The organism is Rossellomorea sp. SC111 (assembly GCF_024733565.1).
Taxonomy (GTDB): domain Bacteria; phylum Bacillota; class Bacilli; order Bacillales; family Bacillaceae_B; genus Rossellomorea.
The window spans coordinates 1-57,671 of sequence record NZ_JANIOC010000017.1; the positions used below are offsets into that span (position 1 = coordinate 1).

Annotated in this window: 52 protein-coding genes (1 of these 52 running past the window's edge); 17 read left to right on the top strand and 35 right to left on the bottom strand. The window is 44.2% G+C overall.

Annotated features, from left to right (window positions below; translation table 11 throughout):
• Positions 1–101 precede the first annotated feature (101 nt).
• The 3 genes from NQ095_RS18795 to NQ095_RS18805 all read right to left on the bottom strand — a co-directional run bounded on the left by NQ095_RS18795 (position 102) and on the right by NQ095_RS18805 (position 1,392).
• Positions 102–773 (bottom strand): RHS repeat-associated core domain-containing protein, encoded by a 672-nt coding sequence (locus NQ095_RS18795; RefSeq protein ID WP_258264970.1) that lies wholly within the window; start codon positions 771–773, stop codon positions 102–104.
• Positions 748–1,107 (bottom strand): hypothetical protein, encoded by a 360-nt coding sequence (locus NQ095_RS18800; RefSeq protein WP_258264971.1) that lies wholly within the window; start codon positions 1,105–1,107, stop codon positions 748–750. The genes NQ095_RS18795 and NQ095_RS18800 overlap by 26 nt, the downstream gene beginning before the upstream one ends.
• A gap of 141 nt (positions 1,108–1,248) precedes the next feature.
• A complete protein-coding gene (locus NQ095_RS18805) occupies positions 1,249–1,392 on the bottom strand; it encodes a hypothetical protein (RefSeq protein WP_258264972.1) in 144 nt (47 codons plus the stop codon).
• A 184-nt stretch (positions 1,393–1,576) separates the two neighbouring features.
• On the opposite strand from NQ095_RS18805, the gene NQ095_RS18810 reads away from it, so the two are divergent.
• The gene (locus tag NQ095_RS18810) at positions 1,577–2,503 is read left to right on the top strand and encodes a helix-turn-helix domain-containing protein (protein ID WP_258264973.1); all 927 of its coding nucleotides are present in this window, start codon (positions 1,577–1,579) and stop codon (positions 2,501–2,503) included.
• A gap of 55 nt (positions 2,504–2,558) precedes the next feature.
• On the opposite strand, the gene NQ095_RS22530 is transcribed toward NQ095_RS18810, so the two are convergent.
• The 5 genes from NQ095_RS22530 to NQ095_RS18835 form a co-directional block, all read right to left on the bottom strand.
• Positions 2,559–2,933: a hypothetical protein gene (locus tag NQ095_RS22530; protein WP_309137672.1), complete on the bottom strand. Its 375-nt coding sequence runs from the start codon at positions 2,931–2,933 to the stop codon at positions 2,559–2,561.
• Between the two features lie 73 nt (positions 2,934–3,006).
• Positions 3,007–3,786, bottom strand: coding sequence for a hypothetical protein (locus tag NQ095_RS18820; protein ID WP_258264974.1), 780 nt, complete (start codon positions 3,784–3,786; stop codon positions 3,007–3,009).
• Positions 3,787–3,829: 43 nt separating this feature from the next.
• Entirely contained in the window at positions 3,830–5,098 is a 1,269-nt protein-coding gene (locus NQ095_RS18825; protein WP_258264975.1) for an HlyD family secretion protein, read from the bottom strand.
• Positions 5,085–5,561, bottom strand: a complete 477-nt coding sequence (locus NQ095_RS18830; protein WP_258264976.1) for an AraC family transcriptional regulator — start codon at positions 5,559–5,561, stop codon at positions 5,085–5,087. Before NQ095_RS18830 ends, NQ095_RS18825 begins: the two co-directional genes overlap by 14 nt.
• A complete protein-coding gene (locus tag NQ095_RS18835; protein WP_375162864.1) occupies positions 5,554–7,770 on the bottom strand; it encodes a peptidase domain-containing ABC transporter in 2,217 nt (738 codons plus the stop codon). Before NQ095_RS18835 ends, NQ095_RS18830 begins: the two co-directional genes overlap by 8 nt.
• Positions 7,771–8,254: 484 nt before the next feature.
• Between NQ095_RS18835 and NQ095_RS18840 the strand changes: the two genes are divergently transcribed.
• From NQ095_RS18840 to NQ095_RS18850, 3 genes are all read left to right on the top strand, one after another.
• Positions 8,255–8,911 carry a DUF4396 domain-containing protein gene (locus NQ095_RS18840; RefSeq protein ID WP_258264978.1) on the top strand — a complete coding sequence of 219 codons (657 nt, stop codon included), beginning with the start codon at positions 8,255–8,257 and terminating at the stop codon, positions 8,909–8,911.
• Between the two features lie 189 nt (positions 8,912–9,100).
• Entirely contained in the window at positions 9,101–10,267 is a 1,167-nt protein-coding gene (locus NQ095_RS18845) for a 3-phenylpropionate MFS transporter (RefSeq protein WP_258264979.1), read from the top strand.
• A gap of 323 nt (positions 10,268–10,590) precedes the next feature.
• A complete protein-coding gene (locus tag NQ095_RS18850) occupies positions 10,591–11,106 on the top strand; it encodes a YcxB family protein (RefSeq protein WP_258264980.1) in 516 nt (171 codons plus the stop codon).
• 76 nt (positions 11,107–11,182) lie between these two features.
• Here the strand turns inward: NQ095_RS18850 and NQ095_RS18855 are convergent, their stop codons facing one another.
• The 5 genes from NQ095_RS18855 to NQ095_RS18875 form a co-directional block, all read right to left on the bottom strand.
• Complete coding sequence (locus tag NQ095_RS18855; RefSeq protein WP_258264981.1) at positions 11,183–11,956, bottom strand: transposase; 774 nt, start codon at positions 11,954–11,956, stop codon at positions 11,183–11,185.
• A gap of 217 nt (positions 11,957–12,173) precedes the next feature.
• Positions 12,174–13,685 (bottom strand): tripartite tricarboxylate transporter permease, encoded by a 1,512-nt coding sequence (locus NQ095_RS18860; protein ID WP_258264982.1) that lies wholly within the window; start codon positions 13,683–13,685, stop codon positions 12,174–12,176.
• A gap of 12 nt (positions 13,686–13,697) precedes the next feature.
• Positions 13,698–14,165: a tripartite tricarboxylate transporter TctB family protein gene (locus NQ095_RS18865; protein ID WP_258264983.1), complete on the bottom strand. Its 468-nt coding sequence runs from the start codon at positions 14,163–14,165 to the stop codon at positions 13,698–13,700.
• Between the two features lie 43 nt (positions 14,166–14,208).
• A complete protein-coding gene (locus NQ095_RS18870; protein ID WP_258264984.1) occupies positions 14,209–15,195 on the bottom strand; it encodes a Bug family tripartite tricarboxylate transporter substrate binding protein in 987 nt (328 codons plus the stop codon).
• Positions 15,196–15,240: 45 nt separating this feature from the next.
• Positions 15,241–16,395, bottom strand: a complete 1,155-nt coding sequence (locus tag NQ095_RS18875; protein ID WP_258264985.1) for a 2-methylaconitate cis-trans isomerase PrpF family protein — start codon at positions 16,393–16,395, stop codon at positions 15,241–15,243.
• A gap of 161 nt (positions 16,396–16,556) precedes the next feature.
• Between NQ095_RS18875 and NQ095_RS18880 the strand changes: the two genes are divergently transcribed.
• Positions 16,557–17,456 (top strand): LysR family transcriptional regulator, encoded by a 900-nt coding sequence (locus NQ095_RS18880; RefSeq protein ID WP_258264986.1) that lies wholly within the window; start codon positions 16,557–16,559, stop codon positions 17,454–17,456.
• Between the two features lie 93 nt (positions 17,457–17,549).
• Here the strand turns inward: NQ095_RS18880 and NQ095_RS18885 are convergent, their stop codons facing one another.
• On the bottom strand, positions 17,550–17,678 hold the full coding sequence (locus NQ095_RS18885; RefSeq protein WP_258264987.1) for a hypothetical protein: 129 nt from the start codon (positions 17,676–17,678) through the stop codon (positions 17,550–17,552).
• A 15-nt stretch (positions 17,679–17,693) separates the two neighbouring features.
• The gene (locus NQ095_RS18890; RefSeq protein WP_258264988.1) at positions 17,694–18,587 is read right to left on the bottom strand and encodes a LysR family transcriptional regulator; all 894 of its coding nucleotides are present in this window, start codon (positions 18,585–18,587) and stop codon (positions 17,694–17,696) included.
• A gap of 111 nt (positions 18,588–18,698) precedes the next feature.
• On the opposite strand from NQ095_RS18890, the gene NQ095_RS18895 reads away from it, so the two are divergent.
• Positions 18,699–19,445 carry an SDR family NAD(P)-dependent oxidoreductase gene (locus NQ095_RS18895; RefSeq protein WP_258264989.1) on the top strand — a complete coding sequence of 249 codons (747 nt, stop codon included), beginning with the start codon at positions 18,699–18,701 and terminating at the stop codon, positions 19,443–19,445.
• Positions 19,446–19,526: 81 nt separating this feature from the next.
• On the opposite strand, the gene NQ095_RS18900 is transcribed toward NQ095_RS18895, so the two are convergent.
• Positions 19,527–20,261 (bottom strand): plasmid pRiA4b ORF-3 family protein, encoded by a 735-nt coding sequence (locus NQ095_RS18900; RefSeq protein ID WP_258264990.1) that lies wholly within the window; start codon positions 20,259–20,261, stop codon positions 19,527–19,529.
• A 190-nt stretch (positions 20,262–20,451) separates the two neighbouring features.
• On the opposite strand from NQ095_RS18900, the gene NQ095_RS18905 reads away from it, so the two are divergent.
• The 7 genes from NQ095_RS18905 to NQ095_RS18935 all read left to right on the top strand — a co-directional run bounded on the left by NQ095_RS18905 (position 20,452) and on the right by NQ095_RS18935 (position 28,016).
• Positions 20,452–21,417, top strand: a complete 966-nt coding sequence (locus tag NQ095_RS18905; RefSeq protein WP_258264991.1) for a glycosyltransferase family 4 protein — start codon at positions 20,452–20,454, stop codon at positions 21,415–21,417.
• Positions 21,418–21,549: 132 nt separating this feature from the next.
• Positions 21,550–22,095 carry a sigma-70 family RNA polymerase sigma factor gene (locus NQ095_RS18910; protein ID WP_258264992.1) on the top strand — a complete coding sequence of 182 codons (546 nt, stop codon included), beginning with the start codon at positions 21,550–21,552 and terminating at the stop codon, positions 22,093–22,095.
• Positions 22,064–23,422, top strand: a complete 1,359-nt coding sequence (locus NQ095_RS18915) for a DUF4179 domain-containing protein (protein ID WP_258264993.1) — start codon at positions 22,064–22,066, stop codon at positions 23,420–23,422. Before NQ095_RS18910 ends, NQ095_RS18915 begins: the two co-directional genes overlap by 32 nt.
• Positions 23,423–23,630: 208 nt before the next feature.
• On the top strand, positions 23,631–23,954 hold the full coding sequence (locus NQ095_RS18920; protein WP_201714342.1) for a DUF2628 domain-containing protein: 324 nt from the start codon (positions 23,631–23,633) through the stop codon (positions 23,952–23,954).
• A 125-nt stretch (positions 23,955–24,079) separates the two neighbouring features.
• A complete protein-coding gene (locus NQ095_RS18925; protein ID WP_258264994.1) occupies positions 24,080–24,580 on the top strand; it encodes a zinc ribbon domain-containing protein in 501 nt (166 codons plus the stop codon).
• A 20-nt stretch (positions 24,581–24,600) separates the two neighbouring features.
• Positions 24,601–26,085: a hypothetical protein gene (locus tag NQ095_RS18930; RefSeq protein WP_258264995.1), complete on the top strand. Its 1,485-nt coding sequence runs from the start codon at positions 24,601–24,603 to the stop codon at positions 26,083–26,085.
• 80 nt (positions 26,086–26,165) lie between these two features.
• On the top strand, positions 26,166–28,016 hold the full coding sequence (locus tag NQ095_RS18935) for a zinc ribbon domain-containing protein (protein ID WP_258264996.1): 1,851 nt from the start codon (positions 26,166–26,168) through the stop codon (positions 28,014–28,016).
• Positions 28,017–28,236: 220 nt separating this feature from the next.
• Here NQ095_RS18935 and sipW read toward each other — a convergent pair whose 3' ends face one another.
• From sipW to NQ095_RS18950, 3 genes are all read right to left on the bottom strand, one after another.
• A complete protein-coding gene (gene sipW / locus NQ095_RS18940) occupies positions 28,237–28,815 on the bottom strand; it encodes a signal peptidase I SipW (RefSeq protein WP_258264997.1) in 579 nt (192 codons plus the stop codon).
• A 24-nt stretch (positions 28,816–28,839) separates the two neighbouring features.
• Positions 28,840–29,706, bottom strand: a complete 867-nt coding sequence (gene tapA, locus NQ095_RS18945; RefSeq protein ID WP_258264998.1) for an amyloid fiber anchoring/assembly protein TapA — start codon at positions 29,704–29,706, stop codon at positions 28,840–28,842.
• A gap of 130 nt (positions 29,707–29,836) precedes the next feature.
• On the bottom strand, positions 29,837–30,427 hold the full coding sequence (locus tag NQ095_RS18950) for a CalY family protein (RefSeq protein WP_258264999.1): 591 nt from the start codon (positions 30,425–30,427) through the stop codon (positions 29,837–29,839).
• Positions 30,428–30,761: 334 nt separating this feature from the next.
• Here NQ095_RS18950 and NQ095_RS18955 point away from each other — a divergent pair, with 334 nt between their 5' ends.
• Complete coding sequence (locus tag NQ095_RS18955) at positions 30,762–31,646, top strand: helix-turn-helix domain-containing protein (protein WP_258265000.1); 885 nt, start codon at positions 30,762–30,764, stop codon at positions 31,644–31,646.
• 721 nt (positions 31,647–32,367) lie between these two features.
• Here NQ095_RS18955 and NQ095_RS22600 read toward each other — a convergent pair.
• From NQ095_RS22600 to NQ095_RS19015, 13 genes are all read right to left on the bottom strand, one after another.
• A complete protein-coding gene (locus tag NQ095_RS22600; RefSeq protein ID WP_375162865.1) occupies positions 32,368–32,505 on the bottom strand; it encodes a VanZ family protein in 138 nt (45 codons plus the stop codon).
• A gap of 490 nt (positions 32,506–32,995) precedes the next feature.
• Complete coding sequence (locus NQ095_RS18960) at positions 32,996–35,356, bottom strand: glycoside hydrolase family 10-like protein (RefSeq protein ID WP_258265001.1); 2,361 nt, start codon at positions 35,354–35,356, stop codon at positions 32,996–32,998.
• A gap of 210 nt (positions 35,357–35,566) precedes the next feature.
• Positions 35,567–37,126, bottom strand: a complete 1,560-nt coding sequence (locus NQ095_RS18965; protein WP_258265002.1) for an FAD-dependent oxidoreductase — start codon at positions 37,124–37,126, stop codon at positions 35,567–35,569.
• A 29-nt stretch (positions 37,127–37,155) separates the two neighbouring features.
• Positions 37,156–37,380 (bottom strand): ROK family protein, encoded by a 225-nt coding sequence (locus tag NQ095_RS18970; protein ID WP_258265003.1) that lies wholly within the window; start codon positions 37,378–37,380, stop codon positions 37,156–37,158.
• 54 nt (positions 37,381–37,434) lie between these two features.
• Positions 37,435–38,955, bottom strand: coding sequence for a DUF4127 family protein (locus tag NQ095_RS18975; protein ID WP_258265004.1), 1,521 nt, complete (start codon positions 38,953–38,955; stop codon positions 37,435–37,437).
• Positions 38,948–41,497, bottom strand: coding sequence for an alpha-mannosidase (locus NQ095_RS18980; protein WP_258265005.1), 2,550 nt, complete (start codon positions 41,495–41,497; stop codon positions 38,948–38,950). The genes NQ095_RS18975 and NQ095_RS18980 overlap by 8 nt, the downstream gene beginning before the upstream one ends.
• Positions 41,497–42,390 (bottom strand): carbohydrate ABC transporter permease, encoded by an 894-nt coding sequence (locus NQ095_RS18985; RefSeq protein ID WP_258265006.1) that lies wholly within the window; start codon positions 42,388–42,390, stop codon positions 41,497–41,499. The genes NQ095_RS18980 and NQ095_RS18985 overlap by 1 nt, the downstream gene beginning before the upstream one ends.
• A gap of 6 nt (positions 42,391–42,396) precedes the next feature.
• On the bottom strand, positions 42,397–43,272 hold the full coding sequence (locus tag NQ095_RS18990) for a carbohydrate ABC transporter permease (protein WP_258265007.1): 876 nt from the start codon (positions 43,270–43,272) through the stop codon (positions 42,397–42,399).
• On the bottom strand, positions 43,269–44,177 hold the full coding sequence (locus NQ095_RS18995) for an ROK family protein (RefSeq protein WP_258265008.1): 909 nt from the start codon (positions 44,175–44,177) through the stop codon (positions 43,269–43,271). Before NQ095_RS18995 ends, NQ095_RS18990 begins: the two co-directional genes overlap by 4 nt.
• Positions 44,178–44,197: 20 nt before the next feature.
• Positions 44,198–45,052, bottom strand: a complete 855-nt coding sequence (locus NQ095_RS19000; RefSeq protein WP_258265009.1) for a MurR/RpiR family transcriptional regulator — start codon at positions 45,050–45,052, stop codon at positions 44,198–44,200.
• Entirely contained in the window at positions 45,006–45,752 is a 747-nt protein-coding gene (locus tag NQ095_RS19005; protein WP_258265010.1) for an N-acetylmannosamine-6-phosphate 2-epimerase, read from the bottom strand. The genes NQ095_RS19000 and NQ095_RS19005 overlap by 47 nt, the downstream gene beginning before the upstream one ends.
• 64 nt (positions 45,753–45,816) lie before the next feature.
• A complete protein-coding gene (locus NQ095_RS19010) occupies positions 45,817–47,133 on the bottom strand; it encodes an ABC transporter substrate-binding protein (RefSeq protein ID WP_258265011.1) in 1,317 nt (438 codons plus the stop codon).
• Positions 47,126–47,869, bottom strand: a complete 744-nt coding sequence (locus NQ095_RS19015; protein ID WP_258265012.1) for an alpha/beta hydrolase — start codon at positions 47,867–47,869, stop codon at positions 47,126–47,128. Before NQ095_RS19015 ends, NQ095_RS19010 begins: the two co-directional genes overlap by 8 nt.
• A gap of 383 nt (positions 47,870–48,252) precedes the next feature.
• On the opposite strand from NQ095_RS19015, the gene NQ095_RS19020 reads away from it, so the two are divergent.
• The 3 genes from NQ095_RS19020 to NQ095_RS19030 all read left to right on the top strand — a co-directional run bounded on the left by NQ095_RS19020 (position 48,253) and on the right by NQ095_RS19030 (position 52,363).
• On the top strand, positions 48,253–49,242 hold the full coding sequence (locus NQ095_RS19020; RefSeq protein WP_258265013.1) for a LacI family DNA-binding transcriptional regulator: 990 nt from the start codon (positions 48,253–48,255) through the stop codon (positions 49,240–49,242).
• Between the two features lie 154 nt (positions 49,243–49,396).
• The gene (locus NQ095_RS19025) at positions 49,397–50,800 is read left to right on the top strand and encodes a sucrose-specific PTS transporter subunit IIBC (protein ID WP_258265014.1); all 1,404 of its coding nucleotides are present in this window, start codon (positions 49,397–49,399) and stop codon (positions 50,798–50,800) included.
• A 72-nt stretch (positions 50,801–50,872) separates the two neighbouring features.
• Complete coding sequence (locus tag NQ095_RS19030) at positions 50,873–52,363, top strand: glycoside hydrolase family 32 protein (RefSeq protein ID WP_258265015.1); 1,491 nt, start codon at positions 50,873–50,875, stop codon at positions 52,361–52,363.
• 130 nt (positions 52,364–52,493) lie between these two features.
• Here the strand turns inward: NQ095_RS19030 and NQ095_RS19035 are convergent, their stop codons facing one another.
• The 3 genes from NQ095_RS19035 to NQ095_RS19045 form a co-directional block, all read right to left on the bottom strand.
• Positions 52,494–53,621, bottom strand: coding sequence for a glycerate kinase family protein (locus NQ095_RS19035; RefSeq protein ID WP_258265016.1), 1,128 nt, complete (start codon positions 53,619–53,621; stop codon positions 52,494–52,496).
• A gap of 64 nt (positions 53,622–53,685) precedes the next feature.
• The gene (locus NQ095_RS19040; RefSeq protein ID WP_258265017.1) at positions 53,686–55,377 is read right to left on the bottom strand and encodes a sugar phosphorylase; all 1,692 of its coding nucleotides are present in this window, start codon (positions 55,375–55,377) and stop codon (positions 53,686–53,688) included.
• A 12-nt stretch (positions 55,378–55,389) separates the two neighbouring features.
• A protein-coding gene (locus tag NQ095_RS19045) for a glycoside hydrolase family 38 N-terminal domain-containing protein (protein WP_258265018.1) crosses the window boundary here: on the bottom strand, positions 55,390–57,671 show its 3' portion. The gene runs 358 nt beyond the window's last position; the window shows 2,282 of its 2,640 coding nt (coding positions 359–2,640); the start codon falls outside the window, past its right edge — the gene reads right to left on this strand; the stop codon is at positions 55,390–55,392.

A 57,671-nucleotide genomic window follows, 5' to 3' on the forward strand; every position in this document is an offset into this window, starting at 1 on the left:
GCTTTATCTTTACCCTTAGAAAAAAACTGCAAGTCTAACTTTAATAATTTTTCCTGGGTACTCTTCAGAGTATTATTCACTGTACTAGCTACTCTGCTACTCTAAATGATCGAAATTCCTGAACCCACGCCTTTGATTATTGTACCTGGTCCAAATAGCAACTCATCTCTTGCAATTGGTACGTTTGAATAGTCGGTCTTCTTAATTGTCGCGTAGGAACGGCTTTTTCCAGTAGATGGTTTATTTCTATTATTGTTACTCGGAGTACTTCTATGCCCGGTACTTGGCTGACTCGGAGCCGCAATGTATTTCCCAATAGGCAATATTTTATTCCCATCCGGATCTACATCATAATGCCCCGTCGGATCAACATAATTAATCGGGTTATTGCTCGTATACGTATACAGATGCTGTGTCCACGGGTCAAATGCGTTCCCGGAATACGTATCTTGAGAAATGAACCGCCCTGTGTCAGAACTGTAGTATCGGGCGTTCATATAATGAAGGCCGGTGGAGCTATCCTGGATGGCACCGGTAAATTTCACTTCATTATGGAATGTCTTGTCGCCGACTTCCTTGATGTTTCCGAAGTCATCATAGTCGTATCCTTTGACCCGATTGGCGTCGGAGTCGACGACGTTGGTGACGCTACCCCTCATGTCGTAGTGATAGAAGAAGTATTGATTTTCATAGTTTCCGTCAAATCGCTTGGACGCTACGATTTCACCATCCGGGTTCAGCACATTTTTATGTGATCTTTCGATTGTTTTCATCGGCAGTGTACAGAAGGGCGTGTTCAACGTACACATAATTGGTGATGGTCCCGTCTGTGTCCCGGCGGATCCGCTGTCCGTGCCCATTATACCAGTTCTTCACTCTGGAAGTGTCTTTCCCGGGGGTCAGTGTTTCCACTTGAGCTAATTGGTTGGCATCATCGTACGTATAGTTCGTCGTCACATCTTTCAAGACGCCGTCTATTTGCTTTTTCATGACTTCTTTTTGTTGATTTATACGCTGGTCGTATACGTACGAGGCGTGAGGTAAACCGTTCTTCGTCGTGTTTTCCAGCTGATTGAACTGATTGTAGGAATAGAAATAACTCCCCATATTATTCAGGGGCTGTACAATTTAAATAATACGATGAATATTGAACTCAACCCAGCATTCGATTATCTGACCCCCTGGTTATGGGTTAAAATAGAAAAAGTCTTGAGGTATTTACACCACTCAAGACTTCCCCTTCGTTATTTAATGCATAGGACCTATATCGCGTTCATCCGAAAGTGAAACAATATCCGGCAGATGGGAAACACCTTTTTTAAACGGGATATGATGTAGACCTCCAATGCTGATTGTAAGCAATAATAAGCATTTAATCATTTTAGTCTTCATGTTTTGTTCCTCCTAAATATTTCAAATCTACATTACTATAGCAGAGTGTCTAAATTCCTGTTTTTCTCATAATATATGGTTTTAACACTTTATCTAGTCATATAGTCTTTTATTATCAAGGATTTTATAATAGTATAAAAATAATTATATTAATTGGAATTTTAAGGAATGGTGTTGATCATGAATGGAAGAGTTTAGAAAGAATTTAGGGGATAAGATTCAGATGCTGCGCAAAAACTCTTTTCTATCCCAAAAGAAGCTTGGGGAAGGCATTTGTACACAGGCCTTTATCAGTCAGATTGAACAAGGAAAGATTGCCGTTTCAGCTGAAGTGCTTTATCAGTTATCCATCAAGCTTGGCGTAGACACGAATTACTTCTTTGAACAAACAGATTCTCAAAGAAATGACTATATTGAGGAAGTCATCACTCTTTCCAGGAGATACATACATCGTCGTGAATATAATAAATTGGCTGAGCTAATTAAAACAGAAGAGAACAGCCCATTATTAAAACAACAGAAATACCGTCAGTTTATTTGTTGGAACAAATCCATCATCTACCTTCATGTAGAAAAAGACCCACATGCGGCACTAAGTTTAATAGACGAAGCATTAGAGATGAAAGAAACATCCTCCAACACATACTCCTTAAGGGAAATCGAAATATTAATTACAAAGGGGAATATTCTAATCGAGCTTAACGAAATCAAACAAGCCATCACGATATTCGAGACAGCAAAGATGTATATCCATTCATCTATTCCGCTTTCCTCACCAAGCGTTTACATTCGCTTGTTCTTTAACTTATCAAGAGCCTATTATTCAGATGAACAATATGAGGAATCATTGCAAACCTCCTCACAAGGTGTTTCCTATTGCAAACAGCAAAAGTCGACTTATGGGCTTGGGGAATTATTTTATCAACAAGCCATGTGCCTTGAAAAACTGAATGAATTTTCACAGGCTGCAGAAAAATACCTGATGTCAAAGTTGATTTTTAAATTAAATGGGGACAATCATTTATCGGTTACTGCGGAACAATCCTATAACGATCTGCTCCTTAATAATGAGGAGTTGGATGAAGAACATGATATTTTCCGTTTATTATAGACTCATACATAGAAAAGGGAGAACCTCCATTTGAAGGTTCTCCCTTTTCACTAGATTAAGCCCAAGAGGCTTTACCGATATATGTTCTCGTTCCGAAATTGAATGGGTCCCATGACCACGCAATGGAAAGCCCTCTACCAGAAAGTGCTCCCTTCCCGATACCATAAGCAACCTTAGAAACAAATCCAGTTCCATATCCAGCTGCAGTTCCGATGATCCATCCCATCGGTCCTCCGACACCCTTTGCATAGCGGATTACTTTAGAAATGACCGCAGCCCCAGTCGCTCCGGCAATAAGGGCACCTGGAGAGAGGGCGATACTGGCAGCGATACCTCTACATTGGCTGGCGGATAAATACGCACCTCCGTCCAGGTATTGCATTTCCTCTTGCTCTAACTCTACATACTTTTGTGGTAATACTAATTCCACGATAATTCCTCCTCATTCTTTTCATTTATTTATATAAAGTACCGAAGTACAGTATACCGTCTGTATATCAATCCTAAGCGGAGTGATGGTAGTTCTCCTTGGCCACACGATGAATATAATTTTTTATCGTTAATAGACTGACGCTTCCAATCAGAAGAGCAGAAAGGTTAGGGAAAAACCAAAACCAAATAATAGAAATGGCATAGCAGCCATAATAAGCTGAAACCGCAAATACCGTTTCCTTTTTTGAGATTAAATCGCTTTTTGAAAATTCGTTTGTCAGTTCTTTTAACGGCTTAACGGAAAGTAGTAATATAATCATGACAACTGCCGTAAACAGAAATAAATCCTCTGCAATAAAGACTGCAATACAATAGGCATAAAAGAAATAATCAAGGCGATTCACTACTTTCATCAATGGCGTACCCTTCAATGAATCTCCCATTCTCAGAAATTGTCTTAGTTCTCCTGAGTAATCAAAATCTTTCTTTAGAAGGGAATCTTTCATTTTATACATGAGTATGTTGGTGATAATAAAAAAGGCAACCATCATACTAATCAGTAAAACAAGGCTGTCGGTTTTTTCATATAATGAATGCCCAAGCGGCAGATACAGGACGACATTTAATAGAAGAAGGAATACAATGGCATAGGCGTATTTCTTCTCTGTAGAAAAGGCTTTATTGAATGTTACCACTGAGAGGACAGCCGTTATTCCAATAAATAACCCGAGAGAGGTTAACGTGAATAGTACTTTCACCAAATTAGAATCAGTAGAGTGGTTGGGTATCAAACAGATGTAAACAAGTAAACTAATATAAAAGACGATGTGCAGTTTTGACAGGATTTTCATAAGATCCTTCCTTTCTGAGTAGTATGGATATTGACCGACTCGTTTACAGCCTTTTAAAATTCAACATCTTGAAGATCCAATCAGAATAAGTCTCTTTTTTATAAATAACCTTGGCTTCCACAGGCATGGAGTGAATGATCTTCACTTCATTGCCGTCACGTGCTTCAAGCTCTGTTTTCTTAAGCGAAATGACACATTTATAGAACACCAGATTTCCTTCACTCGTCTCCTGCGTCAATGTACCGGTATCTATGGAAGATATTTCACCTTCAACCGTTCCATATTTCTGTATGTTGACACCCTGTATCGAAAGCTTTACTGTATCCCCGACATTAATCATGGAAATATCACGGGAGTCAATAAACGCTTCAACCTGAAGTTCATCGGTTCCGTCGGATACTTGGGCGATGACCTGGTTTGCCTGAATGGTCATTCCAAGTTTCATTGGAACTAAGTAATGTACCACCCCATTCTTGTTAGACGTGATGGTTAATGCAGATTCCTGACCCGAATAAAGTGCTATCTGCGCTTTTAATTCAACGAGCTTTGATTGAATGGATGCTCGTGCAGAACCGAGTTCACTCTTTAACTGGGACAAAACCTGCTTAGACTGCGAAGCTGGATTCTTTTTTTGCTGCTCAAACTGATTAATTTCTTCCGTGATCCCCTCTATTTCGCTTTCCTTCGCCTCAATTTTCCCTTTCAGTTCATCAGCGGTAAAGACATCACTTTCTGGATCCGTTTTTCTCAGATCTTGCTTTAAAAGGTCGAGCTCACCAAGAAGTTCATCTTTCTTTTGGTTCTTTTTCTCTATTTGACTGTTTAAACTGGATTTTTCAAATTGGTCTGTACGGATTTGAAGCAAGAAATATTCAATCTTACCATAATATTCTTGTTCTACTCCTGAATCCTTCATGAGATTCTTCTCTTCATCCAAAGATTGTTCAAATCGGTCGAGAACCTTCTTTTTGTCATTTAATTCATCCAGTTGGGATTGAAGTGCCTTCTGTTGCAACCCTTCCTGGCCGCTTGATATCGTAAAGAGAACTTCCCCTTTAGAAACGGCCTCCCCTTCCTCTTTATTGATGTTTACGATCTGCCCATTTAATTGAGTCGAAATGAACTGATCATCTTTGGATATCACTGTGCCTTCTGCCTTTACAAAGTAAGGTTTAACCAGCACCGTTGAGATATAGGTGGTGAAGACAAGTACTCCCAGCGTAAAGAGAATAAAAATCTTTAAGAAATTAGGAGGAGTCTTATCAAAAAAAATTCTGGAATCCTTCAAATCGCTTTTACTATAAAGTTGCATGCTGGAGCACCGGCCTGAATATGTCCACAATAATTTCTTCCTGAGAATTTGAGACAAACACATTATAAATCTCGCCATTTGAATCCAGATCATTTTCGAATAAGAATAGTTCCATTTTCGAATGGGCGAAAGGCAGATGTTCAGGTTTTCCTGCATACCGAACATATAGACAATGGTCACAATGGTATTCACTCTTCACCTTGAACTTATCTTTATACTGTAAATAGTCATGAGCCTGAATCATGACATCATAGTCATACTTGACAGTTCCATCCTGCTGTATATTCGATCCCACCATTCTGGTAATCAGGGGACCGAACATCTGGACATTTAATACTTGGGTATAGTTAACGAATTTCTGAACATGCCCTTCCAATTGATCCAACTCAATATTTCGAATTTCAAATATGATGACATTTTTCAATCGTAATCTTTTGTTTTCCTTCACTTCTAATTTAGACATACTCCATTTCCTCCTGATTTAGAATGTTTACAGTGGGAGTTGCGTTCCGGCCATGCTGTAATCGGAATAGTTCAGCATACCTGCCATTCAGAGCCATTAACTCTTCGTGTGTCCCTTTCTCGAGAATCTCACCCTTTTCAATGAAACAAATGACATCACACTCAACAATGGTCGACAAACGGTGGGCAATGATCATGACCGTTTTATCCCGGGTTTCTCCGAAAAGTAATTCTTGTATTTTCTGTTCACTAAACGAATCCAAATTTGATGTTGCCTCATCAAAGATATAGAGGTCGGGATTAGAGAGCAGGGCTCTGGCAATGGCCAGCCTTTGCCTCTCTCCCCCGGAGAAATTGCTGCCTGACTCCTCAACGAATGTCCCATATCTATTTTGAAGTTTTTCAATAAATGGATGAGCACCGGACTTTTTACAGGCTGATACCATTTCCTCGTAGGTTGCATGTGTATTACCAACCTTGAGATTATCCAGTATGGTACCTGTGAAAAGCTCAATATTTTGCGGAATATAGGCTATTTTCCTTCGTAGATAATGTTGATCAATATCCTCGATATCATAATGATTGATAGAAATTTTTCCTTCATTGGCACTCATGAACTTTAACAATAAGCGGGTGATTGTACTTTTCCCTGCACCGCTCTCACCAACAAACGCAACTCGGGAGCCTGCCGGAATATTCAGGGTGAAGTTATTTATGACAGGAGCCCTCGACCCGTAAGCAAAGGTGATGTCCCGAAAGGCAATCTCCCCTTTGAGATCAATATCTTTAATGGAATCTTTCTTATGATCTTCACGATCCAGGGTCATAAGCTCACTTAGCCTTTTCATGGCAATTTGAGCTTCCTGGAAAGTCAATTGAAGAGATACCAGGTTTTGAACCGGTTCAGTGAAATATGAACTGAGTGTTTGAAAGACCAATAAATCCCCAATCGTCATATTCCCGTCCATGATACTGACGGCACCGATGGCCATAAACACTAAATTTCCCAATGAGCCGATAAAGTTTGAAACCGATCCCTGAACGTTACTGATCACACCTTCCCGGTAATCGATCTTCAATGAATGGACAAATTTCTCTTCAAGTTTATGTATTTTTGCTTTCTCATCATTTTGTGATTTGACCGTTTCGATATTTTTTATGGATTCTATAAGATGGGAGTTGAGGACTGCACCTGCTTCCATTTGTTCATAGTTTAATTTTTTGTAGGGCCTTTTAAAAAAGTAAATTAAGAGAATATTAATGACGACCATAATCACCAAGATGCCGAATAATGTGGGATTGATTTTCCATAAGACAAACCCTGTTATAGAAGCTAACATGACGTCCATCACTAAAGATATGGACACAGTAGTGAAAATATCCTTAATGGTCATGGCATCCTGAAAACGGGTGATGATGTCCCCTACCTTACGGTTAACAAAGAACTGGTAAGGGAGGTGTATAATATGATTGTAGTAACCCAGCAGAAGCGGGATATCCACCTTACGCGATAAATACAATAAAATATGCTGTCGAAAAGCCGTCAACACATTTTGGAATAACGTGACTAAACCAAATACCAGTAAAAAAATATAAAGGCTGTTCTTTAATTGATAAGGAATAATCTCATCCATCAGGACTTTCGGAAACAGACTTAATAGAATTCCTATTGCACTCAACATGAATGAGGCAAGGATGATTAACCCCAATAATTTTCTTTGAGAAAGAATAAGAACTTTAAATAAATCAAACATCCCTGTATTTTTGTAAGAGATCTTCTCAAAGTCACTATTAGGAACCATTAAGATAAGGACCCCTGTGAATAACTTTTCAAAGTCCTCAAACCCAAGTTTCTTTAATCCCCTGTCAGGATCCGCAACCAAGAAAATATCATTTCTGGTTAGTTTATGTATCACCACAAAGTGGTTAAGCCCTTCTTCCGTCTTGATCTGCGCGATTGCAGGAAACGTCATATCTCTCGTGATTTCAAAAGCGGTCGTTCGGATTGCTTTCACATTGAAGTGAAGTCTCTCCAATCCATCCACTATTCCTTTCACACTGGTTCCATAGGCATCAGTCCCAATGATTTCCCTGATTTTCATGATGGAATATTCACTTTTATATGATTGCAAAACGGTCGAAATGGCGGCGGCCGCACAATCCGATGCATCATGCTGCATGGTACAGGGATAGGATTTAAATAAACTCAACACTCTCCACCTCAGTCAAACGGCAGCTTTTCATATACCAGCCACCTTGATAAGAACTCATGAGGATACTAAAGCACTTGCATTATTCTAAGGATGGCTCTCGTTCTAATAAGAACGCTTCCACCATTACAAGATCCTGTAATCACCTCTCTGTAACACTATAACAACATGACAAATTCCCTGTAATTTCGATGAGAAGGAACTGGTAGCATTGTCACAGGGGAACATTTCTGGATACTGGATATTAAAGAAATAGTATAAAAATAATTATATTTAATGTAAAAATATGTATTTTTTACATGACTGGCGTCTCTATTCCGGGGGATGGTTCTTCTGCTTTAAATATTCACCTTTTCAGAGAGTAGACTAAATTAAAATGAAAGAAGAGAATCGCCCCTAAAATTCAAAAATCACTTGAAGATTACATAAATCCTTCAACGGGTATATTGTCTTGTAGACCATATAACTAAGAAAGGATGATTCTGTGCTAACAACGATTTCGTGGATTTTTCTTGGGATTGGACTGCTGTCTTCCCTCATCATATTAGTGGATGTGGTGAAACATCCCCAGAAGATGAAAATCATGAATATAGTGTGGCCGATCAACGGGTGGTTCTTCGGACCGATTGCTCTGTGGACGTACTTTAAGTGGGGTCGGGTGAAAGCGAAGAATCTAGAGAAGGAAGACAACCGCGGTCATGGTGCCAAAGTGTTCGTCTCCACCAGTCACTGCTCGGCAGGCTGCTCCTTCGGTGATGCGGTCGGTGTTCCGATCGTCGCCGTGACAGGTCTCACCATTGCCGGTTCTACGTTATTTGCTCATTATACTGTGGAATTTATACTCGCTTATTTATTCGGCGTCATCTTTCAATTCTACTCCATTTATCCGATGAACAAGGAAGATGGGAAACTCAACGCCTTCAAACAGGCAATCAAAGCCGATTCCCTTTCCCTGATCGCCTTTGAAGTGGGAATGTTCGGATGGATGGCTATTGTCCATTATCTGCTCTTCACTGAGCCGCCGAAGCCGACAGAACCCTCGTATTGGTTCATGATGCAGATTGCCATGATATTAGGATTTCTGACCAGTTATCCTGCGAATAAGTGGTTGATTAAGAAAGGATTGAAGGAAGCGATGTAGGAGCATGGGGACGGTTCTTCTGCTTCCGTCCCCATCTTTAGAATACCCTCAAAAAGAAGCAAGAGAACCGTCCCCTTGCTTCGGAAAAGATAGTCGCTAAGTTGGTTGTCATTCCGGACTGACTTCCGTATAATGTTTTGTTGTTTGTTAAACTATTTCCAACTCTACCTAAAGGGAGATCTGATAGATTTGAAGAATCAGACGTGGTTATCACTTCAGTTCTTTGCGATATTTTTTACATGGGGGATTTTCATTCCTTACTGGACAGCGTGGTTAGTGGAAAGTAAGGATTTCTCGATTTCTGCTGCAAGTACTGTCATTGCCGTCGGAATGATAGCCCGTTCGTTTTCGAGCTTTTTCGTATTTCCTAAGTTGAGCCAGACGGTTTCATTGGGACGGTTATCAAGATGGATTGTATTGATCTCAGGGGTCGCGTTGCTGATGTTTCTGCCTAGGGATTCGTTCGGGATGGTGATCGGGTGTATGGTGTTATTCAGCCTTGTGTATCCGATGCTGCTTCCGATGGTAGAAAGCATGGCGGCTGTGATGATGAAGGAAGATGGGATTGATTATGGCCGGAGCCGTTCCTGGGGATCAATCGGGTATACTACCGCACTGCTTGCGGTAGGATTTCTGACGTCGATTTTTACAGAGGGGGCCGTGATTTATCTTCTATTTGGCGGGATTGTCGTGATCTTGCTCTCTTCCCTTGCGAAGCTGCCACAGTCCATGAGCGGGACGCGTGGTCAGGAGAAGCTTTCTTACAGGAGCCTTCTGAAATCCCGTAAGTTTGTCTGGGCGATGGTGGTCGTCGTCTTGATTCAGGGAGCACATGCTTCTTATTATAATTATGGTGTTCTTTATTTGAAGGAATTAGATGTGAGTGCCGTTTATATCGGTGTCATTTTAAATGTTGCTGTTTTGTCTGAAATACTGTTCTTTGCTTTTTCCGATCGTTTGTTAAAAGGGAAGAGCATCTCTGTCATGTTCATTATAGCAGCAGGGGCTGCTGTGACGCGTTGGACTTTGTTGTTCCTATTCCCCAGCACCCCTGTCTTCATCTTTACCCAACTTTTCCACTCTCTAACCTTCGGATTGACGCATTATGCATTTATGCGGTTGATTTATGAAGAATTGGAGAGCAAGGACATTCCTGCTGCTCAGGGTGTGTACACCTCCCTAGGTATGGGATTGAGTACGGCGGTACTGACGTTTATCGGTGGCTTCCTGTATGATATCTCACCTGGCATGGCGTTTATGGGAATGGCCGTTGTTGTGGCGCCTTGCGTGGTGCTTGGTGGATGGATGTATTGGAAGTATGATCGTGGGGTTGAAGGTGTGTTTAGTTATAAATAGAGAGTTGGGGAGCAGAGGGACGGTTCTTCTGCTTCCTTTAATTATTTGAAGAAGCAAGAGAACCGTTCCCGTGCTCTTCATTCACTGAGGTTTCTCACCATACCCTCCATAGGTAAACCAAGCACTCCTCAAGCATAAAAAACTTAGGTACAAATTCTTATTTTACTTTCCCACCCATAAAATGAAGCAGGGGGACGGTTCTTCCGCTTCCAATAAGCCCTAAAAAAGAAGCAAGAGAACCGTCCCCCTGCTCCCCCTTTGCTCCCCTATAGGCTAAAAGTATGTTAATCTTTTATAAATAATATTTCCTAAGGAGGGATTTGATGATTGAAGAGGAAAAACCACAAGTCACGTTTGGTGGAGTCCTCAGTGATGAGCACTTTTTACGATATGCTAAGTATCATTACAGAAACAAGATGCCATTCATCTTCCTGGCCATCGTATTATTATATGTAGCGCTGTATCTGTTTTCAGGAGATGAAATCAATGCTTGGTTTATGATCCCTATCTTCTTTTCTTTCTTATTAACGCTCTTTGTGAGAAAAGTCATTTTAAAGAGGGTCTTGAAAGAATTTAAGAAAGAGCCTCATTATTCCAAACATTTGACTTATCATCTGATGCCGGATGGAATCACCGCCTCTTACGGAAGGTCGACTACTTATTATGAATGGACGGATATTCGAAAGGTCTACGAAAAAAAGGAGTTATTCCTGATTTATGTCACGTCATATAAAGCCATGGTGATACCAAGGGAATACTTCCACAATGACGAGGATATTGCTTTATTTAAAGAAACGGTAAGAAATTATATACCCCAAGCCGATTTGAAGAACATATAACGTGAAGCCCTCCTGTTGGAAGGCTTTTTTCTCTCTTTTCACTCTAAGAAGCAAGAGAACCGTCCCCATGCTCCCCCTAAACCTTAAAAATCAAACTCGGAGAAACCCCAAGAATTCTCGCAGCCTGTCTTTGTGACAGCCCCTGTATTCCTTTTACGTTTCGCAATATGGTATTTCTCTCTTCTCTGGACAAGCTTTTTACTTGTGGTATTTCATACGAACCGAGACACTTCATAATTTCCACTCTTGCTTCATCGTCGGTTAATCTTCTGACTGAGCTCGCGTCCAGGCATTGATCATCGTTATTTCTCTCGTTAAATTCTTTAAATTCATTTTGGGCAATGGATAGATGGGGAGAAAACATACTGAATAAATAGTGGGGGTCAAGGAGGTTTGGTGGATAGACCGTCTTCCCGTAGTACGCCAGGCAGCTGCTCCACTTCCATTCATGAGGGTGCGAAACCATTCCTGCCTTTATTGGATTCTGGTGAATATATCTGGCGACAGTCAAAAAATACATGCGGTTTTCTACATTTTCACTTTTAAACCGATCCTGAAAGAGGTGACCGGTCGTATTGTACTTGGAATTGTAATAAAAGGCGTAACTCACACCAACCCGTTTCATCACAAGGGAGATATCTTCACTTCCCTCTTTCATCAACAAGTGAACGTGATTTCCCATCAGGCACCATGCGTACATCCTAAAGCCTGATTCACTTTTATATTTCTGCAGGAGATCCAGGTATTTTATGCGATCATGATCATCGTGAAAAATTTCCTGTTTATTCGCTCCCCTCACAATGACATGATATACTCCCGTTTCGCTTTTCCTTCTTGCATGCCGGGGCATTCATTTCACCTCCTTCTATTTCAAGAATGAGCTGCTAATCAATAGTTGAATCCGAAATCAAATGGAGAGTGTTAAAGATAAGTAGATTACGCCTGTAGCGTTACATAGAGTGCATTACGAAGAATAAATCTGGGGTTAAATCTAATTTACCATAATATACTAAATACTTTCAATGGGGAAAATGGAAGCAAGAGAACCGTCCCCTTGCTCCCCCTTCCTACAACCCACCACCTGACCCTCCCATGCTTTTTTTATTTTTTAAGGTTTTTGCAATGATTGGGTAAAGCATGGCGAGTACGGCAATCAATAGAATGATTCCGGAGATCGGTTTAGTGATAAAGGAAAGATAATCCCCTTCTGTGACCAACAGGTTCCTTCTGAAGTTTTCTTCCATCATCGGTCCGAGGACCAGTCCCAGGACAAGGGATGCAGGGGAGAAATGATACTTTTTCATGAAGTAACCCAATATACCGAATACCAGCATGACCCAAACGTTGAACATCGAATTCCCGACGGCATAGGAGCCGACCATTGATAGTAAAACAATGAGGGTGCCAAGCATCGAATAAGGAAATTTCAGAATTGCAGCAAAGGCTTTGACACCCAATCGCCCTCCAATAAATACAGTGACACTTGCGATTAACATGGAGAAGAAAATGCAATAGAGCATCAGCGGTTGCTCTGTCATTAACTGAGGACCTGGCTGTAATCCTTGAAGGGCAAGAGCTGCCAGGATAATCGCCGTGGTGGGACTACCTGGGATTCCCAGTACCAGGGTCGGGATCATGGCCCCGCCGGCTGCTGCATTGTTGGCGGCTTCCGGCGCCACGACTCCTTCTTCTTCCCCTTGACCAAAGTTTTCTTTGTGTTTACTCGTGCGCATGGCTTCACCATAACTCACAATCGAGGCAATGGACCCGCCTGTTCCCGGCAAAATACCGATTACCGTGCCGATTACGGCCGATTTCAGTAATACCCACTTATGTCTTATTAACTCTACAATTTTGATCGTTTCCAATGAAACCTTGTTACTCATATTCAAATCTTTATGTTTATCGGTTACTTGATTCAATACTTCTGCAAGGGCGAACGCACCAATCATGATGGGAATCATTTCAAGCCCGTTCATCAGTTCGATATTACCGAATGTAAAGCGATTGGCCCCTACAATCGGATCCATCCCGATCATCGCAATCAGTATGCCTATCAACCCCGAGGTGATGGCTTTGATCGGTGACTTCGTTCCAATCGAAGAGATGACCGTCAGTCCAAGTACCGTTAAAGCGAAATACTCTGCACTTTGAATATTCAAGGCAACAGTAGATAACGGAGGCGCTAAAAAGAGCATAATCAGAACAGAGAAAATCCCGCCAAATGCCGATGCGCTGATCGCCAGACTAAGTGCTCTTCCTGCCTTGCCATTCTTAGTCATCGGGTAACCATCAAAGGTTGTGGCGACCGATTCAGGCGTTCCAGGTGTATTAAATAAAATAGCCGTGATGGAACCCCCGTAGGAGGAGCCCGCATAGAGCGCAACCAGTAACATAATCGAAGGAAGGATCCCCATATAATATGTAAACGGCAGCATCAGAACAATTCCCATTGAAGAACTAATGCCGGGTAGCGATCCAAAAAACACCCCGACCAGCATCCCGACAAAGACCAGAAGTAAATTCATCGGTGTCAAGGTCGTGAGCAGCCCATCCACTAATAGTTGTATATCCATCATTCTCCCCCCTCATCAATATAAGAAATAACTTAATTCTTTTATCAAACCTATTCCTCTCGGCAGAGGTACGGTCAATAGGTTTCCGAATACCAGCGTGAATGTTATCGCTACCACAATGGACGTGATGGCCATTTTCACATAATTTTTTTGACCCAGTAAGAAGAATAAAAAGAAGCAAAAAAGAATGGTAGCAAGCGTGAAGCTGATGAAATCGTTCAATACAATAAACACGATGACTCCTACTAACAGTCCGGCATATGCTAGATTAATATTTAAAGGTTCAGCCTTCTCTTTACTGGATTTCTTAATGGCTTTGAATAATGATACGATCAATAATAATAGAATGATCACAATAATGACCTGCGGAAACCCGGCCGGCCCTATTGGATCAGCCGATCGTCCTGTTGAAATGGCGAACGATTCTTTAAAAAAAAGCCCCATCACCAGTATGAGCACAACATGAAATAATACTTCTCCCATATACTCCCCTCCAAAACGGGCGGCATCTGACGCCGCCGCACGATTATTTAAGTCCCGTTTGTTTCGCTACCTTATCAAATTTCTCGTAGTCTTCTTTCATGGCCGCTTTAAATTCTTCAGGGCCCAGGAATCCTTCCCGAATATCTGTTAGCGATTCAGCATTGAACTCTTTGTATTCTTCCGTTTCATATGCTTTTTTCATTTGATCCAAGAGAACGTCTTTCACCTCTTGGGGAGTCCCCTTCTTGACCACAAATCCCCTCCAGGATCCGATTGTGACATCATAGCCTTTCTCCACAGTTGTAGGCGTGTCTTTTAACTCGTCAATCTTGGTTATACGTTCGTCATTCAATACAACCAGCGGCTTGACCTTTCCATCTTTGATGTATCCTATCGTATTGATCAGCTTGTCTAAATACACATCCACTTCGCCGCCCAGTACCGCAGCCTTTACTTCAGATCCTGAACCGTAAGGAATGAACTTCACTTTAACACCAGTGGCGTCTGCCAATGCATTCAGTGTCAAATCATCCAAACCACCGGGACTGACTCCTGCGAAGGTAACTTCTTTGTCCTTTCCTATTTTCACGAGTTCATCAAAGCTTTTAATATCACTATTCGCCGGTACTGACAGGACGTATATATCGGATTGGATCCGCGCAAGTGGCTCAAAATCATCCAGGAACTTCACACTTTCCCCCTTACCGAGTACATCTGCAATCACATGGGAAGGAGTAACCTCCAGCACCGTATATCCATCATTCGACTGCCCATGTGCATACACCATTCCCACTAAACCGCCGCTGCCATCTTTATTGACAGGCTGTAGAGGTTTTTTCATATCTTTAGACATGATTTCCGCAAATTTTCTCGCAAACGTATCACTGGCACTCCCTTCACCAAATGGAACAACTAACTCGACCGGTCTTTTGGGGTAATCCTGACTTCCTGCAGCAGATTTATTTGAGCTACAACCTGCTATGATGAGGCCTGCGAGTAAAATGACAATCAGTACAAGTTTTCTTTTCAATGTGATTCTCCCCTTTGTAAACGCTTTAATTTTTTTCGATACTTATCAACCCATCAATTCAATGGGTATCAAAGTATGTCCTTCCATGATCCTTCTTGCCGTTCTGCCGATTCCGCCTCTTACAAGCTTATAAGTAGCATTCTCTTTCCTGACGCTGACATGAACCAGGATTGTTCCGGTCGGATGGCCGATGTTGATTTCATCCTTGCCTTCTGAAACGAGTGAATGAGGAAGGGATCCGGGTATTTTGCAAGCAGTGCCGAGTCCAATGGCACCACTGACTGCAAATGCACGATGCAGGGTTCCCATTGCGATATAGCGGGCCACGATGTCTATGTTGTCACTCTTGACCACTTCCCCGTTTTCATCCGTATACTCGGTTGCTGGAGAAATAATGGCTACCTTTGGGAGAGCATGAGTTTCAGGTGTGACAACCTCCCCTTCCTGAAATAATCCAATAAGTCTGCCACATTTCACTCTGATTTCTTCTATTCTGGTTTGCACAGATGGTTTATTGATTTCTTCTGATAGCTCAATTCCTTTTAAACCAATATCAGAAGCGTGGAAGAAGACCAGAATATTTCCTACATCAATAATCGTCACATCCACCATACTCCGATCCTCAAGTTGGATGATATCCACTACATTCCCTGTCGGAAGCAAATCGCCCGTGTAGGATCCCCCGAAATCCAGGAAGTTGACCATAATGCATGATCCCGTGCCCGAAACACCGGCGATAGCGAAATCCCCCTCATAGATGACATGTCCATCCTTGACGGGTACTTCCACTTCCATCACCCGCCTGGTATTCGTATTATAAATCCGTACCCTCGTCATGCCTTCATGGATCTTTACCAGGCCCTCTTCAACAGCAAATAATCCGACAGCCGAAGCCATATTCCCACAAGTTACATTATAATCAATATTCTGACTATTTGTGCTAACCTGACCGAATGTATAATAAATATCACATCCCGCTTTCTCCGTTACCCCCACTATCGCAACCTTACTTGTAAGTGGCGTTCCCCCTCCAATGCCGTCAATCTGTCCATTTTTAGAACTTCCATAAATTTTGGTTATGACATAATCCCTGTCTTTTGGATCCTTTGGCAGATCCATATCTTTGAATATTAACCCTTTACTCGTCCCACCCCTCATTAAAACGCTTGGCAGTTTATATAATTGACCATGAAAATTCACTCTGTCATGCACCTTCTTAAAAAATTAATTGATACCATGGTATAAGAAGAGTATATTCAAGCTAGAGAAATAAATAAAATATTTATTTTTTATAATATACGATAAAAATTTTTTATATCATCTCTTAAAACCACTACTATCAACAACTCCAGGAGGCTGTCATGGATCAATTCGACTGGGATTTATTGACTTTGTTATTCGAACACAAGAATATTACCAAAGCCGCTGAAGCCTTAAGAAGCTCACAACCTGCGGTAACCTATAGACTAAAAAAGCTGGAAGAGGAATACGGCGTGAAAATTGTCTCCCGGGGCCATAGGGGCGTCGCTTTCACCCCGCAAGGTGAATACCTGGTCCAATATGCCTTGAACATGCAGAAAGAGTTCCAAAAAGTAAAAGAGCATGTCCTAAACTTTGAAAACAAGATTCAAGGAACATTAAGAATCAGTGCTTCCAGCATTTTTTCCCGGTACAAACTCCCTCCTATTCTGGGTGAATTCACGAAACAGTTTCCCTTGGTGGAATTCCATGTCAAAACCGGGTGGAGTGAAGAAGTCATCAATTCCATCTTCAAGGAACAAACACAGTTAGGAATCCTAAGGGGCAACTATAAGCTTTCTCAAGAAAAGCAATTACTCATGGAAGAAAACCTGCTCATTGTATCCAAAAAGCCGATTGATCTGAGTAATTTAGCGAACCTCCCGAGGATTTACTACAACACGGACACTTCATTAAAAACATTGATCGATAACTGGTGGACAGAAAATTATGTATCTCCCCCATCCATCACGATGAGAGTAGACAATATGGAAACGTGTAAAGAAATGGTATTAAATGGTTTGGGCTATGCTATTCTCCCGAACATATTATTGGAAGAGGATGAAGAACTTTTCAAAACCCCATGCCTAACAAAAGAAGGGGAGCACGTTAAACGGCAAACATGGTTAATTTACAAGAAAGAATACTCCAATAACGTGCTGATTAAAGCTTTTTGCGACTTCTTAAATAATTGGGATTTTAGAAAAAGCAGGTTAAAAGAAATCTCTGAAGAAAACAAATAATAGACTGATAGTTCTCTAAATTAAGTATATTAAAATAATGAAGATCAATAAATGTTATATGGCTATTTCCAACTGACATGTTGTTGATAAAATTTAAAAATCGGGGGAAACCTGGTTCCATAAAAATGGCACCAAGTATCCTCCGATTTTCATGTCGGCTACCTCTCTTAACAGGAGAAGACAGAGAAGGACGCTCCGTTTGATGATTTTTGCATCAAACATTTGTTTACCTTCCCCCTACAACTCCCTCCTCACCCTCTTCACAAACTCCTTCACCCTCCGCGAAGGAACCTTATCCTTCCTCCTGATCAACGCAAGGTGAAGCGGTTCACTCCCCGCCCCTTCAATCTCCACCGGAATAATCGGTTGATTCGAATAGGGCACACGGGTCCGGAACGAGTAATCCATCCCAAGGGTCACCGCCACCCCGCTTTGAACCGCCCTCTTAATCGCCTCGGTGTTATTCGTGGTAAAAAGAATATCGATTGGTCCAAATGGCGATAAGGTATCGTGGGCAAATTGTTTAATATAGTCGTCGTTATACAGAACGAAAGTCTCCCCAATAAGCTGCTGTGGCGTGAGTTGGTCGAATGCGGCCAACGGGGAATGTTCGTGAACACCCGCCACCATTTTTCCCTCCAGGAGCTCTTCTGCCATCAGTTCATGATGTTGAACAGCGAACGTTTCAGCGGTTAAAATCAGTCCGATATCCAGTTCGTTATTCTCCACACCTTCAACAATTTTCACCGGCCCCATTTCGTGGATCTCCACCTTCACGTTCGGATAATCGGTTTTATATGCCGATACCATATCAATCAGAAGGTTGATGGGACCTGGGATCATGCCGATTTTTAGTTCACCCGTCAGCGTGTCCGAGCACCGGTTCGCTTCTTCCTTCAGTTCGCCAATCGCCGCCAGTACTTTTTCCGCTTTCTCGATGATATTCTTACCCTCTGCTGTCAACGCAGTACCTTGTCGATTACGGATGAAAATCTGTACTCCCAGTTCCTGTTCCAGCTTGCTGATGGACTGACTCACTGCTGACACGCTCACATGCAAATGATCCGCCGCCTTCGTAAGCACCCCTGCCCTTGCCACCTCTGCTAGATGCTCCAATTGTTCAATATTCAAGGTCCGTCCCTCCTTAAGTTTTGCTTAACTAAATGTTAGTTTTATTAAATTATAATAAATTTATGTGAGTGTTAAAATTAATTTAGATGTAAAAATAAGGAGGAAATAAACATGACGAAAAGAGTAGCGGTCATTACAGGCGGGGCAAGCGGAATCGGAAGAGAAACGTGTTTGAAGTTTGCCCGTAAAGGAGACCGGGTTGTCGTTGCGGACTTCAATGAGGAATTGGGAAATGAGACGGTTGAGATGATCCGCTCCAACGGCGGTGAAGCCATCTTCATCAAAACGGACGTGTCCAACCACGAAGACGTAACCAGCTTAGTCGAGAAAACCGTCGAAGAATACGGAAGAATCGATATCATGTTTAACAATGCGGGAATCGGGTCACCCACACCAGTACTCGACATGAACATGGACGCTTATCATAAAATTATCGATATCAACCAGCATGGTGTCGCATACGGCATCATCGCAGCGGCTAAAAAGATGAAAGAACTGAACATCAAAGGTGTGATCATCAACACAACTTCCGTCTTCGGAGTTCTAGCATCACCGAACACCTTCGCTTACCACGCCACAAAAGGAGCCGTCAACATGATGACCAAATCAGCGGCACTGGAGCTGGCTCCATACGGAATCCGGGTAGTCGGCATCGCTCCGGGAGTCGTGGACACCCCGATCATCCAAGGCTATAAAGACCACGGCATCATTGACTCCATGAAAGCAAAAGTCATGGGGAACAAACTAACCCAGCCAAAGCAGTTGGCCAATGCCGTATATCTACTCTCATTGGAAGAAGCAGATGCCATCAACGGCAGCGTTGTAATGGCGGATGAGGGGTATGCGTCGTTTAAATAAGAAGCAGGGGGACGGTTCTTCTGCTTCCCCCTTTACATACGATAAGAGGAAGCAAGAGAACCGTCCCCTTGCTTCCTTCCCCTAACTCTTCCGATACTTATCCTCAATAATCATATAATTTTCATGATTAATCTTATCCCACTCCGTCTTCTTATAGTTAAGTCCTTTGAGTATCTGATTAATCCAATCGGGATCGTATTCCCTGAAATATACTGATTTGCCCCACACCTTCATTTCCTTATGTTCCGGATGTTTCTCATCACGGTAGGCTTTTAGAAATTCATAGAAACCATGCATCCCACCTACATCTTCAGGTGGAGAGGTCTCTGCCCCGTCAAGTAGGGTTGGATAGCCAAAGTAGTAATCGTCGACAATCTCCTCAAGCTTAACGGTGAACTGCCAACCATCGCCGAAATCATAAGCATATCGGATTTCCCCATACTTCTCCAGATAATCATCGATCTTTAATCCAGTGGGTTTCCGCACTTCGATCTTCAGTCTCTCCAGGGCATTCTTTTCGAATCCCAGCATTTCTGGTGGCACTGATTTTAGTCGTTCTTCATACGCTGCCTTGTTTTTCTTATAGTGCTGATGCTCAAGGTAAGCTTCTTCATGGTCCGTGACAATCTTTTGATCTTTCGTGAGGTCGAACTCATAGAGATGATAACCATCATGAGGATAACCACTTCGAAAATTCGTCACGGTCTGGATGACGTCGTGAAGCCTTCTATATGTCGCTCCCGCTGGCATGATGACTCTTCTCCATATTAACGGATCGGACTCTTCAAATTCGATTTTGACAATGTAAGATTTCAATTTGGATTCCTTCCTAAATTTTTGATGAGAATCTCTTGTCCCATTACATTCCGGGTAAGCAGGGGGACGGTTCTTCTGCTTCCATTAACCAAAAAGAAGCACGAGAACCGTCCCCATGCTCCCTAGATAATTCTATTCCATTGTAATATACTGTAAGAAATAGTCTAATAGAAGCAAAGGAGCTCCTATAATGATCACAATCTCGTTAATTATCGTTCTCTTAACCTCTTTCATCACTTATTTAGGGGTAAAATATATGATTCCTTTCGCCATCAAGATTAATTTTGTAGACAACCCCAACAATCGAAAAGTACATCAAAAACCTCTGCCTATGCTGGCGGGAGCCGTGTTCACGATTGTCACCCTTGTTGGCATACTGCTCTTAAGCTGGTTGGATTTTGTAAGTATGAGTATGACCATCGCATTAATCCTGGCGGTTGGCATGCTAAGCACCATTGGATTCATAGACGACTATTATAAAACCAAGTCAAAAGAATTTTCTCCCTTCCCCAGATTGCTGGTTCAGATCATCGCAGCATTCCTTGTTGTTCAATTCGGGGATTATGTCACACAGATCGACCTCCCTCTTTTTGGCTATATAGAGCTTTCGCCTGTCCTTGGAAAGCTGTTCACCATGGTGTGGATAATCTTCATCATTAATATCATCAATTTCATGGACGGCCTGGATGGACTGGCAGGCGGAATGGCCGGTATCTTCTCATTCACCTTCCTGATCACGTCCATATTAATGAACCAACCGGTTTCAGCCATGCTCTCTGCACTCATGTTGGGAGTGTCAATCCGCTACTTACCCCATAACTTTTTCCCGGCAAAAATCATTATGGGGGATACGGGTTCTACCTTATTCGGATTCATGATCGGGGCCATCTCCATCATCGGAGCCATGAAGACCATCACCGTCATCACCATCAACATCCCATTATTAATACTTGCAATCCCAATCTTTGATACTCTATTTGTCTTCTTAAAAAGAATCAAGCAGGGAAGGTCCATCTTTCACGCGGACAAACTGCACCTGCACCACCGGCTTCTCGGCTACGGACTGTCCCAAGTCCAAGTCGTGATGCTCATCTATTTCCTATGTATCAGTACCAGTGCCACTGCAATCTTTATCTTGTTGGCCATTCATTATTAGGGGGAAGCAGAGGAATCTTCTGCTTCCCCCTTAATATTTGAAGGAAGCATGGGGACGGTTCTCTTGCTTCCAAAAAAAGTTGAAACTTATTCACACCATTCCCGCTCTAATAATCAAAAAGGAGGGCAAGCAGTGAATGAACTTAGTCTTATCAGGAAGGCCGTAAAGGGGAATAAGAAGTGTCTTGAGGAGCTTCTTATTCTGCATAGTGATCAATTGTACCGAACGGCGTTCTTATATGTCAGAAATCGTGAAGATGCTCTGGATGTCGTTCAGGAGGCATCTTACAAAGCGTTTAAGTCAATCGGCAAATTGAAAAATGAGAAATACTTCTTAACCTGGCTAACAAGGATCCTGATCCACTGTGCTTATGAGGTATTAAATAGAAAGAAGAAAGAGATTCCCATAGACTTGATGAACGAGCGAAACGTTGATCGACCGGAACAAGGAGTCGAGAGTCTGGATCTAATGGAAGCAGTCAACCAGCTGAATACAAAACATAAAGATGCGATTATTCTCTTCTACTTTCAGGATCTCCCCATAAGCGAAGTAGCGAAGGTCATGAACATACCAGAAAATACAGTGAAAACCTATTTGAGCAGAGGGAAAGAGAGATTGAAAAAATCGTTAGGAGGAATGAACCACAATGGAAAAAAACTCATTTCAAGAAGCATATGAAAAAATTGAAGTGCCGCAGGAGGATGTTTTAAAAGCCATCCAAAAAGGTAGGAATCGGGCTGATTCTGATGCACATAAAACGAAAAAGAAAACCGCTGTATGGTCTTCCGTTGCAGCTGCCACCCTTTTCGTCTCCTCCAGCTTCCTTTCTCCTTCCCTGTCTCATGTCATGGCCGATGTCCCTATTCTCGGAAAGGTATATGAAACGTTCAACGATTCCGTTGGAAGGAGCTTGGAATCACAAGAACTCATAACGGAACTCAATCAAACCGCCAGCAATAAAGGGATCGATGTCTCGATTACCAATGCCTATTATGACGGGGCGGTTGTAGGAGTGACGTTCAAGGCGAAAGGTAAGATGAACTCAGAGGAAAATGGTCAGGTCGCAGGATTTTATGAGATTTTCGACGGAAACGAAGGAATTTCAGATAGCAAAGAATACGTGTATATGGAACCGGCAGATGATGGCTATATCGGACACATCCAACTAAGTTATCCAAAATCGGAATTGCCATCAGACACGACCTTCCCACTGGAATTCAAAACGATTGGCGGGAAAGAAGGAAACTGGAGATTCGATGTCCCCATTAAGCAGCTGCCTTATGAAACCGTCACTCTTGATAAAAATAGCAGTGAAGACCTGTCAGGTGTTAACGTTCATTTTGACTCGATCATCCTGGGAAAAGCATCGACCGCCATTAACTACACGGCAACATTTCCGGCTCAAGGAAAGCATGATCAAGTGGGCCTGGAAGTTTATGATGACAAAGGAAAAGAAATAAACATCTCCATGGATGGAATTGACCTGGAAACAACGAAAAATGGGGACCAATACATTGTTAAAGGAAGAAGCATCATTCCACAGTCGGTAAAAGGGGAAACAAAGTATCTAGAAATACATCCGACAGTGGCCCTAAATGAAAAGGACCAATTTTTTCCACTGAATGTCTCAACTCCTGCGGAAGTGAAGGCAGCTAGACAGAAGCTATCTGTAACGATTGAAGATATAACGGTTGATGACTCTACCCTTGCCGTTGACTTCCAATGGAATAACGGGGATGCAGTGAACAAGGACTTTAGTTTCTTTAAGGATTTTGCCCAACATGATGTCATTTTAGTGAAGGAGTCAGAAAAGGAAATTTATGAGGAACCTATCAAGCACTCCGTCAAAACTCTTCAAAAGGATGAATTGCGCTTTAGAAGTACATTTGATATCAGCCAACTTGATGATTTTGACCTAAAGACTTATGTCATGAGGGTGAGATTAGGCTCGTTGAGTATAAATATTCCTGTTGAGTTGGATGAAGTGAAGGTGAATGTAGATTAGAGAGATGGAGTGGGGTTAATTCCCACTCTACTTTTTTTACTTTACGAAGCAGAGGGACGGTTCTTCTGCTTCTAAAAACCTTGAAAAAAGTCTCAAAAGGAAGCAAGAGAACCGTCCCCTCGATTCCAACTAAGGAAAATATAGTTATTTTTTGAATATATTATGATATAATACTAAAGGACTAATACTAAAGAAGGAGGAATGCAGAGTGAAAGCACGATTGCAAAACGAAGCGGGAGTTACAAAAGAAGTGAAGGTCGGTTTCAGCTGGACGACTTTCTTTTTTGGATTTTTCCCAGCCCTTATTAGAGGAGATTTAAAATGGGCGGTCATTATGTTTCTTACAGCCGCCATCGTAGGTGCCTTTACATTTGGATTTGGAGCATGGATTCCAGGTATCATATTCTCATTTGTATATAATAAAATCTTCATTAAAGATCTTCTTGAAAAAGGCTACCGACCTGCTGATGAAACCACCAGAAGTGAACTACAATCCAGAGGAATCATCTCCGGTTTGTCAAAAGCAGTTTAATAAAGGACGGAATGATCTTTCGTTCTTATTGCCGCTCCGATTTCTCACTGGAGTGGTATTTTTATGGCCCATTTATTAATCATGATATGACACTACTAAATTATTGCATAAAGGAGACTTGAATCTTGTCTAGTAATCTTCAATCAAAATTAGGTGAAGGCCTGTCCAAATTTCAGGGTGGCCTTGAACAAGGAAAGCTTAAGTTACAAACCGTACAGGAAATCAATAAACTAAAGAAAGACATTCATGATACTTCTGTCAAGAAATCGAAAACACTACTTGAATTGGGGCAGAAAGTGTATAAAAAAATCAGGATCGGTGAAATCCAAGATCAGGAATTACTTGATTTGACCTCTACCTTAGTCGATATGGATCACGTAATCTATAAGACATCAAGAAAAGTGAACGAACTTTCAAGCCAGCCCGGTCAAGAGAATGCCATTATCTGCCCGGCTTGTGAAACACCGAATGATTTGGACTCGAAATTCTGTGGAGGCTGTGGAGTGAAAGTGGAACAAGTGGTGGAAATCGAGCCTGAATCGACCAATGGATGCCTGCACTGTGGAGAACAAATTTCACCAGCTGCGAATTATTGTCATTGCTGTGGGAAAAAGGTGTCTATCTAAAGAAAGGAGGCTGAAAAACGTTGTACTGTAAAAAGTGTGGAACAAAGAACACAGAAGGTGCTCTCTATTGTATAAACGATGGGGAAGCATTAGCGATACATAATGAAAATGTCCTGACCTATCAGGAAAACACCCGATACTGCAGCCATTGCAGTCACGAAGCAATCACTGGCGCCCTTTACTGTCAGCAATGCGGCCAGACATTGAGTAAAGTAAAGGAAACGCAGGATAACCGTGGACCGAATCGATCTGCCCAGCCGCTTCTTGGAACTGGAGCCAAGGAAACTCGAAAATTTATGGACATGTTGTCTGATACGAACATTCTGAAGAAACTTGCTCTATGGAATGGAATATCCTTGGCGGTGCTCTTCATCATTTCATTCATCAGTAGTTCTGTCTTAAATGGATTATTGAGAGATTCATTCCGGGGTGACTTTGGACCGATGATCGATGGGGTTAAGCTGTTATCGTTTTCGGATATTTTTATGATCAGTCATATGGCAAGCGTGGAGTACAGTGCACGTGCACTTATGTTCGAAGGTGTACTATCAACGACAAGCGGATTATTCTTCCTATTAGTCATCCCGGCAATCGTATTAATCATCACCGGGTTCTTGATGAACCGTCATACCGGAAACAATGTAATTGAAAAGCTGAAGTTTTGCCTTTCCTTTTCCATCATATATGGCCTGCTGGTAGGGATTTTCAGTACTTTTGCCGGCGTATCCATGGATATTTCAGATCCAACCGAATTACTTGGGGACATAATCGTAAGTGCAGATTATCCTTTCATAGAAAGTATGTTTAACGCTATTATAATCAGTATGATTTTTACAAGTATAGGCTCTATGTTCTCGTTACATAAAGAACAGCGTTCAACCAATGATCAATTTGGCCTTTCAATTTCCAGAGCCATTCTCCATTCGATGATCGGGTTGACCCTGATGATGATTGCAGGTTCGATCTATGTTTCATCAAATGATGAAGTAACAACGGACAATCCTGCAGGTGACGTTCTGATTGGAACGCAAGCAGGAGGCTACCTGTGGAATATTGCCCAATTCCAGACCCTGAGGTTTGATCTGATTGCAGATGGTGAATCAGTGAAAGCCAGCTACTCACTGATTGGCGGACCAAAGGCATTGGAAGGGGATGATGATGCCCTGACCGAGTTTTTTGACGGGTTCAATTGGATTTGGATGTTAGTGCTTATTCCAATCGCTCTCCACTCGTTGGCAGGGAATCTATTTCGCAAATCCTCCCAAGGAAACATACTATATGAGCTCGGAGTTTATGCCGTTACATTTGGAATCGTCAACGCCATGATGGTTTCCATATCGAAACTTACCATCGATACGAATTTCGATGATGTATTTACGGTCACGCTTGGATTTTCCATCATTGGGACGTTTATCTTCAGCACACTCCTTGCATTTGGAAGCAGTTATGCGGCAGTGATGGTGACCAATCGTCAGACCCGCCATCAGGCGTCGTTTTCATCATGAACAAAGCGAATGGTTGTCTCTGTAAGACTGGAGACAACCATTCGGTTTCACTAAACATGTAAAAAAGAGGAGAAATCATTGTGAAATTTTGTACTTCCTGCGGAAAGAAAGTTCAAGGCAACACCTCCCACTGCAACAGATGCGGGGCTAACATACACGGGAAAGAAACACACACCAAAAGAGAAGCCAGTATGCCTTCCCTTGCCTCTCTATCCTTAAAAACAAAAATCATCATCGGAGCCGCTATACTTTTCTTCATTGCCTGTATTTCGCTATATAAAGTGGGCGACACCCTAACAGATAAATCAAACCTGATGGCTGATTTCGAGGAACACTTAAAGACAGGCAATATCGATGAATTAGTCAGTATTCTTGATTCAAGAAAAGACTCTGAAAAAGTTACAAAGAAAAATGTTCAGGCCCTTCTTACCTATTTAAAAGAAAACCCGGACCAAAAAGAAGACATGATAACCCAATTACATAATAATGTAGAAACGGCAGATGCCCAAACCGTTAAAGCCAATGATGATCTTGAGTCTCCCAACCAGCTGATCACCTTTGAAAAAAGAGGGAAGAAGTTCCTGATTTACGATAATTATGATTTTATCATGGAGTCTGCCCCCATGACGGTTTATACCAATTACGACGACCTTCGTTATTACGTCAACGGAAAAGAAATCAAACCTGAATCTGGAGAAGGCTATAGTGTCAATTTCGGGACATTCATACCTGGAACGTATAAAGTCAAGGCAGTCCTTACCTCCGATTTAGTGGAGTTGGAAAAGGAAGTCGATATTCAACATGTCGGACCAACAGATACGGACCTTTTCTTCGACATCGACTATACGACGGTCCATACGAATAGCGAAGGTGCCTCCGTCTGGGTGAACGGAAAGGATACCGGGATGAAGACCACAGAAGACAACACCGCTGAAATCGGTCCGGTTCTTACTGATGGTTCCATGGAGGTGCAAGTAAAGAAAGACATGCCTTTCGGGACGGTTCAATCCGACGTCATGGCCATTGATGACAATGTACTTGATGCGCCTTTGACATTGAGCGACAAACAAAAGGATCAGGTCATGGAAGGTCTGAAACAATACTTCCTTAACCTTTCCAAAGCCCTTGCCTATCAAGATGAAAAGTACCTTAAAGAGGAATCCAACGAAGTATCATCCTTTGTTTCGTCTTCCTTTCAAGAGTTAAAGGGGGATGACTGGAAAACATTCGGGTACATTACAGACCTGGAAGTGGATTTAAAATCCCTACACTTGGAGGAAGTGGACGGTGAATGGATGGCCACTCTACCGATCCACGCAGAATGGATGCAGGATTATGTGTATTCAGGAGATCCCATATCACTGTCAAAAGAGAGTGATGTGAGTAACTACTCTTTAAGCTATGCAGCAAAAAGTAAAAAATGGAGTGTCGCCTCCTTCTCTTCCGTCTGGGATTTTGATGAAAGCAACGCTCAAAAGATTGATATTGATAACGTCGCACTGAAAAAGCAAATGGAGACTGCACCGGCTTTTAGTGACATTTCTCAAAAACAAGTCAGTGATGATGTGGAATCGTTTGTGGAATCCTTTATTTCCAATGGCGTTCAAGCATATAACAATCGTAACTTTTCAATTCTATCAGATGATATAGACTCCTCTTCCGCCTATTCAAAAACGGTTAAAGACTATATCGACCACCTTGAGAAAAAAGGAATAACCGAGGACCTCGTCAACGTTGAAATCGAGAAAGTCGAACCATTGGAAGATGGCTCTTACTACGTTTACACAACGGAAGAATACAACATCTATTACAAAGACAACACAGGCAAATACAAAGCATTTGAAGGCAAGTACAAAATAACCTCTCCAGATGACGACTTAAAGATGTATGATCTGGTCTCCACTGAGGAAGTGGATAGTAGGGATTTGTAAAAGGAGTATACGAATTGCAGAGCCATGGCTTCCTTGATAACTAAGCGCCCCCCTATTTTCCCTCGCGAAAATAGGGGGTTTTTGATTCGTCCATGGCGCAGACGGATGGTTACTTAACCTAAAAAGAAGCACGAGAAGCGTCCCTGGGTGGCGAACGTGTGACCGCTCATTGAAAATATAAATAGAGAAGCAAGAGTTACCCTCGCTTCTCTGGTAATAGTTACGATATATTTTTTTCAATGGAGTCTTCTTTTTTTGATGTAAGGTCGATGGTGGAGATCGCTTTCCAAATCGTATAACCTGAATATAAAAGGAGTAAAATCCCCGGGATGATCAACATCAGTGCTCCGTTTTTCGAATTCATAAAATTCATGAGGTAGCCTATATAAGGAATCGTGAACCCTTTGTATTGTGCCACGACATTTTCAGATAACACAGGTTCAAGGTCTGGAGCGTCATTATTGTCCCCTTTTGTTTTATACATCACATGGTCGCCGCTCTTGGTCACTTCTAAAACCCGGTGAGTGATGAGAATGTTTTCTTTCTCTTTGAACGTTATGACGTCTCCCTTTTCAAAACGGGTCATATCCCCTCCAGGTTTCACCGCAATGATGGATCCTGTTTGAATACCCGGCTCCATCGACCCTGAAAGTACGGTTTTAATCTGATAACCAAAGAATTGAGGTTCTCCACCTGCTGCCTTTGAGGAAACGACGACGAATATCATTATGAATAATACAGCATATAGAACGACCGTGATACTAGTACTTAGAATTTTTTTTGCCAATTTTAGTTTCACTTTTCATCATCCTTACCTGTCATTTTACTCTTGTATACTAGATGTTTCTGATATAGAAGGAGAAGGTACTGGTGGCTCTTCTTCCTTTGGTGGAATCTCACTTTGCTCACTTGCTGCCTTCCCCTCAACTTGTTCTTCCGTATTTGTTTCTGGCTCGGCAGGTGCTGCAGGCTGTTCAGGTTCTTGTTTCTTATCCTCTTTAGCTGGAGATTTTTCTTTTATACTCTCTTCCCTTTTTTCAGGAGTAGGCTCTGGGACACTGACTTTCTTATTTTCTTTAACTTTACTGTCTTTTTTCTCAGGTGTCTCTGGCTTCTTTTCTTCTCCGCCTTTGTCTGGAGCCTCTGGTTTTTCTTGTTCACATTCAATCGTGATGGTTTCACTCCATAATTCATGTCGAATGTCTTCCTTATTTCCGTGTCCAGGGCGTTGGAGGGCTTTGAATTTGTAGTTTCCAGGTAGATTGACATTCGCTTTTAAGGTAGCTGTTTCACCTTTATTGATGGGCTGAATATCTCCACTGACTATATTGTTTCCGTTCTTAGGATTTCCTTTGGCTGCATAGTACACTGCGAATTCTGTGGTACCTTGCATTGTACTGCCTGTATTCATGATCCTGGCAGAAAGGTCTATCGGTGAACATGCATTTACTGTTCGCACCTCTTCTTTGTCAGGGAAGTTTAATGAACTTTTATCCCAGATACTCCAGGTTCCAGCGGTAATGACTCCAGTTACTTGATCCTGGTCGTTAAAATAGGCACCGGTGTTGCCGTCTATAAATGAACTTGTAATCGTTGTGGCATACCAGATCGCCAATAGTTGACAGAGGAGCTTCCACTTTTTTGTTGGGGTTTTGTGTTTTCTGGTTCTTGGGTATCTTATGGAGATCACATCCTTTGGATATGTGATAAATTAATTTCTTGAAGAAGTCAGAAATTAGGTTTTTCTAGCTTCTTCAGAAAATTAAAGTGATATTTAATTGAAGAAAGGTGGGTGGGACCCACCTTTCTCTTTATTTATATTAGCGCGCTTCGCCTGCTCCTTGCATACCATTGAAAGTCCATTCAAGCTCTAGAGAATCCCCTTGGAACTGATTTTGATCTTCGCCATTATCAACAAACTCATATTGAACATAAAGTTTATCTGATGTACCCGCAGCAAGATTTCCTCCACGCTCTGCAAAGAACTGACTCCAGAAATTCCCTTCAATCACGTCAGGCGACATATTTTTCAAATCATACAATGTCGTTGACCAAATCGGTACATCTAATTTATCTCCATTTAGTAAGAAGTTAACTCGAATATGCTTACCAAAGTCATCTGAATTATTCCCATTACCATGGACAGTATAGTCTGTTGTTAAATCAATAGACGCAATATCTAATGTACCTCCATTAACTAAATCAAAAGAACGAAGCATAGTATCACCTGGTTTAATGTTTTCAACCTCAATAATCGTTGACGGGTCTGCACTCAGATCCAAAGTACCAGCAGCAAAAGTAGCATTTGCTTCTGCACTGTCACTAAAGTAAGCATATGTACCTCCCCCAACCAATGCCAATCCTAGTGCCGCTGATGCTACGCCTAAACCTAATTTTTGCTTAATACCCATTTCGATATTCCTCCTCGTTTTCACGTTTTTTTCTAGTTCGTTTAAAAGTTATTTTTTGTTCTTTTTAACGAACCTTACATTTGAAGTATAAGACAAATGTCATAGATTGAAAAACTTCAAATCCGGTCGTTTATTCGTTAAAACGAACAAGAAACGGTGTTATTCTCTATTTATCTCCTTAAATCTAATTAATTCATTTATTTTCAAGAACATTATATCCACTATAATGAACAACGGGTTGTGAGCTAAAGTCCGAGATTGGCGGAACAAGTCCCACAACCCGCCCATTTTTGTTAAAATACTAAGTAAAGATTTGTTCAGTGAAGGTGATTAAATGGATTACTCCGTTATAGGAAAGAAGATACGAGAAATGAGAAAAGTGGTGGGGTTAACTCAAGGGGATTTGGCTGAAGGGGTGTGCACGCAGGCACTCATCAGCCGGATTGAAAAGGGAGATATTTATCCGAGTGCGACGACGCTTTATCAGATTTCGTTAAAGCTTGGTGTGGACGTGAATTACTTTTTTGAAATTGGAACCACTCCCCGCCTCGATTATATCCAAGAGGTGGAAAAACAACTGAGAATTTTTAGAATGAATGGCCAATATGCGGAGATGATGGAAATGGTCCGGACAGAAGAAAAAAATCCATTTTTCTTTAGAGATAATGAAAAGCTTCAGCTTCTGTATTGGCACAAAGCGATCTATCTGTTTGAAATCACAAAAGAGAAAGAGACTGCTTTCTCTTTATTGCTTCAGGCGTACAAGCTGACCTCCCAACAGAAAAAGGCCTCTACTGAAAGAGAGATGGAGATCCTCATAACCTTCGGTACATGGGAATCATTGTTAGATAACCATGAAAAGGCTCTCCACCATTATAAAGAGGTGGAAGAACTTATGAATCATACCAAGCAACTGTTTGATAAATCCATTAAAACACGATTATTATTTAACACCGCCAGGGTTCTCACACGCATTGGACTTTATGAAGAATCCACGGAATATTGTCTTAAAGCCATTAAATGGTGTCTTGAAGAAGAACATCTATGGGGGCTTGGAGAGTTGCATTATCAAATCGGCTATAATTTTGAGCTAGTGGGGGAATATAATAAGGCTTTACCATATATAGATAAATCACTTCATATGTTTGAACTGCGAAAGGATCAACGGTTTCTTACTTTTCTAAAAAAGAGAAAACAAGAAATAATGGGCAGGTTGTGAACCCATTTCGGTGGGAAACAGAAACAGGTAGATTAGTGTTGGGAGTATTGATCAAACGATTGTTTAAAATTGCTCTTCTAGCAAAGGTTATTGTTGTTTCTACAAGTATTATGATTTTCCATGCCCTGTTAACCGTGTGTATTACAGGTTGAGGGGAACTGCTTCGCTTTCCGCGGAAGTCTACGCAGTTCTCCTCAACCCTCTAAATAAGTTTGTCGTGACAGAGCTAAATAGTGATTAATAACAGTTGAGATTATAATATTTTAGGAGCCATGGTACCTGTCCGCGACCCCTGAAAAAGTTCTGCATTTTAAAAATATGATTGAAAAACCATTCTCCAGATTCTCTTCTAAACAACGATAGACTGGTAGATAGACATTTTGACCCCCTAAAAGAAATTTCGGAAGAAGAGGGACGGTCCTTCTGCCCCCTTTTGTCCCTTTCTCAAAACAGTCACTTTGACAACGGAAGCATGGGGTTGGTTCAACTGCTTCCTCCCTTAAACGTACTCCTCCTGTTCTTCATTAGCCTCAAACTTTAAACACCAAATTATTTCGCTGAACAGTTATTTTCACTTTCCATTTAATATAACTTTACTCTTCTTATGACCCTTTCTTCATGAAGTATCACCATGGTCTTAAAAATTACAAACCATTCACTTGATTAATATCCAATATGGTAAAATAATCTAAAAGGTGCTGTTAGGCTGAAATATATCAAGTCATTTCAGGTCAATCAAATGCCCAGATCTCCCCGGAACGAAAGTCTGATGAAATTCCTCCAAACCCGCGTACGTAATAGATAGTAAGGTACTAAATAAAAGTTCCTTACCAAGCTTTAAAATTTTGTATAGCTCAATGTCTTAATCCAAAGAGCGTCAATGCAAAGTAACCGATAATATGCCCTGCTTTGCGGAAGAGAAACTCGATAAACTCCATAGGGGCTGGTGGTTGAAAACGGATTGGTGATCGTACTGTATTTGAACGTCAGGTACCGATAATGGGGACTTTGGACGAAATGAACGTCAGCGCCAGATCAACACGGCGATCATTGATAAAGCATCCAATGTATCAGCTGTAACAAAGTTTGATGATATTTTGGACGTGCTTGGCAGTAATGTGAAAACCGATATGACGTTCGATGATATGATGAATACAGAAGAATTATCGCAATGCCCGGAATAAGATTGGGCAATATGAAATCAAAGGGCAGGGTGGATTAATCAAGGGGGACTTATTGTTTGACGGTTCCTGAAAATGAGCAGGATAAGGTTACTGAAATGTTGAAAGAGAACTTGGCTGCCAGCTAAAAAAGGTTCTGGGAGAAACGCTCTCCCAAAACCTTTTTATTTACTGCTGTTTTTCATAATAGTAATTCAACCACTTTTCCACCTTATCCAGCTTCTCTACTACTCTTCCTTTCACTACCTCATTCAATGTTTCCATAGAGTTCACCAGCTCTATTGTCTTCTTAAGCTCTTTCTCTACCTTGTCCTTCTTAAGAGACTGCTCCGGCCGCTCCATCATCTTCTCCCATTTACGAAGATTATTCTCAAGCTCTTTACCTTCTTCTTTGTTAACAGCTCCCTTAGGAATATAAATGGACGCCGTCTGTTCCTTCAACTTCTTGACTGTGGCCTGAACTGCTGCTTTCGGATCTTCCCCGGGATTCACAGCCGCATTTCTCCACGGCCCTTTCCCCAATGCGTCAACAGACGGGGCACTGGCCTGACCAAAGGCGAACATGTTCACACCTGAGGTTCCATGACCCGCTGCCAACACATCATTGACGGCCGCTTTTTCACCCAGGTGATGATAGAACGAGTAGATACCCGTGTAGTACATCATCGAAGGCGGGGTCAGCTTTTTACTGGCGATGACCGTGGATTGGATGCTGTTGAAATCATGTCCATACGCCTGCGGGATGACACCATCGATGTCCTCTACCCAGTCGCTGATCAGGACAGCCTCTGCCCCCGGTTCAGGAGTGGCCGTGACCATAAAGGCAGGGTTGATGTCTTTACTCTGTACATGAAGCTGGTCGACAAACGTGTTTTCCTGTTCACGCAGCCAATTCTCCCACTCTTCCCATAACTCGTCGGACTCCTCTAAATCCATTGGATCGACTCCAAATTCCGTTTCGAAACGTTCACGATTCGAGGCACTGAAACCATAACTCTTATCAAACGGATGGTGCGGGTAGCGCATATAGTCGATATTTACACCTGTGATCTTATAGTCCTCTTGCTGTTCTTTATAGATATCCAGCATAAAGTCCTGGACGTCAGGGTTTGCAATGTCCAGCCAATAATAGTTGCTGCTGGAATCACTTCCCGGTGTGCCCGGCTCATCATTTCGCTGTACCGCGCTCCATTCAGGATACTTCTTGAACTGTGACGGCAGACCAAGGCTGCTGTGGCCGATCATGAAGCCATCCGTCCACGATTGAATCGTGATCCCCCGCTTCTTCCCTTCTTCGATAAAGGCTTTCAGGATATCCGAACCGTATTTCCCATAGTCCTGATTGGCGAAGTTCGGGTGCTGCTTTGGCAGACCGTAGGCTTCCATCGTGTCACTTGGGAAGATGGTATATCCCCAGAAAGTCGTTTCAAGATAAAGAGAATTGAAGCCTGCCTCTTCCATCCGGTCCAGAGTCGTGATGACATCATCCAGATCCTTCTCTTCCGGTCGATACCAGATGGCCCGCTGCTCCCCTACTTCAGAAGGAAGGGAATAATAGTACGCGGCGTAGGCGGCCTGAGTCGCTTCTTCCGTATATTCCAATGCCTTTTGAGGATCTTCACTCTGGATGTCTCCTGCTTTTTCCAAAAGCTTTTCAGCTTCCTTTACAGAAGCTTGTGCTTTCTTGAACTCTGCATCAATATACTTTTCTTCAGCATGACTGATGCTTTGCTTCGCTTCCTGCAAGGTTTGTTCACTTTTAAAAATATAGGTGGACGCGTCGCGGATCAATTCGATTTTGCCGTCCGCATCATATTCCACTTTCATCCCAATCTCTGCTTTTTTCAGATATTCCGCTTCGGTTCCGTGTCCGCTTACGACAAATCCGTTGGACGGGATGCTACTATCCCCTCCGCCGATTTTCGTGACGACTCCATCAGTCACGGTGATTTCATAACCATATGGATTTGTTCCGGTGCTTGAACCAAAGGCAGGAGTATACAGCAAGAGTTGGTTGGCTCCACGATTTCCCGGAAACGGGGCTCCCTCAGGATTTGATTCATCGGTTGGGTCAATATCATCTAATGTATTGGCATAGGTCCTTTCAACCGGTTCATTGATCGAAACACTCTCTCCCTTTTCCAGACTCTTCAGGAAACGCATGATCTCATCCGTCGTTTGCGGTCCCGTTGACAGGACGACACCATCCTCAGGAATGGCACTGTCCCCCTGCCCGGAAGACACAACATGATAGCTGTTCCCCTCATCCTTCTTGAGAATCACTTCATACGAGGACCCGTTTGTTTCGGTAAAATAACTGAACGTCGGATCAAACACGACAAGCTTATTCGTATTGTTGCGATCATTTTCTGCATTGACGATGATGCTGATTCCGTCCTCATCCACAACCTTCGTCGCTTCCCCTTCGTCCGCTTCCACTGTGAGTGCCGGGGCCTGAAGAGCCGGCACTGTCAGTGCGAGGGCCATTGCTGACAGTGTCATTTTCTTTCCGATTAACCACTTTTTCATAGAGTACCTCCATATAATCGTTTTATATGTATGCGCTATCATGATGTGGCCATTTTATTCTATCATAATTTTCTGAATAAAAGGAATATTTCTTCAGAATAGATAGTTAAGATGGATATATTCTTCACTTTCAGACAAATCAAAGGTCGATTTCTAGACCTTTTGACTTATAAAACATTCGGAAAGATCCCCTCTAAAAAGGGAACTTTCCTAAATCGCCCCGACCTCAGGCCACTTCAATTCAATCCCTTCTTCCTCAAGCATTGCCTGAAACTCCCTCAACAACGCTCGATCCTCCCTCACGTCACGTGGCAGGACCCCTTTCTCAATGGCAAACGCCGCAAGATACCCTGCCGACTCCCCGATATTCCATTCCACCGGATGCACCCTGAAGCAGCCGTTCGTAATATGGGTAGATCCGATATTCTTACACGCAGGAAGCACATTGTTGACCCGAATCGGCAACAAAGCCCCCAATGGAATCTCAAATGGATAGCTCTCAGCATAAAAAAATGTATTCGTCTCCGTCGTCGGGTGCAAATCAATCCGGTAACAACCGATCCCCACAGAATCGCCCACCTCTTTGATGCCGTCCCTTGTATTGGCATTGATGTCTTCTTCGACTACCGTCGACACGGCTTTGATTCTCCTCGATTCACGGATATAAGGATATTTCGCGAGACCATTCTCCGTCCCGAGAATATCCCCCCGTAACCGCAGTCCAGGGTACCCTTTGCCCCCATCCGGCCTCGGCGCTTCCGTCTGCAGCCAATACAGCAGGGAAAGACTCAGTTGCTTCGATTCATGGATGTGCTTTTCCCGGTCTTCATCACTTACATCAATAATTGAACCACTCCAATAATCGTTCTGCGGCCAGTTGATAAGGGAGATTTCCCCTTCATAGGTCCCCTCAACAAAAAGGCTCGGGTCCACGATCCGGCGATAATCCCACAGTCCCCACAGATTTTCATGATGGAACATCTCAAATTCCTTCGAACCACCCGTATGGGCATCGGGAGCGAACCAGCTTAACTGCTTATGCTGTAAAAACGGAGCACGATATTCTTTCCAGACCTCATACTGCTCCGGCTTTTCAATGACAAAATTTCCGCCCTCTACATAATCCACTGCGAACACATACGTTAAGGACTGCATGTCCTGCGGCCGGGCTTCTTCCGGCGCATGCAGCTCGCCCGTCTCTCTTTTCGCTTCTGCCCCGGTGACATACTCCACTCCTGCCAACGGCAAAAGCTCCCCAGTTTCAGTCGCATCAAGATAATAATGTCCCTGCAGCCTCTTTAAACGTCCGTCGGCATGCTGAACCGTGACGGATTGAACATTGTCTCCATCCACGTCCGCACCGGTCACTTTATAATCAGTAAGAATGGATAACCTCCCGCTGCTCGTAAAAGGAATCAGCATTTCCTGAAGCACGGCAAGGGCCACTTTCGGTTCATGGCAGAGCCTGCTGACCCATCCCTTTCCCGGGTTCAGCCGCTCATTCCGCCTCGCCTCTTCCTTCAAAGGATAGTGACGACGGTAGTACTCCCGCACCCGGTTCCGGAACTCACGGTATGTCCCCGTGCAGCCAAACTGCTCGATCCACTGGTGCTCATCCGGCGGGACCGCCTGGCTCGTCAGCTGTCCGCCGATCCAATCGGTCTCCTCTGTCAGGATCACTTTTTTGCCTCTTTTGGATGAAGCGAGTGCAGCCGTACATCCGCCGATCCCGCCACCAATGATGATAACGTCTGCTTGTAAGGTCTCCATCGATTTCTCCACCTCTTTCTTATAAAAAATTAAATGATGAACCCTGCCCCGATCACACCTGAGTTGGAACCAAGCTTTGCAAGAACGATTCGGACGAGTTCTTTCAATCCCGGATACACATACTCTTTCACTTTTTCCCTTAACGGCTGGAGAACCTGCTTTTCCGCACTCATCACGCCCCCGCCCAATACGAAGACGTCAGGATTGATGGCATGGGTGAGATTGGCGATCGCCATGGCCAGGTAACTTTTCATCAAGGAGTGCAGCACGCATATTCGTTCCGCCTAAGTCCACCCCGATCCGTAAGGTCACGACCCAACACCCCTGTCTATCCCGATTTCGAACGTCCTGTCCCAAGGCAGGTAAATGTCCTCCAGTGAAAAAAGGAGATGGTATCGATCCAGGAAATCAGAAGCCTGCTTACGGAATAGTTCCGTCACCCTGCTCAACAGCTCTTCACGGCTGATAGCCGACTCATCTACTCCAGCCCGCACCTGCTGACGAACAATCGACTGATACACATAATCGTCCAATAATCGAAGGGTGATTTCAGCCAGCAGCCTTTCATTTATCTCCGCTTCCGGCAGGGAAGGCTTCTGCTTCTGAAGATGAACCATCGCTACCTGTGCAACGACCGTCCCCAAAGTGTTCCCCGCTGTATTCCAGCCTGCAAATCCGGCAATCTCACTCACCTTGATCTCAGACAACAGCTGGGGCAGCATGCGGGCATCGACTCCGTTGGCATAGGCCGTATCCGCTACGGCTACAAGCTTATCCTGACGAAGATAATGAGAGATACGCTTGGTCCACTCCCCGATATTCCGATGAGGGGTATCGACTTCCCCCAGGTATTTTTGCAGGGCAAGATCTCCCTGTCGTTTTCCCGGTACGTTGACCGCGAACACAATATCCGCTTCTCCCGGAGAACTGACGGTGTATCCGCCAAAAGCAAAAATCTGCCCCTTCACCGACTCGCAAATCGGCCGGTCTTCATACATGGCCGTCGATAACGCACCGGTTTCACCGCTGTAAATCGGGAAAAACGTAGGGAAACTGACGTTTTCAAGTTGATAGATCATCTTCGCTACAAGGGTATTGGCAACTTCATCCGCTCCAGGATAAATGAACACCTGGTGAAATAACTCCCGCTCATATACTTTCCTTGAAAGGTCTTCCTGCTCCCCGATATTCAGCCCATACTCGGATGTATCATCCTGCGGGAATACCAGTACATCAAGTGTTTGATCTTCCACCATATCCAACAGGGAAACGTTCACACGATAGTTTTTCAGTCTGGTTGATAGGTAGTCTTCCAGAACCTCTGACGGGATCCGATTCCTGAGATCCTGAACGTTTCGATTGGATTCCTCACACCCTGTTTTCTCAAACCGGTGAATGTGGAAGGAATATTCCCAAAGCTCGACTCCGTAATCACTCCAGTATTCCTTCTCTTCCTCATTGACGTAGTTATTTGAGATGCGCATGGTGGAACTGAAGGCCATCAGGGATTTTTCAGGGTACTTTTCTTTTAACGATCGGATGGTCCCGATGCGCTGTTTAATGCTCTCCTCTCCATCGGTACAAACGCGGGAAGGAACCAGCCCTCCGTATCCCAGCATGTCGACGGAAAGGACAAATCCATCCACAACAGGAGCCACTTCCCAGATCCACTTTTCCAAAGCTTCGATATCTCCGGGTTTTTTCAAAAAGCCGAGGAGGTCTTTAGGCGGAATCAGCACTTCCCAATTTCCGATCGAGGCGATCTGCCTTGGAAGCTCCCTGGTCACCGGTCTCCCATCCACAGGCAGGAGGGCAATCTTCCTATTCATGCTTGTTTCCTCCTTTTATGAGATAAGTAGCAATTTCCTTCGGTTTTAATGTATAATCGCCAACCCGTCCAGGTTTGTGCAGAAAGTCCACCCGCTCCTCGACCTCACCAATTGAAGTCAAAGTAAACACCTGATTTTGATTGGTCGGATTCCATACACGCAGCTCCACTCCATCTCCTACTCTTCTAAGTGAACTCCACTGTACGTCATAATTATCGATTTCTACTAAACTTCCGATTCCCTTCGCTTCACCCGGATAAATCCGCGGTGGAACACGGAACAAGTGGGCTTCCGTAGCCACGTGACCAATACTCATATGGGGGTGGAATTCAAATGCTGCACGGAAGGTATACATTCCGATGCACTGAGCTTCCGGCGTTTCCATATTCGGTCCCGCTCCCCCGCCACGTGTCCGTAAATCATCACGGGACAGCCAGCCGACGCTCCTGATGAGCGTCACATCAAGGGAATCTTCTTCTTCCATTCTGGTAACCTGGTACTCGTGCAACCCTCGATGGTAAAAAGTGAATCCGCTATCCGAACGCACAAATGATAGAGAAGGCTCGACGACGACCGGCACTTCCTTTTGCTTCGCTGCATCAAATTCTTCATCCTTCTTCGCTTCCCGCTTCACCACATCGAACGCCGTATCGCTATACGTGTAATCCACGGACGCTCCCAATGGATATTGAACGCGGAGCCGTTGATCCTTCGAGCGATTATTGATCGTGTATGATACATCGATCTTCCTATTATGATCTTTCACAGTAATCGTGATATGTACAGTCGTCGTGACCGTCTCTTCTGAAGGACCGGTTCGATCTTCGTTCAACCCTGCCGGTGTGAGAAGCTTTAGATCATATGATAATTCTTGAACGCCAGACGCTTTCCGGACCATTCCTGCGCCCGCAAGCTCAGCCACCGTCTTCACATCGTTCACAGGCGAGGAGTAGTTATACTCATCGCCAGCATCCAGGGTGCTGTAAAATCGCTGCAATCCTTCATGACGCTTGCCCGTTTCTTTATCAAGTAGTGAAAGGGTTCCATCCTCCTCCAGTTCAATCGAGTAATACTCGTTTTCGATCACACTCTCCTGAGTCTCACGTATTTCCTCATAGCTCCCCTCCACGACTGTAAGAGTAGCGAGTGAAGTAGCAGGAAGATCCTCCACATAAAATTCCACCTCATAAAATGTCCCCTCTTTAAAATCCGGGAACGCGTCCAGGGGAGAATCAAAGTGTCGACCCTTCCGCTTATTCTTGATTACAGGGGTATGAAGCTTCCCGTTCTCGTCCTGTAATTCAAACAATCTTTCTTCCTCCAGCCAGATCTCCCCCGACACCCAGCCGGTGAGCGGCCTTGGATGAGGATTGATGACCGTAAACACGCTGTTATCCTCAAACGGCTTTCTCAGTCCTGATCCTGAAAACATCGGATCCTGAACGCCGAGATGAGTGAACGATCCTTTTTGAATGGACGAAATCCTCTGCCGGAGCATCATCGTCCTCGTCTCCATTTCCTTATGAACCTCATCAATGCTGCAGCCGCAAATACTGTCGTGTGGATGATTCAACAGTAGAAGCTTCCAGGATTCCTCGAGGTATCGATGAGGATATTTCTCTTGCCCGGCAAGCGTCGCCAGTGGTTCCGTATAGCCCGTCAGTTCATCCTCCATCTCCTGATTTTGAACCTTGAGATAGCTCCTAGCCGACAGGACATTCGGAAGGACATAAATATGCTCATTGCTTCTCATTTCCCCGACAAACACAGGCAAATCAGCCGAGATTTCACCCTGAACGCTCTTAAGAAACGCTTCATAGGTGCTGGACACAAACTCCACTTCCCCTTGAAGCTCATTGATCTGCTTCATCAGATTTCCGTGCTTCGGCATCAAGTGATCCCCGCCATTCGTTAACAATAGCTGAGAGGTCGTCGCATAAGGCATGACCTTCTCCACATAGGAATTCAACTGTTCCTCTGCATTGTCCTCATTCAATAAAGGCTGGTAATACCCCTCTGGCAAAAAGGCCGTGAAAACGCTGGACCCATTCGGTGCTTCCCAATGAAACTCAGACGTTTCGGGCTTAATTCCCCGCCATAAAATGGCGTTATCAATTCCAAATCCCTGTAACAGCTGAGGCATCTGACTCACATGACCGAACGTATCCGGTAAATACCCGACCTTCTGGGACTCTCCATATCGACCGGCGATCTTCAATCCCATCTCCATATTCCGGATCAGGGACTCCCCGCTCACAAGAAACTCATCGGCCAGGACATACCACGGACCGATGATGATCTTCTTCTTTTCTATTAAATGAAGGACTCTTTCCTTCATGCCCTCTTCACAAACCTCAAAGTAATCCTCCAGGGCAGCCATCTGACCATCCAGAACAAATTGCTCCAACTCTCCCTTCTCAAGACCTGACACAATCCGGTCCATCACCTGGACAAGCCGGTGGCGGAATACTTCAAACGGTAAGTACCACTCCCTGTCCCAATGGGTTTGGAAGACGATATGACACGTCATTTTCTTACTCATTATCCTTTCACCGCCCCTTTCATGGCCCCTGCGATGAAGTGGCGCTGCAGGATGAAGAATATGATGATGATCGGAAGTATCGAGATGATCGATCCTGCCGCGATGTAGCGCCAGTTAGCCGAGAAGGAACCGGCGAGCGTGTTGACGCCGAGTGGCAGCGTGTACATGCTCGTATCATTTAAGATGATGAGCGGCCAGAGGAAATCTCCCCACGCCATCATGAACGTGAAAATGGCAAGCGTGACAAGGGAAGGCTTGACGAGTGGCATAAGAACCCGCCACCAGATTTGAAACGCATTGGCTCCATCCATCCGGGCCGATTCATCCAGCTCATACGGGATCGTAAGGAATGCCTGACGCATCAGGAAAATCCCGAAAGCCGTGGTGGCGTGGGGCAGGATCAATCCTGCATATGTGTTTTGCAGACCTAAGTCCAATGCCAATAGGTAAATCGGGATCATCAGGAGCTGAAACGGCACCATCATCGTACTGAGAATGAGGACGAAGACGATATTTTTCCCGCGGAAGTTCATGCGGGCGAGTGGATAGGCGGCCAGTGAACAGAAGACGATATTCAAGAGGACCGTCACTACGGATACGACAACACTATTAAACAGGTAACGCCAGAACGGGAAGAAATCCATCACTTCCACATAGTTACCGAATGTGATTTTTTCGGGGATGAACTGAGGCGGATACGAGAAGATATTCTCGCTGCCCGATTTAAGTGACGTGGCCAGGAGCCATAGGAATGGACCGACCATGATGAGTGTGACGAATAGGAGGGTCGCATATTGAAGAACGACTTTCCCCATCTTTTTTACGTTTATCGGTTTTTTGACAGTTAGTTCGGTTGAATGTTCTTTACTGGTTCCAAGAGAAGGAGAACTCATGGAGAATCACCCCTTTATCGCAGATTCTTTTTTGCTCATGAACTTGATATTAATAACAGAGAAGATCAACGTGATGATGAATAATACGACCCCGGCCGCACTTGCATAGCCCATCTGCAGCTTATCGAAGGCTTCTTCATAAATATAGAAGACGAGTGTTTTCGAGCTGTTCAGCGGACCGCCCCCGGTCATGACGTAGATTTCTTCGAATACCTTCATGGCGGAAATCGATGACATGATGGTGACGATCATAATGGAAGGCATTAATAAAGGAATGGTAATATGCCAAATCTGTTTCCATTTGCTTGCTCCGTCAATGTCCGCTGCTTCATATAAATCATCTGAAATCGACTGCAGTCCCGCCAGGTAAATGACCATATAATAGCCGAGTCCCTTCCAGATGGTGACGACCATGACGGCAAAAATCGATGTAGACGTCGAGGTCAGCCAGTTTACAGGTTCAGATATCAATCCAAGTGATTCCAATATGTAATTCAGGATTCCTTTATCTGCATACACCCATTTCCACGCAATCCCCACCACGACCATGGAGGTGACGACCGGTACATAATAGGCGGAACGGAAGAATCCAATCCCCTTTACCTGCTGGTTCACGAGGATCGCCAGGAAAATCGGCAGGATCACGAGTGCAGGCACGACGATGACCAGATATAACAACGTCTGCCCGAGCACTTTCCAGAACAGGGCATCAGCGAACAGCCCTTTGTAGTTTTCAAGTCCGATGAATTCGGCATCGGTGACGATATTGTAATTCGTGAAGCTCAGCCAGATGGCATTGAGCATGGGATAAAAGATGAATGCACCCAGGATGATGACACCGGGTATCAAAAACAGAAATGGTGTTAACGGATGATTTCTCAAACGGACTCCCCTCTTTTCTCCATCGCTTGAAATAAGAGCTTGGCAGCTCCAAGCATTCCCGCCTGATTTCCTAAAACTGCAGGATAAATGCTTGTATTAACAAAATATTCCTTCAATTTAGCCTGGAAGTCGGCCCACCAATGGTCCTTGGAGTCAATGACTCCTCCCCCGATGAAGAGGACTTCCGGATCGACGCTCACAGAGATGTTGTGCGCGGCGATGGCCAAATAATCCAGATAACGGTCAACCACCTGCTTGACCTGTTGATTTCCAATTGAATATTCCTTAAAAATCTCTGAGCCATGGGGGAAAATTCGGTTCGTTTCGGTGAAAACGTCCTGCACAAGGGTTGTACCCGACAGATACTGCTCCAGGCAGCCTTTCTTCCCACAATTGCACGGCTTTCCATTTGGAACGAGCACAACATGTCCCCATTCCCCACTTTGATGGTGATGGCCGTGTAAGACCTCACCTTGTATGGCGTTCGCTCCCCCGACACCGGTCCCAAGGGTCAACATGACCGCCGTTTCGGGATTTCCTTCCCACTTCCAAAGCTCTCCCAGGAGAGCGACATTCGCATCATTGTCAACTGCACATGGCAGTCCGTAGCGCGTTTCTATTTCTTCTTTTACTTGGGTTCCCTGCCAGGAAGGCAAGTTGTCTGTCGCGTAGACGACCGTCCCTTTCAGAGGATCCACACGGCCTGCCGTACCGATCCCGATTCCTGAAATAGTGCAGTCTTCCTTCATTAATCGATCAATCACTTGAAAGATTGAGCCGAGGATTCCCTCTCTCCCGTTCGAGATATCGGTGGGTACCTTTTCCTCGTGGAGGATCGTGCCATCCTTTTGAACAACCGCCCCTTTGACCCCGGTACCCCCGACATCGATTCCAATGACCTTCATCGTTTCACCTGCTTACCAGTTTAATAGATTTTGTCTACAACGGCTCTTGCGGTTTTCTCTTTCATGCCAAGGGAGAACTCTTTATTGTGGAGGGCAAGCCCGGTACATAGCAGATCGATGACGAAGAGCTGTGAAATCTTCGCGATCATGGATCCACCTTCAAGAGGGGATTCCTTCCCGCCGCTTAACAGAACTGCATCCGCAAGCTTCGTAATCGGTGAACGGGCATAGTATGTGATGGCGATGACGCTTGCTCCGTTTTCTTTGGCCAGTGTCAGGGAATCGATCGTGTCCTTCGTGCTTCCCGAGATACTCAATCCAACCACCACATCCCCTTCTTTCACAGTGGCAGCCGTCATGGACTGGATATGTGGATCGATGACCGCATCCGACCGGTATCCGATCCGGAGGAAACGATTCTTCGCATCCAATGCCGTCAGTCCCGACGTCCCGACTCCAAAGAAATGGATGGATCTTGCTCCGGAAAGGAGTCTGATCGCTTCTTCCAACGTTTCTTCATCCAGCTTATTGACGGTTTCATCCACGGCGTTCTTCGTATAAGAAGCAATCGATTGAATGAAGCCGGCGGGCTTACTGGGATCTGACTCTTCTTCTTGAGACATGGAGGATAAATCCTTCGCCATGGCAAGCTTGAACTCCTGATATCCTTTCATGCCAATCTTCCGGCAGAAACGGAGCACCGTCGTTTCCCCCACTTCCGCTACATCGGCAAGATCTGTCACCGAGTAGTAGAGGGCTTTTTCCATTTGTTCTAACACCACTGTCGCCACTTTTTGCTCGGACTTTGTGAGGGAAGGATAATAGCTGTTAATTAACCCTCCTAATTTGCTCTTTGATGCCGTTTGTGCCTGCATCTTGATTACCTCCTTTATTCTGGATGGATTGTACAAACCTTTTCGTGATTTCCTGCGGCCTTGTGATGGCCGAACCGACTACGACGGTGTGAGCCCCCATATCCAATGCCTGACACACTTCTTCCGGAGTCGAAATCCGCCCTTCGGCAAACACCGGAATCTTGATGGTTTCAACCAATTTTTTCAATAACTTAAAATCAGGCTCACATTGCTGAGGCGAATACGGCGTGTATCCCGACATAGTGGTGCTGACACAGTCGACACCGAGCTCCACTGCGTTAACGGCTTCTTCATAGGTGGAAACATCCGCCATGATCGTTTGCCCTTTTGACTTCAGATACGTGATCAAGCTTTCCAGTGATTCACCGTTCGGACGTGTTCTCGTCGTCGCATCAATGGCGATCATGTCCACCCCTGCTCCAATCAGTTCATCGGCTTCTTTCCTTGTAGCCGTTATGTAGACATCACTTTCCGGGTAATCCCTCTTCACTAATCCAATGATCGGTAAATCCACGTACTGCTTGATGGTTTTAATATCAACCGCACTGTTTGCCCGGATCCCCGAAGCACCACCGACGTAAGCGGCTTTTGCCATTTTCCCCATTACATCCGCCCCGTGCAACGGTTCATGTTCAAGGGCCTGGCATGACACCACAAGCTTTCCCTTTAATTGTTCAAAAACGATTTCCTTGCTGATCATCTTGTCTTCACCGTGCTTTCATTGAAATGCAGAAAGGGAGATAAACTCCCTTTCCTCCATTCCCTTATTTAGATAGCGTTTCGTTCCATTTCATTTCAGCCTGATCCAATGCTTCGTCCACCGTCATATCCCCAAGCATTGCTGCATGAAGGGCTTCGTTCATCGCTGTACGTAACTCTTCAAAGTTGCTCATTGGCGGAATCAGTACTTCACTATCCTTTAATTGACCAGCCGATACGATACGGGCCTTATCAATTGGAGTCGCATCCGCAGGCTCTTCACTGAAATACGGATCATCAAGAGCCGTTTCAATGGATGGAAGGATCGCTGTCTGTTTATCAAATTCAACCTGGTTCTCCGCATTCGTCAAGAAAATGGAGAAGTCCACTGCTGCCTGCTGATGCTCAGATTGCTTCGGCACCACGACGTTCATGGCCGCTACGTTTTTCTTGTTCGTCTCACCCGTGATGATTGGTGCGGTTCTTGTGGCTTTCAAAATATCAGGAGCATTCTCTTCTACAATCGTCAAGAATTGTGGGCCTGAAGGCAGGATCGCAATTTCACCCGCTTGATACAAATCGACCGCTTTAGAGTGCCCTTCTGTTAACACTTCACGTGGAATCAGGTCATTCTTGTAAAGGTTCACGAAGAAGTTAAAAGCTTCTTTTCCTTCTGCTGTGTTGAATGTCGCTTTCGTCATGTCCTCATTTGTTAAATCCACGCCCATCATGACCATTGTCTCCAGTAGATGACTCCCATCAAGGGCCGGGAAGAACGCGTATTTACCCGTTTTGTCTTTAATCGTTTTTGCCACATCTGTTAATTCTTCGAAAGTAGCCGGTGCTTTCTCTGGATCAAGTCCCGCTTCCTTAAAGATATCCGAGTTATACATCGTTACCTGAGAAGACAGATACCAAGGAATACCGAACGTCTTTCCGTCGAATGTGTTGGAAGACCAAATGTTCTCGAAATACTTACTCTTCACATCTTCCGGAACCATTTCATCCATATTGACTAATGCATCAAGCTCTGCAAGCTTCGCCGCGAACTGCGGGTTCAGGTTGGCTACATCGGGAGCCGTTTTTGAAGCGACGGCTGAAAGGATCTTCGTCTCCATATCACCCCAAGGAATGTCCACCCATTTCACTTTCACATTCGGGTTTTCTTTTTCAAAATCAGCAATGACTCCGTTTAAGTAATCATCGAAGGTTGGAGATAATTGCATCGTCCAGAATTCAATCTCTACCGGATCCTCTTTCGTTCCTTCTTTCTGTTCCCCTGAAGAGCTTGATTTGCTGCTGTTACAAGCAGCTGTAAATAGCATAGCAAACATCAACATAAGCGTTAATAGAAACTTTCCATTTTTAAACATCTCATTCATCCCTTTCCCCTTTTGTATTCGTATGGATAAAATACTTCAATGCACGCGGCAGGTCCCTTCTCCAAAAATCCCAGAGGTGCTGGTCGTCTTCTTCGTAGTATGTAATAGTATCTGTGACGGCTTGAAGTAGGCTGTGCAGAGTCCGATTGAAAGATAAAATCGGCAATTTCTCGCCCGTTAGCGGGTAGGTAACAGACTCTTCCCCGATACCCACTACCTGATACACCCGCCAACTTACTTTTGGAAGATTGCGAATTTTCAACTCGTGCAATTCTGTATAAGCACCTGATTGCAGTAGTAAGTGTGACCACGGTTCCGGTGAGTTACAAGCTATACTCATAGAGACCGCTGCACCAAGAGAATCCCCCAGCAACCCTGTTTTGCGAAGCTTCTTGCCATTACGGTTAAATCGGCCACGTATGTCCCCAAGAAGTTCTTCATTAAAGAATCGGACATAATTCTCGTGTTGCTTCCCCTTTGGATGATAGAAATGATAGCGTTCTTCTGAACTGGACGGAGGTATGAGAACCAGTACCAGATGATGAGATTCCGAGTTTACGAGAATCGCATCTAGTGACGGGATGATTTCTCCAAGCTCTGCATAGTCCATTCCATCTTGAACAAATAAAACATCGACTGTCTCTTCATGACCCCTTTTGTACTCATGGATGTAGTATCGTTGATCACGGCGTAGATACCGGCTGGTAATCACGCATTCTTCCAAGCTTGCTTTCAATGACCGTATTCTCCCCCTTTCCAAGAGTAGGTTCCCCTATTAGGTTCTATCCTAGCATATGAAAGCGCTTTTGTGAATATGTTCTCCATTTTTTATTTTTTTGGTGGATTATTGCTCCAAACTAATTAAGGGGGAAACCCCTCTTCCTTTTAAACCAATTCAAAAGATTAAGGACGAAAGCTATTTCCCCAGCTTTCCAATCACTAATTGATCTTTTAAACTTTCTCACTAATAACCCTATTAACTTATCAATTGTCTATCTTATGACCTTTTTTTGCCTTTTGAAAAGCAATCCAGGCACGCTCCTCACCAACCACCTTCTAAAATCGCCTCCCATAAGGTAAAATAATGACATGATCCAGAACGAACAAGGAGGATTTTGATTGATCACAATCAAGGAAGTGGCCAGAAGAGCCCAAGTATCAAGCGCAACCGTATCCAGGATGTTGAATGATTCCGGGTATGTAAGTGAAGAGGCACGAGATCGAATTCTGAAAGTAATAGAAGAAACAGGATATGTTCCGAGTGAGAATGCGAAGTCGCTGCGGACGAAGAAAACGAAGGTGATCGGGGTCATCCTGCCGAAGCTCGGTTCAGAAACGACGAGCCGGATGGTGAATGGGCTGGACCAGATCCTTGCCGAGAAGGGTTATCAGATTTTACTCGCCAACACCAATTTAAATGCTTCTAAAGAGATCGAGTTTATCAGACTGCTAAAAAGCAGGGATGTTGAAGGCATCGTCCTTTCGGCTACGAATACGAGCGGACCATTGATGGAGGAAATTCAAAAGTTGAAGATTCCGGTAGTGGTCGTTGGTCAGGACCTCCCCGATACGCCTTCCGTTGCCTTTAATGAGATGATGGCGTCGAAGGACATGATCGAATACTTCATCGAAAAGAAACATGAGAAGATTGCTTTCATCGGAGTGAGCGAATCGGACAGGGCAGTAGGATTGTTAAGAAAACAAGGCTACTTGTCAGCGATGGAAGAGCATGGACTCAGGATCGAGGAGCATTGGATTCAAACGGCTGTTTTCGATGTGGAGTCCGGTTATCAGGCGATGAAGAACATCATGGAAGATTCCAAACAGCACCCCACAGCCGTATTTGCTGTGACGGACAGGCTTGCCATCGGTGCCATGAACTATATCAAACAGGCGGGTTTGCGGATACCTGAAGACATTGCCTTGGCTGGAGTAGGAGCTTCCGAACTCTCTCAATATGTCACTCCCTCCCTCACCACCGTTGATTTCCATTACCATAAAGCAGGACAGGAAGCAGCCAATATGATCCTGGCTCAAATCAACCATGAGAACATACCGAACGATAAAATGGTATTAGACTATAGACTAGTAAAAAAAGATAGTGTATAATTTTGTGTAATCGATTACACAACGTTTTTTTGGTACGTATGTAATCGATTACACAACGTGTTTATTCATTTCCATGGTATCGGCATCAATCAGCTGATACTATTAATTTTCTGAGATATGTAATCGATTACACACAAAAGAAGGAGGAGAAATCATGTCTGATAACAGAAAGATTGCAGAAGACATTCTATCAGGTGTCGGCGGTGAAGAGAACATCCTTTCCGTTGCCCATTGCGCCACCCGTTTACGAATCATGGTAAAAGATAAAGAGAAAATCGACCAAGCTGCCATTGAAAATACGGAAAAAGTAAAGGGAGCATTTTTCAACTCCGGTCAATATCAAATTATATTAGGAACCGGCACGGTTAATCGCATTTATGAAGAAGTGAGGCAATTAGGTGTTGCAGGTTCCTCAAAGGCTGACCAATCGAAAGAAGCCGTCAAAAGCGGAAACGCTTTTCAACGTGCCATTCGTACATTCGGGGATGTATTTGTACCGATTATACCTGTCCTTGTCGCAACCGGTCTGTTCATGGGATTGCGTGGCCTCGTACTACAAGAACAGATTTTAGCCTTCTTTGGCATGACGCCGGATGATATATCACAGAATTTCATTTTATTCACTCAGATCCTTACAGACACTGCATTCATCTTCTTACCTGCACTCGTCGCCTGGTCGACCTTCAGAGTATTCGGCGGGACACCGATCGTCGGAATGGTCCTTGGGCTGATGCTTGTGAGTCCATCACTGCCAAATGCCTGGGGTGTTGCCGGAGGGGATGTACAGCCACTTGAGTTTCTCGGCTTCATTCCTGTAGTCGGGTATCAGGGATCCGTCCTTCCCGCTTTCATCGCAGGTATTATTGGGGCAAAGCTTGAGAGACAGATACGCAAACGGACCCCGGAAGCACTGGATTTAATCATTACACCGTTTCTTACATTATTGATCATGATCACTCTAGCATTATTCGTGATCGGACCTATATTCCATAGTCTGGAGAATGTGATCCTTGATGGAACAGTGGCAGTTCTGGAATGGCCTTTTGGCATTAGCGGACTTATCATTGGCGGAATCAACCAGATTATCGTTGTTACCGGGATTCACCACATCTTTAATCTCCTGGAAATTCAGCTTCTTGCCAAATTCGGAAACAATCCCTATAATGCGATCATCACCTGCTCGATTGCAGCACAGGGCGGCGCAGCTTTGGCAGTTGGATTAAAGACCAAATCCAAAAAACTGAAAGCTTTGGCTCTACCTTCTTCCCTCTCAGCATTCTTAGGGATCACGGAGCCGGCTATCTTCGGAGTCAATCTCCGTTACGGAAAACCATTCATCATGGGACTCATCGGCGGTGCGGCCGGCGGTTTCATTGCTTCTCTCATGGGATTGAAGGCAACAGGTATGGCCATTACCGTTATTCCTGGTATGTTGTTATATCTAAACGGGCAAATCCTTCAATATCTATTCATTAACATTGTCGCTATCGGAGTAGCCTTCGCCCTTACCTGGATGTTCGGGTATTCGGATAAGAAAAATCTCGAAACGGACAAATAAGCAGGTGAATGGTCCTCACCTGCTTTTCTTCCATACGCGTAAAGAACCCTACACGAAAGGATTTATTCCACAATGACAAAATATACCGAACCGAAATATAGAACCCTCCACGAAGCAGAAGCAAATGAGGTGGAAATCCTTATAGAAAAAGTGGTAGCATCCATTTGGAAACCCGCTTTCCATATTCACCCGGAGCATGGTCTCTTAAATGATCCAAATGGCCTCGCCTACTTCAATGGTGCATATCATGTCTTTTACCAGTGGTTTCCGTTCGGAGCATACCACGGGATGAAGCACTGGGCCCATGTGAAATCCACTAATCTTGTGGATTGGGAACGGCTGCCAACTGCCCTGGTCCCGACGGAGGATTATGAGTCACATGGTGCCTATTCCGGAGCTTCCATGGAAGTGGACGGGAAGTTGTACCTTTACTATACAGGGAACATAAAATACGGCGCAGAAGAACGATCCGCCAATCAATGTCTTGCCATCATGGAAAAGGATGGACAAGTCCGGAAATATGATAGAAACCCGATCATTGAGGGTGTTCCTGCTGGATACACCGGTCATGTCCGTGACCCCAAAGTGTTTAAAAAAGGGAACATGTATTACATGCTGCTCGGGGCACAGCGCGAAGATAAAACCGGAGCGATCATTGTATATGAATCGAAGGATGCCCTAGACTGGTCGTTCAAGGGAGAGTTGAAATTGGACCTGGATTTACCGGAATCCTGTTATATGCTGGAGTGCCCTGATTATTTTGAAATCAAGGGTCAAGACGTTCTCATTGTCTCCCCTCAAGGGCTGGAGGCGAAACAGCACGACTATCAAAATCTTTACAATGTGATATACGCACTTGGTAAACTCGACATCGAGAACCTTACATTCGACGTGACCGATTATCAGGAATTGGACAAGGGCTTTGATTTTTATGCTCCTCAAACATTCGAAGGAAAAAGCCATGAACGGTTAATGTTCGGCTGGGCCGGTATGGCCGAAGTTGAATATCCCACCGACAAACAGGATTGGGCCCACTGCCTTACACTTCCCAGGGAGCTTGATATCGTGAACGGTCATCTCGTTCAAAAGCCGGCTACTGAATTAAAGCCGCTTCGAAGCAAGTCACATTCAGGAAGCCTGACGTTGGATACAGGCTCAGCCAATCTCTATTCCGGTTTCCGTTCATTTGAGTTGGAAGCTTCCATCGAATCCCGTGGATCAGACTCTTTCGGGCTGGAACTCTTCTCATCGGAAACAGAGGGACTTGTCTTAGCATTTGATCGTTCGAACCAAACGGTGACGTTGAATCGCGAGAATTTCCATGCCTCATTTGATAAGGAAAATGGTCTGGTGCGAAGTGCTGAGCTCAGCATCGGGGACAGCGTTAAAGTACAGGTATTCGGTGACCGGAGCATCGCCGAAATTTTTATCAATGACGGTGAGGTTGTCTTTACAACTAGGGTCTTCCCCAAGAAGCAATCAACCGGAGTCAACCTGTTCACGGATAAAGAACTAACCTGTAACTATACTATCCATCAACTGAAGAGTACGAACTCACTTTAGATAAAGGTCCGTCCCTCACCGCTTTAAAGCAAAGAGGGACGGACCTTTCAATTTGACCCGGAACTTAGTGTCAGGCACTTATATTTCCTCATCCAATAGATAGAAGAAGATCATAAGGCGAACTCCCACATCATTTCTTCAATAACCGCACAACCTGCTCCACCGTCACCCGGATCTGCTCACTCGTGACCTCTCTCCTCAACGCTTCCTCCAACGACCGGCACTCAGTCTGAATCGAAAACACCGCATCCAGATACTGATTCACCTCAGCCAAATCCGTATCGATCCGCCCCGCAATCCCGATCACAGTCTTACCGTGTTTCTTCGCAAGTCGCGCAACCCCAACAGGCACTTTCCCCATCAATGATTGCTGATCGAGACTTCCTTCACCGGTAAAAACAATATCCGCCTGCTTCACTTTTTCTTCTAATCCGGTAAGCTCCATCACCGTGTCCACCCCAGATTGAAGAACACCGTTTAAAGCAGCGACGATACTTCCACCGAGACCCCCGGCAGCTCCTGATCCTGCTACCTTTTGAACGTCAACTCCATATCCTTCTTTAAAAAGGGAAGCGAGCCTCACCAAACCGGCATCAAGTTCAAGGATCCCTTCAGATGTGGCCCCCTTCTGCCTACCAAAAATATGAGCAGCACCTCTCTCTCCATAGAATGGATTCGTGACGTCACTCGCAATCGTAAACGTGCATTCCTCCAGTCCGGCTAACCGCTCACCATCTGAAAATGAAGCCGTCTTAAGCAATGGATTCCCTTCCACTCCAAGCTCTGCTCCGTCCCCATCATAAAACGTCCATCCCAAAGCCTCCAGCATACCGGTCCCACCGTCATTCGTGGCACTCCCGCCAAGTGAAATAACGATATTGCGATATCCATTCAGGACGGCGTCCTTAATCTGCTCACCAAGTCCATACGTATTCGCCTTCATCGGATCCCGCTTCTCAAACGGTACCAGGGGGAGTCCGCTGCTGCGTGCACTCTCAATAAACGCCGTGTCCCCGTTCAGAACAACATATCTGGCAGTAACAAGATTCATTAACGGATCACGCACCCGGACTTCCTTCTCTTCCCCATCAAGGCAAGTGAGCAGGGCATCCAGGGTCCCCTCTCCACCATCCGCCATAGGTGAGTTCTCCACATGAGCGGATGGCCAGGCAGATAGGATCCCCTTCCGAGCCGCTTCCCCCACTTCAAAAGCAGACAATGAATCCTTATAAGAATCCGATGCTATTAAAACATTCATCTCCTACACGCTCCTATAAAAAGATGCCAGAAGCCTAACTCAGCGACTGGCACCTTATATTCATCTATTGTTTCACCCACATGAATTCATATGGACGCAATTCCACTTTTCCACTTACTTCTTTCCCGCTTACCAGATCCGTTCCTGCGCGAGGAACATTCACTTCAACAGACTTCACATCCAGATTGACCATAAACAGGATGCTTTCTCCCGTTTCCTCATTGAAACGCTTCAATCTGAATACATTCTCACCGAGTTCCAGCACTTCCTGTCCTGCATAAGGAGAGAAAGCAGATTCCTTTTGACGGATCGAAATCATGTCCTGTAAACCTTCGAAGATCCCTTTACGACGGGAATCCGACTCTAATTCCTCAAGGATGCTTCCAAGCTCCAGCTTCTCACGATTGATCCGGCGGTTGATGCCAGATGCTTCAACACCGGCTTCATCATTATGAGAACCGAGTAAGGAATGATAGTAAACAGCCGGAACTCCCACAAACGATAACAGGATGGAATGCGCAGCAAGCATCTTCTTCACTTCAAGCTCTTCTGTCGTATCCTCGCCTTGATTGACCAGTGCTGCTGAATAGTTGATGTTCAATTCATAGACAGACTGGCTGCCATCACTATTGGCTTTATACGAAACACGACCGCCGTTTTCTTTCACTTTATTCACAAGCAGCTGTTTGTCATCCTCGGTCAGGATCCCTTCCGTCGGACGCATCCCGATTCCGTCATGACTCGCAAGGAAATTGAAATAAGTCGCAGTATCCGAAACGGTATCGATCGTTTTCGCCCATTCCGTCAGCTTCGCACCATTATGAGTCGTCAGTGAAAACAGAACCAAAGGAGGCAGGGAGAATTGATAAACCATATTGGCTTCATCCGTCCCATCACCGAAATAGCTGATGTTTTCTTTGTGCGGTACATTCGTTTCCGTAATGATCTGGGTATTCGGCTTGAAGAAGTCCATGACCTCTCTCCACAGCTTGATGATTTCATGTGCCTGTGGCAGATGAATGGACGTGGTGCCTGATTCCTTCCAAATGAACCCGATGGCATCCAGGCGAATGCTGGTCCCACCTTTACTTGCATACTCCAGCAAAATATCCGTTGTTTCCTCTAACACCGGGTAGTGGCGGAAATTCAAGTCCACCTGATCTTCACTGAAGGTCGTCCAAGCCGTTTTCACGCCGTCGCGTCCTTCGTATTCATGATATAAAGGCGAGGTGCGGGGACGAACCACAGCACTCGTATCAAAAGAAGGATCTCTCGGAACAAAGTATTCCTGATATCTTGCGTCGCCATTCAGATACCCTTGGAACCACTCACTCGATTTCGAAATATGATTGGCAACAAAATCAAACATTAAGCGATAATCCCGGGACAACTCTTCAATGTTCGACCAATCACCAAGCTTCTGATCCAATTGACGATAGTCCACGACGGAGAATCCATCATCGGACGTATAGGGAAACATCGGCAGCAAGTGAACATCTGTAATCGTACCCTTCACCTTTTCATGTAAGAAGGTGCGAAGAGAAGCAAGCGTGGGCTTGCCCTCTTCGTAAATGCTGTCACCATATGTGATGAGATACACGTTTTCTTCTGACACAGGGGCTGCACTTTCCCAAGAGTGACGACTCCATTTATCCATTAGCTCTGTAAAAGAAGTCAGGAACTCCTCTTTGAAATCATCCCCGTAAATCGTTCGCAATCTCTTTTCTACATGTTGTATTAATTCTTGCTTTGTCATCTTTTCACCTTCTTAAGAAAATTTTAATGTGAGGTGGCTCTTCGGATGGACTTCCATCTCCGTACCCGCTTCAGCCTGGTATTCTTCTGCAAGGTTTGTCGTAACAACCTGACTGAATGCATGATTCAGCGTCACAGGTTGAACGGTTTCCGTCGGATTGAACAAACGAACAACGATCGACTTGTCATCATAGGCACGCTTGCAGCTGCTCATCACAACAGATGGGTTGTCCATTTCCAATAATGAAACGTTCTCCGCCATCTCCCTAACCGGATAAGGAATCTCAAAACGCTCCAACCTCTCTTCAAACGTATTCAAGCTTTGTTTCTGGTAAGATGCATGTCGATCAACATATTGATCCGTCAGCCCGAACATCTCCACAGGCTCTGCATCCCCGACATAAACGGCGTATTCAAACACCATCTTCTGCTTCATCTGCGCGTCAGGGGTGTAAACGACTTTATTATTGATGCCCGATGCTCTTCCCGGACGCCACATAAGATCATCTTTCCCTAACAATCCAACGCTTCTAAAGAGTGTAAGAGCAAGTTCTCCTGACTCTTCAAGCACTTCATACTCCTTGATCCCTCTTGTTACAGTCGTAAATGTATGAGATTCAGCCGACACTCCAGCAAAATTTTCAAGACTATAGATCGGTACCGGCGCTTCGGCAAATCCATTCTCTTTCCAATCCTCCATATACGGATTGTTCACGCTCCGTTCAATCAGCCCGAATCCTTGATCGGCAAAAGTAGTTTGAGGCTGCTTCACTCCAGTATTCAATCGAACGCGCACACGATGATCTTCAACCGTATTCTCGATCGTATGCTGAACCCGAACGAAACTCTCATTCTTCCGAAGCTCAAGAGTCGTGATGATCACCAGTGGTTCGCTATCGATTTCCGCCTGACGGCCCTCGAGATTCCCTGGCACAAGAGCCTCATGCTTCACCATGAGTTTCTGTGAAAGCTCACCTGTTTCGACAGAAAGCAGTTCACCCTGCTCCATCCATAGGGGCTGATCCCTTTCTAATGGAGAGAAATCATAGGAATCTCCTGCATCACCGACATTTTCAAATCGAAGCAGATTAGATATCTCGGTGCCATTGTCTTTCTCCGTCAGGGTCAAATTCCCTTCCACGAATTCCACTTTTACGTGTTCATTTTCAATGGCCTGACTACCGTTTTCTTCAAGCTCTTTCATTCCTTCGCTGATTTCTTCCACGATATACGTCCCGTACCCTAACCCGGCAACATCTTTCAAATCTGCCATCACGACGGTACGATAATAACCTGGAACCTCTACCTGCTTCTCGCCTTCCGCTGTGACCACGATCTTCTTACCGCCGCTAATATATTCCTGGTCAATGGCTTCCATATCAACAAGCTCTCCATTAAGGCCCTTCACGTTGAATTGATCAGACTTCGTAAACAGTACGGCTTCCACCGTTCCGGAAAATACAGACGCATTCGTATTAAAGAAGACAAAAATGGAGTCATGACCGAGTTTCCCACTGATCGCTTCTGTCATTTGTTTCTTCAAGATATTCAGAAGTCCGTCTGCGATCCGGTTCACCTTTTCCAGCCTATGGATGATATCACGATTGGTATCATCGGAGTTACATCCGCCGATGCTGTCGTGGGCATGGACATCGAAGAGTTCCTTCCACATCCCGTCCAGCCAGGCTTGTGGATACCGAAGACCAAGAGACTGACCGATGACGGCCAACGGTTCCAGTACATTTAAAATCTTATGTTCGACTTCATAATTTGCTTTCTTTATATCATACCGCTGTGAACGAATCGTGTTATGAATGCGTGACTTCTGCGTAGCCGTCAGTTCACCTTCGATCACATTTGTAAAATTGTCTCCATTCTCCCACGCATCTTTCATGAAGGTTTCATAGTCGGAAAGGACAAACTCATAATCTTCAGAGCTCTCATTCAGCTTCTTGATGGTTTCAGGGAAATGCTCACGCACCAGCACCTGATCCCCGCCTGCCGGAAGTAAGAGATGATCACTATTCTGATTCATATCGGCCAGTTTCCCAAGAATCGGAAACAGTCGTTCTTCCTTATACTCCTCTGAAGCCTCAAGGAATTTACCCGGTCCATAACCGAAATAAATATTGTTGGCATTCACCGTTTCACCATCAGGGGACTTCCATGTGAAGTTCAAATCACCCTTTAACTGATCCGTATAAATCCCACGCTGAAGGACGCTGTTATCAATCCCGAAGCCTTTAAAAATCGAAGGCAGATACTGATTCTGGCCGAAAATATCCGGCAGATACC

Excerpts from the sequence above, each read along its gene's own strand:
- NQ095_RS18995 (WP_258265008.1), bottom strand. The coding sequence starts at position 44,177 with ATGAAGGTCATTGGAATCGATGTCGGGGGTACCGGGGTCAAAGGGGCG.
- NQ095_RS18955 (WP_258265000.1), top strand. The coding sequence starts at position 30,762 with ATGGATTACTCCGTTATAGGAAAGAAGATACGAGAAATGAGAAAAGTG.
- NQ095_RS18865 (WP_258264983.1), bottom strand. The coding sequence starts at position 14,165 with ATGGGAGAAGTATTATTTCATGTTGTGCTCATACTGGTGATGGGGCTT.
- NQ095_RS18800 (WP_258264971.1), bottom strand. The coding sequence starts at position 1,107 with ATGGGGAGTTATTTCTATTCCTACAATCAGTTCAATCAGCTGGAAAAC.
- NQ095_RS19000 (WP_258265009.1), bottom strand. The coding sequence starts at position 45,052 with ATGCAGGCACAAACGGCATCAAAGAGCAAATTAGGAGGGTTAATTAAC.
- NQ095_RS18965 (WP_258265002.1), bottom strand. The coding sequence starts at position 37,126 with ATGGAGACCTTACAAGCAGACGTTATCATCATTGGTGGCGGGATCGGC.
- NQ095_RS18855 (WP_258264981.1), bottom strand. The coding sequence starts at position 11,956 with ATGCCCCGGCATGCAAGAAGGAAAAGCGAAACGGGAGTATATCATGTC.
- NQ095_RS18850 (WP_258264980.1), top strand. The coding sequence starts at position 10,591 with ATGATTGAAGAGGAAAAACCACAAGTCACGTTTGGTGGAGTCCTCAGT.
- NQ095_RS18860 (WP_258264982.1), bottom strand. The coding sequence starts at position 13,685 with ATGATGGATATACAACTATTAGTGGATGGGCTGCTCACGACCTTGACA.
- NQ095_RS18880 (WP_258264986.1), top strand. The coding sequence starts at position 16,557 with ATGGATCAATTCGACTGGGATTTATTGACTTTGTTATTCGAACACAAG.
- NQ095_RS18915 (WP_258264993.1), top strand. The coding sequence starts at position 22,064 with ATGGAAAAAAACTCATTTCAAGAAGCATATGAAAAAATTGAAGTGCCG.
- NQ095_RS18970 (WP_258265003.1), bottom strand. The coding sequence starts at position 37,380 with ATGAAAAGTTACCTGGCCATGGCGATCGCCAATCTCACCCATGCCATC.
- NQ095_RS18985 (WP_258265006.1), bottom strand. The coding sequence starts at position 42,390 with ATGAGTTCTCCTTCTCTTGGAACCAGTAAAGAACATTCAACCGAACTA.
- NQ095_RS18950 (WP_258264999.1), bottom strand. The coding sequence starts at position 30,427 with ATGGGTATTAAGCAAAAATTAGGTTTAGGCGTAGCATCAGCGGCACTA.
- NQ095_RS18980 (WP_258265005.1), bottom strand. The coding sequence starts at position 41,497 with ATGAGTAAGAAAATGACGTGTCATATCGTCTTCCAAACCCATTGGGAC.
- NQ095_RS18825 (WP_258264975.1), bottom strand. The coding sequence starts at position 5,098 with ATGCAACTTTATAGTAAAAGCGATTTGAAGGATTCCAGAATTTTTTTT.
- NQ095_RS18975 (WP_258265004.1), bottom strand. The coding sequence starts at position 38,955 with ATGAATAGGAAGATTGCCCTCCTGCCTGTGGATGGGAGACCGGTGACC.
- NQ095_RS19030 (WP_258265015.1), top strand. The coding sequence starts at position 50,873 with ATGACAAAATATACCGAACCGAAATATAGAACCCTCCACGAAGCAGAA.
- NQ095_RS18795 (WP_258264970.1), bottom strand. The coding sequence starts at position 773 with ATGAAAACAATCGAAAGATCACATAAAAATGTGCTGAACCCGGATGGT.
- NQ095_RS19025 (WP_258265014.1), top strand. The coding sequence starts at position 49,397 with ATGTCTGATAACAGAAAGATTGCAGAAGACATTCTATCAGGTGTCGGC.
- NQ095_RS18810 (WP_258264973.1), top strand. The coding sequence starts at position 1,577 with ATGGAAGAGTTTAGAAAGAATTTAGGGGATAAGATTCAGATGCTGCGC.
- NQ095_RS19010 (WP_258265011.1), bottom strand. The coding sequence starts at position 47,133 with ATGAATGAGATGTTTAAAAATGGAAAGTTTCTATTAACGCTTATGTTG.
- NQ095_RS18905 (WP_258264991.1), top strand. The coding sequence starts at position 20,452 with ATGATCACAATCTCGTTAATTATCGTTCTCTTAACCTCTTTCATCACT.
- NQ095_RS18820 (WP_258264974.1), bottom strand. The coding sequence starts at position 3,786 with ATGAAAATCCTGTCAAAACTGCACATCGTCTTTTATATTAGTTTACTT.
- NQ095_RS18960 (WP_258265001.1), bottom strand. The coding sequence starts at position 35,356 with ATGAAAAAGTGGTTAATCGGAAAGAAAATGACACTGTCAGCAATGGCC.
- NQ095_RS19035 (WP_258265016.1), bottom strand. The coding sequence starts at position 53,621 with ATGAATGTTTTAATAGCATCGGATTCTTATAAGGATTCATTGTCTGCT.
- NQ095_RS18895 (WP_258264989.1), top strand. The coding sequence starts at position 18,699 with ATGACGAAAAGAGTAGCGGTCATTACAGGCGGGGCAAGCGGAATCGGA.
- NQ095_RS18830 (WP_258264976.1), bottom strand. The coding sequence starts at position 5,561 with ATGTCTAAATTAGAAGTGAAGGAAAACAAAAGATTACGATTGAAAAAT.
- NQ095_RS18805 (WP_258264972.1), bottom strand. The coding sequence starts at position 1,392 with ATGAAGACTAAAATGATTAAATGCTTATTATTGCTTACAATCAGCATT.
- NQ095_RS19040 (WP_258265017.1), bottom strand. The coding sequence starts at position 55,377 with ATGACAAAGCAAGAATTAATACAACATGTAGAAAAGAGATTGCGAACG.
- NQ095_RS19005 (WP_258265010.1), bottom strand. The coding sequence starts at position 45,752 with ATGATCAGCAAGGAAATCGTTTTTGAACAATTAAAGGGAAAGCTTGTG.
- NQ095_RS18885 (WP_258264987.1), bottom strand. The coding sequence starts at position 17,678 with ATGTTTGATGCAAAAATCATCAAACGGAGCGTCCTTCTCTGTCTTCTC.